We start from the raw sequence: 57,671 nt of genomic DNA, 5'->3' as shown, positions 1-57,671 counted from the left end.
CACCGGCGTAGTTGCCCAAATGGGGCAGGGCGCGCCGGTGATTGGTCTGCGCGCCGATATCGATGCACTGCCCATGGATGAGGCCACGGGGCTGGATTATGCATCTGGCACACCGGGCAAGATGCATGCCTGCGGACATGATGGGCACACCGCGATGCTGCTGCTGGCAGCGCGAAAGATCGCTGAGGAAGGTGTAAAACAAGGCACCGTGACACTGATCTTCCAACCCGCCGAAGAAAACGATGGCGGCGCGCGGGTGATGATCGAACAGGGTTTGTTTCGTGAATTTCCGGTCGATCAGGTCTATGGCATTCACAACTGGCCGGGGCTTGCACCGGGGCGCATGGTGGCGCGCGACGACAAGATGATGGCGGCCTTTGCGGTCTTTGAAATCGACGTGTCCGGACGTGGCGGGCACGGGGCTATGCCCGAACAGTCGGACGGGGTAATTGCAGCCGCGGCGGCAATGGCGTCGGCCTTGCAGGAAATACCGGCGCGATCCCTCTCTCCGCTGGAGCCGGGTGTGGTGTCGGTGACGCAAATCCACTCGGGCTCGGCATGGAATGTTTGCCCGGACCGTGCGGTGTTGCGCGGCACAGCGCGCTGGTTTGATCCTGCGGCGGGCGACACCATTGAGGCCCGCGTGAAAGAGGTCGCAAATGCCTGTGCCGCCGCGCAGGGCTGCGCGGCGCATATCGACTACCAGCGCCGCTATCCGGCGACGATCAATTCCGCCGCTGAGGCTGCTGTGGCGCGTGACGTTGCCGCCGGGATGGGGCTTGATACCGCAATTGCGGCCCCCAGCATGGCATCAGAAGATTTTGCCTTTATGCTCAATGAAGTGCCCGGAGCCTATATCTGGCTTGGGGCTGCGCGTGAGGGTGAAAATCCGGGGCTGCATTCGGCTAAGTTCGATTTCAACGATGCGGTGCTTCCGGTTGGTGCAGAGTTCTGGGTGCGTCTGGTGCGGCGTGTCTTGGCGGCCTGATGGATGCGCTAGAGACCAAATTCCTGCGCGAATTCCTCGCGGTGGCGCATGAAGGCTCGATCCGTCGCGCGGCGGATCGGCTGAATGTTGTCCCCTCGGCGATTTCGCGCAAAATCGCCGAGGCTGAGGCGCGGCTTGGGGTCACCCTGTTTGAGCGCAGCTCCAAAGGCGTCGTTTTGACTGAAGCCGGAGAACTGCTGCGCGAACACGCCCAGCATATGCGCGACGAGCAGACCTATCTTCTGGACCAGATCGGTCATTTTCGTGATGGTCGCAGCCAGATCGTTCGGATCGCAACCGGTGAGGGCTTTGCTGCGGACCTGATGGAGAACGGCCTGCTGGGCCTGACACGCGCCCATCCCGAGCTGCGTTTCGTCATTGATCATGCGGGCACGGATGAGCTGCAGCGCAAGGTCATAGAAGGCGAAAGCGATATCGGTATCGCCTATAATCCGCTGATGACGGAGGCCACGCGGTCGCTGGCCCATTCGCGGCAATCCCTTTGTGCAATTGTGCCGCGCAACTCGCCGCTCGCAGAACGATCGAGTGTGAGCTTGGCCGAGGTGCTGGAGCATCCGGTGGCGATGCTCAATGCGGGCTATGCGATCCGTCACCTCGTCGGGCAGGCGGCGGCTGATCGCGGGCTGGCACTGCGGGTACAGGTGGAGACGGCCTCAATCCCGCTGTTGATCCGTTATGTCTGCGCAGGCGTCGGGGTGAGCTTTCTGCCGCGCTTTTCCGCGACCAGTCAGGCCGAACGCGGCGATCTTGCGGTACTTGATATTGAGGAAACCTCACTTCAGCAGGTCAGTACGCATCTGATGGTGCGCGCCCGTCGCCGCCTGCCAAGGTCCGTTTCGCTGGTAGCGCGACATCTTGCCGAAAATATGCTGGCGTTTCGCAACTGACGGGTTCCTGCGTTGCTGCAAAAGCAACGCACTGTGCGCGAATGTCTCTCTTCCTGTGATCACCCTGACTGCGGTTTTCTGATGTGAAGGGCCCGGTACGGGCGCAACACAACAGGAAGCAGACACATATGGCAGCGACGAACGGCACGCGGGCAGGGGTTATTGGCCTTGGCGCAATGGGATTGGGGATGGCCACCAGCCTCCTGAAAGCCGGATTCACTGTGGTGGGATTTGACCCTGCAGATCCGGCGCGTGAACGCGCCACCGATGCGGGCGTGACCACTGTCGAGACGACCGATGCAGTCTTTGCGGATGCAGATGTGATCGTATTGTCCCTGCCAACCGCGCAGCATGTTCAGACGGTTGTTCAATCGGCTCTGGGCGCAAATCTGTTGGCACAGGGACAAGCTGCGAAGATCGTCATAGATACCTCCACCTCTGAGGCGGCGATCAGCCGCGCGCTCTCTGCGGAATTGTCGGCGGCTGGCCACGGGTTTTTGGACGCACCCGTGAGTGGTGGCCCCGCTGGCGCGGCCTCGGGTCAGCTTTCGGTCATGCTTGGTGGTGAGGCGCAATGGGTTCAGGCGGCGATGCCCGCGTTAGAGGCCATGGCCGCAAAGATCATGCATGTCGGCCCCAGTGGCGCGGGCAATGTCGCCAAGCTCGTGAACAATATGCTGGTCGCCAATCACATGATCACCACACTGGAAGCCCTGCGTCTGGGAGAGGCTGCAGGCGTCAACGCAGAAGAGATGCTGAAGGTCGTAAATGCTGCTACGGGCCGCAGCGCGATCTCGGAAATCCATTACCCAAATTGGGTGCTGCCGCGCAGTTTTGACAGCGGGTTCTCCACTGGCTTGATGCGCAAGGATCTGCGACTGGCCCGCGAATTGGCGGCGGAGGCCGGGGTGGCAACGCCTGTGGCCGACCTTGCTGCAACGCTTTGGGCAGAAGGTCACTCCGGCCTGAAGGATAGCGATGATTTTATGCTCATGGGGGACCCAGAGGTCGATCGCCTGAGCGCGAAGGAGAAGAATTGATGACACAGGATATGATCGATACGTCAGCCCGCGTTGCGGATCTGTTGCGCGAACTGACCGGCTCGGCTGAGGTGCAATCCTATGTGGGAGGCGCACTTGTACCCGGAGCGGGCGCAGAGCTGGAGCTGACCGACCCCGCCACTGGTGCGGTTTTTGCCCGCTACCGTGATGCGGGCGCTGAGGTTGTGGCACGCGCAGCAGAGACCGCCAAAGCAGCGCAAAAGGAATGGTACGCGAAGACCGCATCAGAGCGCGGGCGCATTCTGTTTGAGATCGGACGCCAGATCCGCCAGCACGCCACGGCTCTCTCGGAGCTTGAGGCACTGTCGTCCGGGCGGCCCGTGCGCGACACCGGCGGTGAGCCTGCGCGGATGGCAGAGATGTTCGAGTATTACGCGGGCTGGTGTGACAAAATCACCGGCGATGTGATCCCGGTCCCCTCAAGCCATCTGAACTACACTCGCCAAGAGCCGCTTGGCGTGGTGGCGCAAATCACACCGTGGAACGCCCCGCTCTTTACCTGCTGCTGGCAGGTCGCCCCTGCGATTTGTGCAGGCAACGCGGTGATGATCAAACCCTCAGAACTGACGCCGCTGACCTCGGTGGTGATTGGCATCCTGTGCGAAAAAGCCGGCGCTCCCAAGGGACTAGTCAATGTGATTGCGGGCGATGGTCCGGGATCGGGTCAGGCAATGATCGACAACTCCGAGACTGCTTTGGTGGTCTTTGTAGGATCTGCAGAGGCAGGCAGTAAAATCGCGGCTGCGGCCGCCAAGCGTCTGATCCCCTCGGTGCTGGAGCTTGGTGGCAAGTCGGCCAACATGGTCTTTGACGATGCCGATATCGACCGAGCCGTGGTGGGTGCGCAGGCGGCGATCTTTGCCTCCTGTGGGCAAAGCTGCGTCGCAGGCTCGCGCCTCTTGGTGCACCGCTCGGTGCAGGCCGAGGTGGTTGATAAACTCGCGACCGCTGCCGCGCGTATCCCGGTGGGCGTGCCGATGGACCCGATGACGCAAGTGGGGCCAGTCAACAACCTGCGTCAATGGAGCAAGATCGACGCGATGGTCAAAGAGGCCACCGCGGCAGGCGCACGGATCGCAAGCGGCGGTAGCAAGCCAGATGCGCTCTCTTCCTGCGGCGGGTTCTTCTATGCGCCCACCGTTCTGGATGGGGTGACGCCGCAGATGGAGATCGCCAATGAGGAAGTCTTTGGTCCTGTGGTCTCGGTTCTGCCCTTCGATGACGAAGAAGAGGCCGTGAACCTTGCCAATGCCACGCCCTATGGCTTGGCGGGGGCGGTCTGGACGCGCGACGTGGGGCGAGCGCACCGGGTGGCGGCGAACGTGCGCGCGGGCACCTTCTGGATCAACAGTTACAAGACCATCAACGTCATGTCGCCCTTTGGTGGGTTTGGTCGCTCCGGCTATGGCCGCTCATCCGGGCGTGAGGCGCTTGCGGCCTATACACAGACCAAATCAGTCTGGGTCGAAACGGCCGAAAACCCGGTGCAGGGCTTTGGCTACGCCCCCGGCTAAAATCCTAACAAGAAACACTAAATGGGGCCTCAAACCCGCTGGCCCCATTGTCAAAACCAATTGCCCCGGTCAGAAGGGCGCAAATGGAACCAACGGAAGGTATAATCCATGGATATCAAGGACATCGTGTTAGATTGGCGATTGCATCTCAGCGCAATTGTCATCACCGTAATCGCTGAGGCGATCGGCGTCATTAAGGTGCCGATTGGCTTTGGTGCGATCCTGCTTTTACCGCTGCTCTACGCCTTTGTGTTGGGGCTGTTGATCAACCCGAATGTGGTCAGCGCGGCCAAGGTCTGGATCAAAGATCGTGACGTGAAGGCGGCTTCGCCCATGATCGTGATCGCCATCATGCCCTTTATTGCGAAATTCGGCACGATCATCGGCCCGTCGATGGAAACCATCATCGCTGCAGGTCCGGCGTTGATCCTGCAAGAGCTGGGCAACCTCGCGACGATTATTCTGGCATTCCCCGTTGCGGTGCTGGTGCTGCGCATGGGGCGCGAGTCGATTGGGGCATGTTTCTCCGTCGCGCGTGAGCCCAATATTGCGATTATCGCCGATAAATACGGTCTCAAAAGCCAAGAGGGCGCGGGCGTCATGGGGGTCTATGTGATCGGCACGCTTTTTGGCACTTTCATCTTTGCCATTCTCGCCTCGATCCTTGCTACAACCGGCATGTTCTCAATTGAGGCTCTGGCCATGGCTTGTGGCATTGGTTCGGGCTCGATGATGGCAGCTTGTTCCGGTGCACTGGTGAGCGCCGTGCCAGAGATGAAAGATCAGATTCTCGCATTGGCCGGGGCCAGCAACGTGCTGACCTATGCCACCGGCATGTATCTCTGTGTGTTCGTGGCACTGCCCGTGACGGAGAAACTCTATGACTGGCTCGGGTCAGACAAAAACGCAGCCCCTCAGGCGGGAGAATAATCATGAGCGATACGCAATCTTTCGAAGATCCCACTGTTGAGGAAAAACTCAGTCTTGGTGTGCATGCTGCCGCGCTGATCGTGGTCAGTGTGGTGGCGCTGGTGGGCAATACCGTCGCCACTGACAACACCGTGCCCGAAGGGCTGGTTGGGCTGATCGTCCTGTGGCTGATCTGTATGGTAGGGCTGTTGCTGACGGAGTTTGTGCCGTTCAAATTGCCCTCCGTTGCGTGGATTTCCTTGGCCGGCATTGTGATGACCTTGCCGTGGACACCGGGCAGTGCTTGGGTGCTGGAAAAGGTCGGGCATGTGAACTTTTTGACGCTGGCAACGCCTTGTCTGGCCTACGCGGGTATCGCGATTGCCAAGCGTGAGATCGAAATCGCCAAGACCTCTGGCTGGAAGATCGCCGTGGTGGCGGTGCTGGTGATGACAGGCACTTACGTCGGTTCTGCAATCGTGGCGCAGATGTTCCTCTGATCCGGTCTGCAACGCCGAGATAAAGGTTCTGACCTCTGCCCGCACACCTTGTGGGCAGAGGTTTTCTTTTGGTCCCTGTGGGACGCGCTGAATAAAGATTGGATCTAATGCGGCGATGTTACGCCGTTGGCAAAATTCCCCTTCCGGTTGGAGTGGTCATTCTGCCATCATGATCAGGCAACAATATTGAATTTCGAGGGATATTGCCTCGCCGGCACGTCAATCCAATGGGCTTGTCCCGAACGATCTGAACCATATTTGAAACGGGTGGGAGCGGGACGCAGCTTGGAAAGAACGCGCATGATGTTGACCCTCCTAGTTGTTTTGATACAGTCCGCGCATCTTTAAGAGGCATGTTTGATGAGTGTATTTTCGCAAGACGCCCGACTCGGGCGACTCACCACCGTTTTGGGGCCGGATATTCTGGTTCTGCGGCGGTTTGACGGCGACGAAGCGCTAAGCGGGCTGTTCGATTTCACGGTCGAGGCGGTTGCGACCCGTGACGATCTCGATTTCGACTCGCTGCTGGGTACCCATGCGACTGTAACGCTTGTCGGTGCTGATGGGCCTGCGCATTTTGACGGCATCGTCACCGAGGCGCGATGGAAAGGCCCCAGTGAAAATGGCTGGCGCTACGATCTGCGTCTGCGGCCTTGGTTCTGGCTGGCAGGTCAGCGGCGCAATATGCGCATTTTCCACAATAAAACCGTGGTCGAGATTATTGAGGAACTGCTCTCCGACTATGCTCACCTAGGTGAGCCGCATCTGGAGGTGGCACTTATCGGGGATTACCCGGAGCTTGAATATACTGTGCAATACCGCGAGAGCGATCTGGCCTTTGCACGACGCCTGATGGAGCGTTTCGGTCTGTCCTTCCACTTCCGTCACCAAGAAGGCGCGCATACGCTGGTGATGACCGACGATGTGCTGAAGCATGAGACCTTCGGCACGCGTCCGTTTTATGGCATGGGCCAAAACAAGGGCACCGGTGGCGAGCATTTCTGGGAGTGGGGGCCGGAGCGGCGCCTGACCACGGGTGCGACCCGTTTGATGGATTACAACTTTAAAACGCCCACGGCCGCTATGGAATCGGATCGCATGGGCGATGCGCAATATGCCGAAGGCCAGCTTGAGGCCTATGATTATCCGGGCGATTACCTCGACCTGGGGCGTGGCAACAAGGTCGCGCAATTGCGGTGCGAAGAAGAGCGCGGCAATGACGCACGTCATGCAGCCACCGGCGATCTGATCGGTTTTCGCCCCGGCCACGTGGTGCATCTCGCCGGAGGCGATGCGGTGCCGGGGAATGGCAGTGACCACATTTGTCTTGCAGCGCGGTATCGTTTTGTCAGCCAAAGCTACGGCTCTAACCGCGAGGCGGTCGCGGAAGAACGCCCCTTTGTCGGGGATTATAAATTGATGCCGACCACTGCGCCGATGGTGCCACCGCGCACCACGCCGCGCCCGGTTGTGCAAGGCCCACAGACCGCTGTTGTGGTTGGTGAAGGCGAAATTGACTGCGATGAATACGGCCGCATTCTGGTGCATTTCCACTGGGATCTCGAAAAAGCCTACTCCATGCGCTGCCGGGTGTCGCAGAACTGGGCAAGCCAAGGCTGGGGCGGCATGGTGATCCCTCGCATCGGTATGGAAGTTGTGGTCGAATTCCTTGAGGGCGACCCGGATAAACCGCTGGTGTCGGGCTGTGTTTACAACGGCAAGAACAAACCGCCCTATCCGCTGCCCGCAAACAAGACCAAATCCGTCTTCAAAACAGACACCCACAAGGGCAGCGGCTTTAACGAGCTGACCTTTGAGGATGAGCGCGACGAAGAGCTGATCTATATGCACGGTCAGAAGGATCAGGAGATCGTCATTGAGAATGACCGCTCCAAGACCATCGGTCGGGACGAGACCAACTCCATTGGGCGCGACCGCTCGCAAGCCGTCGGTCAGGATGAAACCATGTCGGTTGGGCGCGATCAGCGCGAGAACATCGGACAGGACGTGATCTATCAGGTTGGGCGTGACCAGCAGGAAAAATACGGCAAGGATCACGTGCATGTGGTTGGAAACATCCACAAACAGGACATCTATGCCGATCATCTGGTGCAAATCGGGCGCAATCACGAGGAAACCGTGTTTGGGAAATCGACCCTGAACGTCACGGAGGCGATCACCAACAACACCGCGAAGCACACTCTGATGGCTTATGAGAAATTCGTCATCAAGGGTCCGGGCGGTAAGATCACTTTGGATGCATCCGGCATCACGCTTGAGGCGGGCAGCATCAACCTGAAAGGCGCGGTGAGCATGGGCGGCAGCGGCAGCGCACAGGTGCCGACCTTGCAAAACGCAGCACGCGACGCTCTGCCACTGGTCGAAGAATGCGTCACTCAGAAAGACTGAGCCCAATCAGGGAAGGGTGAATTATGCTACCAGTTGCACGCGTTGGAGACGAACATGCCTGCCCAAAGTGCAGGAAGTGTCAGATCATCAGCGGAGGCTCGGCCACCATCGATGGTCGCCCAGTCGCCCGGATTGGCGATAAGACCACCTGCGGTGCGGTGATCACCTCGGGGTCTTCCTTGTCTACGGATGACGGCAAGCCTGTGGCCTATCTCGGGTGTCAGACATCGGTGGGTGGGGTCATTGTCAGCGGCTCGCCAAACCACAAGGTTGCGCCGTAAACTGGCAATCGCGCCCCATTGCATATGGTTTTGAACCGAGAGCGTTGGCCCAGTCGCACGCTTTTCAAACACCAAAGAAAAAAGCCGCCAGCAGGATATCTGCGGCGGCTTTTCTTGTTCAGAAATCCCAGTCTTCGTCTTCTGTGGCTTCTGCCTTGCCGATCACATAACTTGAGCCGGAACCGGAGAAAAAGTCGTGGTTTTCATCCGATCCGGGAGACAGCGCCGCCATGATCGCCGGGTTCACACGGCAGGTCTCTTCCGGGAACAGCGCCTCAAATCCGAGGTTCTGCAGAGCCTTGTTGGCGTTGTAGTGCAGGAAGTTCTTCACATCCTCAGTGAGCCCCAACCCATCATAGAGCTGCTCTGTATAGCGCGCCTCAATGTCATAGAGATCAAACAGCAGACCAAAGGCAAAATCCTTCAGTTCCTTGCGCTCCGCCTCGTTCAAACGCTCCATGCCGCGCTGGAACTTATAGCCGATGTAATAGCCGTGGATGGCTTCATCGCGGATGATCAGGCGGATCAGGTCGGCAGTGTTGGTCAGGCGTGCGCGGCTTGACCAGTGCATTGGCAGATAAAAGCCCGAATAGAACAAAAAGCTCTCAAGGAACACGCTGGCGATCTTCTTGCGCAGCGGCGAGGCAGTGGCATCATACTCATCAAGGATCAGCCGGGATTTGGCCTGCAGATGCTCATTCTCCGCCGACCAGCGGAACGCCTCATCCACCTCAGTGGTTTGACACAGGGTCGAGAACACCGAGGAATAGGACCGCGCATGCACCGCCTCCATAAAGGCGATATTGCTGAGCACCGCCTCCTCATGCGGGGTGATCGCATCCTGCATCAGCGTCGGCGCACCCACGGCATTCTGGATCGTATCCAGCAGTGTCAGGCCGGTGAACACCCGAATGGTCAGGGTCTGTTCGTCCGGGGTCAGCTGTGACCAGGACTGAATGTCATTGGACAGCGGCACCTTCTCCGGCAGCCAGAAGTTTACCGTCAGACGGTTCCAGATCTCCAGATCTTTGTCGTCCTGAAGCCGGTTCCAGTTGATTGCCTTGGGGACAGCTCGGGCTTGGGTCATGTCTTTCATACACTCAATCTCAGCAGCTTGGGGCCGCGCCCCTTCATCTTTTCCAAAATACCTCGGGGGAGGCCACGGATGTGGCCGGGGGCCGCGCCCCCTCCCGATTTATAGCGAACAGGACACGCAGCCCTCGACCTCGGTGCCTTCCAGCGCCTGTTGGCGCAGGCGGATGTAGTAGATCGTCTTGATCCCTTTCTTCCACGCGTAGATTTGCGCGCGGTTGATGTCTCGGGTCGAGGCCTCCGCCGGGAAGAACAGGGTCAGCGACAGCCCCTGATCCACATGCTGCGTTGCCGCCGCATAAGTGTCGATGATCGCCTCGGGACCGATGTCATAGGCATCGCGGTAATACTCGAGGTTGTCGTTGGTCATATAGGGCGCGGGATAGTAGACGCGACCGATTTTGCCTTCCTTGCGGATCTCGATCTTGGCGGTGATCGGGTGGATCGAGGAGGTGGCATAGTTGATATAGCTGATCGAACCAGTGGGCGGCACCGCCTGCAGATTGCGGTTATAAAGCCCTTGCTTCATCACCTTGTCGCGCAGCGCTTCCCAGTCCTTGCGGGTCGGGATCTCGATGCCTGCGGCTTCAAACAGCTCTTTCACCCGGTCGGTTTCCGGCAGCCAGTCCTGATCGACATATTTCTCAAAGAAGCTGCCATCGGCATAGGCGGAGTCTTCAAAGCCTTTGAACTTTGCCTTCTTCTCTTTTGCCAATGCGTTAGAGGCGCTGAGCGCATGATAAAGCACGGTGCAGAAGTAGATATTGGTGAAATCCACACCTTCTGCACTGCCGTAATGGATGCGCTCGCGGGCGAGGTATCCATGCAGGTTCATCTGACCGAGACCAATAGCGTGGCCTTCCTCGTTGCCCTTGCGGATGGAAGGCACAGAATCGATGCTCGACATTTCCGACACAGCATTGAGCGCGCGGATTGCGGTGCCCACGGTGCCAGCCAGATCGCCACCATCCATCGCACGTGCGATGTTCATGGAGCCGAGGTTGCAGGAAATATCCGTGCCCATCTGCGCATATGACAGATCGTCGTTGAACTCGGAGGCCTCGTTCACCTGCAGGATTTCGGAGCAGAGGTTTGACATGGCAATGCGGCCCGCGATGGGGTTTGCCGCATTCACCGTGTCCTCAAACATGATGTAGGGATAGCCGGATTCAAATTGAATTTCGGCAATGGTCTGGAAGAACGCGCGCGCGTTGATCTTCTTTTTGCGGATCTGCGGGTTGTCCACCATCTCGTGATATTTCTCGGTGACCGAGATTTCCGAGAAGGCCTGACCGTAGACCTTTTCCACGTCATGCGGCGAGAACAGGTACATGTCCTCGTTTTTCTTGGCGAGTTGGAAGGTGATATCCGGGATCACCACGCCCAGCGACAGCGTCTTGATGCGGATTTTCTCATCTGCGTTTTCGCGCTTGGTATCCAAGAAACGCAGAATATCCGGGTGATGCGCGTTCAGATAAACCGCGCCGGCGCCCTGACGCGCGCCCAGCTGGTTGGCATAAGAAAAACTGTCCTCAAGAAGCTTCATCACCGGGATGACGCCCGAAGACTGGTTCTCGATGCCCTTGATCGGGGCGCCATGCTCACGAATGTTGGTCAGCATCAAGGCCACGCCACCACCGCGTTTCGACAGCTGCAGGGCGGAGTTGATGCCGCGCCCGATCGACTCCATGTTGTCCTCAAGACGCAAGAGGAAGCAGGACACAAACTCGCCGCGCGCCTTTTTGCCCGCGTTGAGGAACGTGGGTGTTGCGGGCTGGAAGCGGCCGTCGATGATCTCCGACATCAGCTTCATCGCGAGTTTTTCATCCCCGCGTGCCAGCGTCAGCGCATTCATCACCACGCGGTCCTCGTAACGCTCCAGATAGCGCTGCCCATCGCGGGTTTTCAGCGTGTAGGACGTGTAATATTTGAACGCGCCAAGGAAAGAGGGGAAGCGGAATTTCTTGCCATAGGCCGCATCCCAGATCTTGCGCTGGAAGTTGCGGGAATACTGATCCAGCACTTCAGGCTCGTAATAGCCCTTCTCAACGAGGTAGCCGAGTTTTTCGTCCAGCGAGTGAAAGAACACGGTGTTCTGATTCACATGCTGCAGGAAATACTGCCGGGCCGCCATGCGGTCGGCGTCGAACTGGATGTTGCCCTCGTCATCATAGAGGTTCAACATCGCGTTCAGCGCGTGATAGTCGAGATCGGCGGTTACGCTTGCGTCAAGCATGTCTGCTGCTCCTGTGCCGCCCAGAACCGGGCGAGGCCCGCGCGGATGCGGGCGATGTCTGTTTCGGTTCCCGCCAACTCAAAGCGGTAGAGGACGGGGACATCGCATTTTTTGGCGATCACATCCCCCGCGAGGGCGAAAGTGCTGCCAAAGTTGCGGTTGCCCCCGGCAATCACGCCCTGCAGAAGGGCACGATTGCGCGTGTTGTTCAGAAACTTGATGACCGGTTTTGGCACCGCACCACGCCCTTCGCCATCAGCAAAGGTGGGCGTCACCAATACATAGGGCGCATCTACTTCCGGAGAAGGCTCTGTCTGCGGCAGCCGCAGAGCCTTAAGCCCCAGTCGCTCCATCAAACGGGCCGTATTGCCCGAACGGGAGGAGTAATAGACAAGCCCGGTCACCGTTGTCTCTTATGCCAACTGGCCGATCAGATCGGGACGAAAGCCTGCCCAGTGATCTTCGCCTGCGACAACCACGGGTGCCTGACGGTAGCCAAGGCCCTGCACCATTTCCATGGCTGCGGCATCCTCCGTCAGATCAACGAGATCAAAAGAGATCCCCTTCGCCTCAAGGGCGCGGGTGGTGGCGGTGCACTGCACACAGGCAGGTTTTGAATAGACAGTGATGCTCATCTGCAAGATCCCCTCAGGTGTTGTCCTACCGGGCGGAGAAGTCACGTAATCCGGCACTGTTACCAGTACCAAATGACGCGTCCGGGCCCACCGCCGCGGTCGTCGTTTGTCGTGCTCTGGCAGGTCTCCTGGCTTTGCGGCTCAAACGCCCCATCCCGCCTTCCCAATGCGCGATCGCATCAGTGGCACGGGCGGGACTTACCGCTTACAGTTGCGGGGGCAGCACCGGATTTACACCAGTTTCCCTCTTCGCTTGCGAGTCGCCTCGAAAGAACCAAAGCAACACGATATTGATGCAGAAGCACGAAATGGTCAATATATGGTGTAGGGCTAGAGGGTCTTTTGTTGTCCACAGGCCACCCAAATGTCGCGCCCCTGCATTGTGTCTGCATTGTAAGGACATCCGTCCTGATCCTGCGCCTTACCCCCATGCTTATCCACAGATTCGATCCGGTGAGGTTCGGTGCGGGCGCATCCGGTCCCTGAAACGAGGGGAATCGCCCGGCTCATTTCCTGCGACAAAAGGTAGGGCTAGGATCTGTCGCGGCAATATTGAGCCGCACCCGCGAGCGGCGTCAGCCAGCTTTCCCGGCGATCTATCCAAAGCTCATAGGTCGGGGTGAATTGGTCGGGTTTGTCCAACGCGCCAAGGTGAACTTCCACCTCACCCTCGCTGCATGAAAAAACGGAAGAGCCGCATCTGGGGCAGAAATGACGCCCTTGGTACTGCTGTGTGTCGCCCGTCACAGTCACCGCGTTTTCCTGGTATATCGCGGCGGCCCAAAAGACTGCGCCGTGGTGTTTGCGACAGTCGAGGCAGTGACAGAGGCCGACGCTTTCCGGTTCGCCCGATGCCTCAAGGCGAATGTCGCCGCACAGGCAGCTTGCGGTTACATCTGGCATGTCAGACCTCCCTTACTCGGTGCGAGATCAGCTTGCCTGACCTTCGGCGTCGGTCAAGGAGAACTTGGCGCGGGTGCGGTTGGCAAAGGCCACCAGAGTGAGCATCACCGGCACCTCGACCAGCACCCCCACGACGGTGGCCAATGCTGCGCCGGAATTGAGGCCAAAGAGGCTGATTGCCACCGCGACCGCCAGTTCAAAGAAGTTCGACGTTCCGATCAGCGCGCAGGGGGCGGCGATCCGATGTGGCACCCGCATCGCATAGGCGGCGCCATAGGCGATGAAGAAAATGCCATAGCTCTGGATCAGGATCGGCACGGCGATCATGGCGATCACGGCGGGGCGGTTGAGAATGACCTGACCTTGCAGGCCAAACAGGATCACCACGGTTGCGATCAGGCCGATGACCGACAGCGGCTTGATCCGTGCCAAGAAGGCGGCGATACGCGCCTCATCCCCCAGGTGGCTCCGGGTCCAGAGACCGGCCACAAGCGGCAGCAGCACAAACAACACCGCCGAGAGGATCAGCGTGCTCCAGGGCACCTCGATATCGGTAACCCCGAGCAGAAAGGCCACGATGGGGGCAAAGGCCACTACCATGATCAGATCGTTCACCGAGACTTGCAGCAGCGTATAGCTCTCGTCGCCCTTGGTCAGTTGCGACCAGACAAACACCATGGCGGTGCAGGGCGCGGCCCCGAGCAGGATCAGCCCGGCGATATATTGCTGGGCGTCAGCGGGGTTCAAGAAGGGGGCAAAGACCACCTCGAAAAACAGAACGCCAAGGGCGGCCATGCTAAAGGGCTTGATGAGCCAGTTGACCACCAGCGTGATCGCAAGCCCCTTGGGCTGGCGTGCCACATCCCGCAGGCTCTTGGGGTTCACGCCGATCATCATCGGGTAGACCATGGCCCAGATCAGCACCGCCACCACCAGATTGACACTGGCGACCTCGGCGGCGGCGATGGTGTCCACGAGGGCAGGGGAGAGATTGCCAAGCGCAATGCCCGCAACCATGGCCAGCGCCACCCAGATGCTCAGGTATTTTTCAAAGATGCTCATGCCGGGGTGCTTTCTGGTGTTGGGGCGGTCAGGCGACCGGCGATCAGCGCGCTGAGGGCGATCATCACCGTGGCCGTGCCGAGGCAGGCTGCAACGCCGCCCAGTTGATAGGTGAGGCCCGACAGAACAGTGCCCAATAGCCGCCCGCCTGCATTGGCCATGTAATAAAACCCCACATCCATCGTGACCCGTTCGTCCTTGGAAAAGGCGAGGATCAGATAGGAGTGGAGCGAGGAATTCACTGCAAAAAGCGCCCCAAACAGCAGGAGGCCAGCCACCAGCGTCACGGTGAGCCAGAGCGCAGGTCCGCCCGACATCAGCACGGCCGCCGTGAGGACGGCGGGCACCACCGCGAGCATTGCAGCCCAGCGGCGGGCGGCGGCGATCAGGTCAGCCTCACTGCGCGATGGCGCGCGCAGGATGCGGGGCGCGGCGGCCTGCACGGCGCCATAGCAGATGATCCAGATCGCCATGAAGGTGCCGATCATGAAGAATGCCGCGCGGTTGCCCTCTTCGGTGCCGTCCGACAGGACCGCGTAGAAATAGACCGGAATGCCGACCACGAACCAGACATCGCGCGCGCCAAACAGGAACACCCGCGCTGCCGACAGCCAGTTGATATTGGCGGATTTGGAGAACACCTCGGAGAACTTTGCGCCCTTGCGCCCGGTGGGCAGGCCTGCGGGCATCGCAATCAGCACCGCGATCAGGATCAGGCCGAGGATGATCGCCATGCCCAGCGTTGCCCATGTGAACCCCGCCAAGGCGAGCAAGGCTGCGCCCAGCAGGAAACCCAGTCCCTTGACCGCGTTCTTGGAGCCGGTCAGCACCGCCACCCAGCGAAACAGCCCGTCGCCCTCGCGCGGGGCGAGCAGTTTGACGGCAGATTTCGACGCCATCTTGGCCAGATCCTTGGCCACGCCCGACAGCCCTTGAACCGCCATCACGAATGCCACCGAGGTGGCGATCTGCCAGGTGGGATCAAGCTGCGTCAGCGCCACCAGCGCCACCACTTGCAGGCCGAGCCCGGCATAAAGCGTCGTCGTCAGGCCAAACCGCGCCGCGATCCAGCCTGCCGACAGGTTGGTGACCATGCCCGCGATCTCGTACAGGACAAAGAGATAGGCCAGCTGCACCGGGCTGAACCCCAGCGTATGAAAGTGCAACAGCACCAGCATCCGGAGCGCGCCATCGGTCAGCATGAAGGCCCAATAGGCCGCCGTCACCGCCACATAGGCAGCAAGGCCGTTTTGCGCGGGCGTAGAGGTCACAGGCTCTCACCCACCATCAGCGCCACATCCACCAGACGATGCGCATAGCCCATCTCGTTGTCGTACCAGGCGTAGATCTTCACCTGGGTGCCATTCACAACCATGGTCGAGGGCGCATCCACAATGGAGGAGCGCGTGTCATTGGTGTAATCCGCCGACACCAGCGGGCGTTCCTCATAGCCGAGGATGCCGGAGAGCGCGCCGGTCGCCGCCTCCTGGAACATGGCGTTCACCTCCTCGGCGGTGGTTTCGCGGGCCACCTCAAACACGCAATCGGTGATCGAGGCATTCAGCAGCGGCACCCGCACCGCATGGCCGTTCAGCTTGCCCTTGAGCTCGGGGTAGATCAGCGTGATCGCGGTGGCGCTGCCGGTGGTGGTCGGGATCAGGGAGTTGAGCGCAGAACGCGCCCGCCGCAGATCCTTGGCCGGTCGATCAACAATGGTCTGGGTGTTGGTCACATCATGGATCGTGGTGATCGAGCCATGTTTGATGCCGATCCTCTCGTGCAGCACCTTCACCACCGGCGCGAGGCAATTGGTGGTACAGCTTGCGGCGGTCACGATGCGGTGGCGGGCGGGATCATAGATGTCGTCATTAACGCCCATGACGATATTGGCGGCATCGCCATCCTTGACCGGGGCGGAGACCACGACCTTTTTGACGCCCGCCTCAAAATACGGGGCAAGCTTGGCCTCGGTTTTGAAAACCCCGGTGCAGTCGATCACGACATCGACGCCGTCGAGCGGCAGATCCGCGATGCGGGTCTGGTTCAGGACGGGCAGGCGGGTGCCGTCGATGGTGATGCTGTCGTCATCGCTTGTGATTTCCGCATCCCAGCGGCCATGCACCGTGTCGAATTCCAGAAGATGGGCGTGCATCGCCGCATCGCCCACCGCATCGTTGATCCAGGCGATCTGGGCGCCGCGTTCCAGCAGCGGTTTCAGGGCCAGTTTGCCCATCCGGCCAAGGCCGTTCAATGCATAGACGGTCATGTGCTGTCCTTATATTTCCGTGAGGGTCAGGGCGGTGCGGCCTCAGTGGTTGCGCGCGATGTCATCCACCGCCTTTTGTAGTGAAATCCGGTCCAGCTCCGCAAAGGGCAGGGCGGCAAAGGCGCGGATGCGGTTCTTGAGCGTGCCATAGGCCTGCTGGAACGCGAGGCTGCGTTCGGCGTCGGTGCCCTCAGCCTTGACCGGGTCGGGCATGCCCCAATGACCAGAAATGGGCTGCCCCTCCCAGGCGGGGCATTCCTCATTGGCAGCCCCGTCGCAGACGGTGAAGACAAAATCGAACTTCGGCGCGGTGTCGGTGGTGAACTCACTGACGTTCTTGGCGCGCAGCGTGGCTGTGTCATGTCCCTTGTTGCGCAGCACCTCAAGCGCGAAAGGGTTCAGCTCGGAATAGGGTTTGGTGCCGGCCGAGTATGCATTGAAGCGGTCGCCGCCTTCTGTGTGCAGGATAGATTCGGCAAAGATCGACCGGGCAGAGTTGCCGGTGCAGATGAACAGGACGTTGAATTTCGAGTCGGTCATGGCAGGGGTCTCCGGGATCACGTCAGGAAGGACAGGCATGCAGAGTTCGGGGCGGCCACGGCAGCAATCGAAAAACAATGCATCGAGCATTTCGCGCATGCCTTTCATATCCACCTGATAGTTGAGCCATGTGCCCTCGCGGGTTTGCGTCACCAATCCGGCCTGCATCAAAGCAGACAAATATGACGACAATGTACTGGGCTTCACATCCAGCGCAGCGCCGATCTCACCGGCTGGGACACGGTCGGGATAGCGACGCATCAACAGCCGAAACACCAAAAGGCGCTGAGGGTGTCCAAGAACGGACAGACGAAGGGGAATCTCTTTTTCCATATTTCGCGTTTTATCGAAATAAAAATCGATAGCAAGAAAAACCTGAGCGGAGAGCGGTTAAATTCCTCTGCCAGCGGTCGAAGGCGTGTTGCTATCACCATATCTGCAAACAGCTGTCGCGTTGCCATGGTTTTGGATTTTTCACACTTAGCCGAAGGGGCTCTGGTAGGGGTGAGTCTCGCTGCGGTGCGTAAAAGTTTAACGACCCGGCGCACGGTTAAGGGATCTTAAATCCGGCGAAATGTGGCAATAGTGACAATTTTGGGCGGTGGGACCCCATGTTTTGCGGAGAAATTACCCCCCAAACCGAGGACAATCGGCTCTGATCGATGCGATAAACGATACAATTTGTTTTAAAATACAGGCTATTAGTGAGAATTTGTCCAAATTGTTAACTTTTCCGCCTGCAATTTCTTAATTTTCTGGCATCTTGAACTGCATCTGACCTGGGGGGGTTAAGATTTGTTAAGACTGACACAATCAATCCATGTTTTGGTCCAAGGCCAACAGGGACCAGCCATATTCCAGCCGCACGCCTGAACGAGTGTGTGAATGTGGGAATATGGAGTGGAAACATGAGACTATTGCTTGCGATAGTCGCGGCATGCCTGTCGTTAGGTGTGTCCGGGACAGCTATAGCGAAAGATGGTAGAGCCAGCAGTCTTCCGGGGTGGGAAGCTGTTGGCAGACTGAATATCGCCGGAAAATATATGTGCACCGGTACACTGATTGCACCAAACCTCGTGCTGACAGCAGCGCATTGCGTCTATGATGCGCGGACCGGTCAACGGATAAATCCGCGCGGGATCCGCTTTGAGGCGGGACTGGACGGTCGCAAAGTGAAAGCGGCGCGTTCGATAGCCAAAGCGGTGGTGCATCCGTCCTATCAATTTCGTGCAGGCGGAGATGCGCAGCTTGGCAGCGATATTGCAGTCTTGCGTCTGTCGCAGCCGATCAATCGCTCTGATATCCGACCCTTTGCCATGTCTGCCAGAGCGGATCGGGGCGCGAATGTGGATGTGCTGTCATACAGCTACACAAATGCAACCCGTGCGAACCGAGAGCAAAACTGTCAGGTGCTGTCGCGACGCACACGGACACTCGTGATGTCGTGCCGAGTCGACTTCGGTGCTTCTGGTGCGCCGGTTCTGGAGATCATTCCGGGCCAGCCCCCCAAAATCGTCTCTGTGATTTCGTCAAAAGCTGCGATGGGGCAACGCCGGGTGTCCATTGGCACTACATTGGACCGGACCCTGCGCGCGATGATGCAAAACGCGATCTGACATCAAAGGTTTGAGGACTGGATAGCCTCAGCCCGCCAAAAGGGCAGGTTGGTGGCTAGAACGTTCCAAATACGGATGACATGATCCGGCGCCAGAATGGCGACCGGGTATTGTCATATCCGCTCCTATGGCTCCCGGAATGCTTCGCGGGATTTATAGAGCGGTTTCAGCAGATAGGTCAGGATGGTCTTTGACCCCGTCTGCAGTTCTGCGGTGGCCCGCATACCCGGGCGAATTTCGATTTGTTGCTGACGCGCTGTCAGGCTAGAGCGATCGACGCGCACAGTGACACGATAAAAGGGCGCTGCACGCGGGTCGCGCTCATCTTCAAATGTATCTGCCGAAACAACATCAACCTTGCCCCGAAGCGAGCCGTAGATCGTGTAGTCATAGGCGCTGAGCTTGATGGTTACATCCTGTCCACGCTGCACATTGGCGATGTTTTCGGGTTTTACCCGTGCTTCAACAAACAACTCTTCCCCCAGCGGAATGATCTCGAGGATCTCATCGCCCGGGCGCACAACGCCGCCGATGGTGGTGACGGCGAGACTGTTCACGATGCCTGCCATGGGCGAAGTGATCACCGTACGGTTCAGCTGATCGCGGGCCAGTCGTTGTTCCTGCCGCAGCGATGTCAGCAGGCGCAGTGTCTCGGAGTATTCCTCAGCCAGAGTGAGCTCCGCCTGCGTGCCGATCTCGTCGAACTTTGCCTGTGCATCGCTCACTTTTTTCTTGGCTTCATTCACCTCAAGCAGCGCGACAATCTTCTGTTCGTGCAGGGACTTCAGGTTCGAAAGCTCGTTCTTGAGTTGGCGCAGAATGTCTTCGGCGCTATTGCGGCGGCTGTCATAGTCGCTCTGGCGGGCCTTCAGGAGCGCGCGTTCAGAGGCGAGGATATCGGGGGACCGACTGGCCAGCGCATCGGGGACGGCAAATTCATATGCGCCCTCGATCTCGGCTTCCAGACGGTATTGTTTGATTTCCAACCCGTCGATCTGGTCTTGCAGGTCGTCAGAGGCGGCGCGGAACTTGGTGTCCTGCAGTTTGGCGAGGATCTGACCCGCCTGAACTGTGTCCCCTTGGCGAACATAAAGTTCGGCGAGAATGCCGCCCTCAAGGTTCTGCACGATCTGGGAGCGTGATGAAGAGACCACTTGCCCATCGGCGCGCACGATCTCATCCACAGAGGCAAAACCTGCCCATGTGACGAACAAGACCAGCACCAGCGCCACCAGTTTGATCATACGGCTGGCGCCATGGGTGCCTTCAAGGATGTCCATGTCTGCTGCGATGCTCATGAGGCTTTGCTCCCCCCGTTCAGATGCGCCAGAACCTCGTCCCGCGGCCCGTCCACGACCATCCGACCCGCCTGCAGGATCAAGGTGCGGTTCGTCAGCGACAGGATCGGCATACGGTGTGTGGCGATTATGGCGGTGCGGGTACCAAGCCAGCTGTCAAGGCGGCTCACCAAGGTGCGCTCCAGCGTCTGGTCCAGAGCGGCGGTCGGTTCGTCCAGAATGACAACGGATGGGTTTTGCAGATGCAGACGCGCCCAGCCCACGGCCTGACGCTGACCGATGGACAGGCCCGCGCCGCTGTCACCGATCTGCAGGTCCAGTCCGCGCGGATGCGACTTCACAAACGGTGCAAGCCCCGCAAATTCCAGCGCTTCCATCACCCGCTCGTCTTCATGCGGTAGATAGGACAGATTGAGGTTGTCGCGCAATGTGCCCGCAAAGAGCCGCACATCCTGACCCAGATAGCCAATGTTGCGCCGCAGGTCGCGCGGTTCAATCTGGCTCATGTCGGTGCCATCCAGCATCACGCGACCTCGTTCAGGCGTGTAAAGCCCCGCGAGCAGTTTCAGGAGCGTGGATTTGCCGGAGCCATTGACGCCAAGGACTGCAACCCGCTGACCGGGGATCACGGCAACGGCAGGCACATCGACTGTCGGGGCGCTGTCCGCATCGTAGCGAAACACCACCTCGCGCAGCTCAAAGCCGCCTTCAATGGTTTCACGGCGCAGATATGCACGCCCCTTTTCGCGTTCCTGTGGTGCGGCGGCAATTACGTCGAGCGCATCCAGAGCCGCGCGCACGTTGCTCCAGCGTGCAAGCGTGCCCGCAAATTGCGTGAGCGGCGCCAGAGTGCGGCTGGTGAGAATACCGGTGGCAATGATGGTGCCGACAGTGAATTCACCGGCAAACACCATGTAAGTGCCCAAGATCACCGCACAAATATAGGTGGCTTGCTGCACGCCCTGAGACCAGTATGTCAGCGCGCTCGAAAGCTTCCGCTGCCCGTTGGAGGCCTGTGATGACAACAGGTTCAGCTCATCCCAAAGCCGCAGAACACGCTCCTCGCCGCGTTGGGTCTTGATGGTTTCCATCTCGCTGACCACCTCATGCAGCAAACGGCCGCTCTTGGCGGAAGCGCCCTGCGCTTGACGGGTCATCGCCAGCATTTTCTTCTGTATGAAATAGGCGGGCAGCAGCATCAGCACGCCGCCAATCATGATCACATAGACCACCGGACCACCAATGGAGGCCACCAGCAGCAAGAACACCGCGATGAACGGTACATCGGCCAATGTCGACAGCGTCGAGGATGTAAAGAACTCGCGCACCGAGGAAAAATCCCTCAACGCCGCAAAGAGCCCAGAAGGGGGCAGGGGGCTTTGGTCCATCTTCAGACCGATCACTCGGCGCATCAATTTGTGCTGCACCGCCATATCGATCTGGCGACCGGCTGCGTCGGTGATGCGCGCGCGCGCCAGCTTGAGCACGCCTTCCATCCCGATGGCCAGCAAGGCACCGATGGCGAGCACCCAAAGCGTCGCCTGCGACTGATGCGGAACGACGCGGTCATAGACCTGCAAGGAGAACAACGCCACGGCCACGGCCAGCACATTCGCCACCAGAGAGCCCAGCATAATTTCGCCCATCTGCCTGCGGTACTTGGGGAATTCGCCCCAGAACCAATGCGAGGTATCTAGCTGCGGCGTGTGGCGCTGCGTCAATTGCGACAGTGTCGCGCGTGTGGTCAGGATCTGGCCCGTAAAATAGGGCATGAACTCCTGCGTTGGGATCTCTGCACGATTATCGGGGCAGGAGGTGTCATGGACCGCAAAGCCAGCTTTGCCTTGTGAAAGGACTAGAACCGGTTGGCCACCTTGCATGATCGCGATGCCGGGCCAGTGCTGAGGCTTGGGGGTTTTGATCTGCTGCACACGCGCTTTCAGACCGGATGTAATCAGCGCGCTCATCATGGCCTCGGGGCGCAGGGAGGCCGGGCCACTGGCCTGCAGCTGCTCCAGCATATCCTGAGGGCTCAGCGTGCAGCCGCGCAGGGCTGCAAGACGGCACAGCATCTGCGCCCGTGCTTTCAATCGGCTCTGATGATCGTCGGATGCGGCGTCATGCGACGGGAGAGCTCTTGGCGCGGGCGCGACCTGAGCATCTTCCTGAGCTGTCTGAGCAGGCTCTACGCATTCCGCAGTTTCTGGCGCGCGCGGCAGGTCGGGTACATCTGCGCTGGCCTGCGAAACGGGTGTTTTTTCTTTTTTCTGCAAAAACTTAGGCAGAGAGGCTTTGCCCTCGGGTTGCGCCGGAGCAGAGGCAACCCGTTCTGGCTCGCTCAGCGGTGCGATCATGGAGATCTTCACCGGGCCATTTGCATCATTGGCGGCGGCGCTGCGCCGTTTGCGCGTCAGATTGGGGGAAATCGAAGACAACTTCAGCCCGCGTTTGGCGGGCTTGGTTGTGGGCGATGTCGGAGTTTGGTTGTCCTGATCCGTCAAATCTTGTCCCCATCTGCAAGCAGACCCAGAGAGGCGGCAAGTGCCAGTTGGATCATGACCACTTCGTATTTCGCGTCGATATAGGCCTGTTCCCGCTTTACCAGTTCTTCGTAGATCGGGATCACATCCATGACCGGACGCTGCCCGGCCTCAAACTGGGCTTTGAACAGATTATATGTTTCGCGGCTGGCTTTTGAGAGCGCCAGCGCCTCGCGTTCCTGACGGCGATAGGACGCCAGACGTTGCATTTCGCGGCTGTATTCGCGCCGCGCTTCTTCTTCGGCTTCGCCAATACGGCGCAGCGCCGCCTCTTTTGAGGCTTCGACCGCGTGCAAGGCCGCAGGGGTGCCAAACCCCAACGGTTCGGCAAGGTTCAACAGCACGCCCGCGCCGCTGCCTTCGCTGCCAACCTGACCGGTTGCTGAGACCTGCGGCAACAGACCTGCGCGTTCCATTTTGGCCTGCTCAATGGTGCGGGTCGCTTCGGATTGCGCTTTGAGTACACTCAGGTAGTTGCGGCCATCTGGCGGCAAGCTCATGTTAAGACGCTGCGGTGACGCGGAAAAACTCTGTCCGGTCATCGCCTCCAGCTCTGCGCGCGCAGTGCGGGCAGCATCGTTTGCGGTGGCCATGCTTGACTGCATGCCACTGATTTTGGACTGCACCACATTGAGATCGGAGCGGTCAGAGACACCGCCGTTCACCCGCCCCACAACCACACGCTCAAAATCGCGCATGGTGCGGATGGCGCGGTGGGCGTAGGCGGCTTTCTCGTCGCCGCGCAGACCCGAAACATAGAGTGAAAGCGCGGATTTAACGCGGTCATTCATATCAGCCGACAGGGTCACGGCTGCAACCTCGACATCGGCAGCGGCAAAAGCGCGTTCTGCCTTGCGTCGGCCATTGTCGAACAGAACCTGCTCCAGCAGCATGCTTGCGACCATCTCGCCCAGATCATTCAGGCTGACGCTGGGGCGCAAGGATGGGAGCCAGTTTTTTGATTTCGCTTCAGCGCGCAGTTTGGCGCTGATCAGTGCCGCCTCGGAGGCGCGCGCGGAGGCAGAAAGCGCAGCAGTTGCGACCGTATCGTAGGTGCTGCCGTTCTCAAGAAGAGATTGCCGCTGCATAAGTGCGGTGATGACTTCGGATTGCGGAGCATCCTCAGCCTGCGCGAAATTGCTGCGCGCTGCGGTGCCGTCCTGCGTACCCGACGTGGTGCCGGGGAGTGGCAGACCACACGCCGTCAGGCTGCACAGAAGTGCAACGGCAGAAATGCGTCGTGCCAGAGCCATAGATATCCCTCGTGCCTCAGAGTATCCCGTGGTTTGTCCACGGGTTATCGCGGTCGCGCAGCCCGTTGCGATGCCATTGAACGGCGGCAACAGGCTGCGCGATGCATTCTTAGATAAGCGTACCGTTCAGGCTGATACCGGCATCTTCTTCGATCAACACGGTTGCATCGCCAATCACATAGGCGCTGTAGCCATCGACCGTCGATGTGACCTCTGTCGCGCCATTCAGCGTGACTTCGTGGTTCACATTCGCCAGCTCGTCTGCCCGGATCGTCAGGGTGTCGGAGTTGTTCGACAGATCCTTGATCAGGTCTTCGGTCAGAACAAGGTTGGCCCCGTCCGTGCCGTTTTCGAACACCAGATCGATTGCGTCGATGTTGAACCCGTCCAAACCAGAGAGCAGGCTTGCGCTGGGGTTTTCTTGGTCGATCACCAGGGTCGAGGACTTGTTGCCCGCGTCATCGGTGCTTTGAACGATCAGGTTGGCGCCGTCTGAGATCGGAGTGTCGAGGTCGAGTTTATCGATCCCAGCAATTCCCGAGGCCGTTTCCGCCGCACCCACCTGTGTCGCGTTACCACTGCTGTCGAGCGAGTACAGAGACCGGGCGTCGCCAGAGTCATCAAGGTAGATGTCGTGGATTTGGCCCGCAATGGCGGTCGTTCCGGCGAATTCTGGCGTGTCATACAGCGTATCGATGCTGATCGGCTGCACGAGTGTGTCGACGTTGCCTGCAGGGTCGGTCGCCGTGACAGTGGCGTTTAGCCCACCTTGCGGGAAGGTACCGATATCATCGCCATCGACGGTCAGGCTCCAGTTGCCATTTCCATCCACCGTCGCATCATGCGTGGTGCCGTTGATCTCAACCGAAACACTGGACCCCTGCTCGACTGTCCCCTGCAGGGTAAAGCCTTGCTGCATATCCTCAAGGTTCACGTTCACCGTGTCGTTTTGATCCGCAGAGGTGTAGTTCACCACTTCGGTATCCAACGCGACTGTATCGGTGTCGGTTTCGGTGTTGCCAGCATCATCGCTGATTGACGCGGTCACATCCAGATTGTCAGTGCCCTCAGGGATCTCACTTGCGGCAAAGTCATAGGACCAGTTGCCGTTTGCATCCGCGACAGTGGTGCCGCTTGCGGTGCCGAGGGTGACGGTGACAGTCTCGCCTGCCGTCGCGGTCCCTGTGATGGTAACCCCATCCGCACGCTCGTTCTTGTTGATGATGTCGTCAGTCTCGATCGGCGCGTCGCTGAGCTTCACAAAACCTGCGTCGGTGTCGACGCGGATAGAGGACGTTGTCGTATCGGTGTTACCAACCGCATCGGTCGAGGTCACGGAAATGGACGTGTCATATTCGCCATCGGGCAGGGTGCCCGGCTCATAGGTTACGGTCCAGTTGCCGCTGTTGTCAGCGGTTGTCGTGCGGGTGACACCTTCGATGAGAACCTCAACAGTTGCGCCTGCTTCTGCGGTGCCGGTAATGGCAACGCCTGCGGCGGATTCTGTTGCGTTCACAATGTCATCACCACCGGCAAGACCAGTGTCGATGGTCACTTCGGTCTCGGTGTCCACTTTGATCGTGGAGGAGGCCGTCGCGGTGTTACCCACTGCATCGGTGGAGGTCACGGAGATATCCGCATCATATTCCCCATCCGGCAGGCTGCCGGATTCGTAAGTAACGCTCCAGTTGCCGTTGGCGTCTGCGGTTGTGGTCCGTGTCACCCCTTCGACAACGACCTCGACAGAGGAGCCCGCTTCGGCGGTGCCGGTGATCGCGACGCCAGCGCCTGCCTCAGCTGCGCTGACAATGTCATCGCCGCCTGCAAGGTTGCTGTCGATGGTGACTGCGGCTTCTGTGTCGATGGCAATGGTGGACTGCGTGGTGGCGCTATTGCCTGCTGTATCGGTGGATGTCACTGAAATATCAGCGTCATATGTCCCACCGGGCAGGGTGCCAGTCTCATAGGTCACCGACCAGGTGCCATTGCTGTCGGCTGTGGTGGTGCGGGTGACGCCCTCCACGACCACTTCGACCGTCGCGCCCGCTTCGGCGGTGCCGGTGATGGCAACGCCTGCGGCAGCAGCGGCCTCAGCTGCGTTGACGATATCGTCACCGCCTGACAACCCGGAATTCACAGCGACCGAGGTCTCCGTGTCCACTTCCAACACATCCTGCGTCACGGTGCTGTTGCCGTGGGGATCTGTGGTGGTGATCTTGATGTCGGTTTCGTATTCGCCGGTGCGAATTTCGTCCGGGGTAAAGGTCAGCGTCCAGTTGCCATCGCCGTCGACGGTGGTGGTGTGGCTGTTGCCTTCGATTTCCAGAGTAACCGTCGCGCCGGGTTCACCGGTCCCGCTGATGATGGTCCCGCTTTCCTGTTCATCGCCATTGACGATGTCATTCACGGACTGAGTGCCTTCGGTGATAACGACCGTTGGCGGTTCCGTGTCGATGTCGATGGTGGGGCCATCGAGATCATCATAGGTGGTGCCATCGGGCGCCACGACGTCCACGGTGGTCTCATATACGCCATCGTCGGGCAGATCATCGGTCGGGAAATCAACAGACCAGGTCCCGTCGTCACCAACGGTTGTGGTGCCGGTCACGCCGCCAATGTCTACTTCTACGGTGGAGCCGGGCTCGCCCGTGCCAGAGATCGTCACCCCATCCGGGTCACCTTCTGGGACGTCATAGGTGCCATCGGCGTCGTTTACGGTCGGAACGATGGGGCCACCATCTCCGCCACCGCCGCCACCGTCTCCGTCACCACCGCCGCCGGCGATGATAGCGGCACCTGCTGCGGCTGCACCCAGACCGCCGAGGCCACCAAGGAACGGGGCCGCAACCAGCGGCGCAACCACTGGTTCGATACGATCAACGTCAAGGAAGACCATGTCGTCGTAAGCGCTCCACTTGCCAGAAAGGTCAAGCGGCTCATAGCTCGCAAACAACATGCCATCGGCTTTGTCTTCGAGAACAACCTCGATGAAATCGCCTTCATCGCTCAGGAAAAGATTTTTGGGGCCGGAGGTTGCGGTGTCATAAAACCCGTCCAGCTCGACGATGGTGCCGTCGGCAAGGGTAATATGCAGATCGCGGCCACGCCGGGTGTAGCTCTGCACATCGCTCGGATCGAGGTTGAGAGAGATATCCTTGGCGTCGGTGGTTGAAATGACGGAGGGGGACCCTTCTGCAGAGGTCCCATGCTGATTGGTACCCGAAGCGTTGCGGGTAATAAATGCAACGGTGCTCATGCTTAACTGCTCACTTTATAACGCGCACGCGGTATGAATCACCTCGCGTCGCTTGGTTCATTAGCCTGTATGTGTCTGCCTTATGCCGACTTTGCGGCGTTATTGAGGTTAATATGCATTCAACTTAGTTTACCTGTCCAGACCGTGTTTGGCCCTCAGTGCCCGGTTTGAAGCCATAGCGTGCCTCAAACACCTCACTTTTGGTCAGGCACGCCAATGCGTGTCCTCGATCCCGTAGAAATACTGCAACTCGTTAATATTAGATTAACCATAATTCTGGCGGAAACGGACAGGGCCTGCGGGCGGCTAGCCCATGTGTGGCGCTCGTTGAGGAGTTGACCGTTGGGCTGTGTCAAACACGCATGTCGCATAAAATTGAAGCAAAGTGACGTGTAAATTTACCAGCGTTAACCGAAAATATACCAAACTTTGGTATCAAGAGTGGCATATGTAGTGTATGCTACGAATAAAACAGATCCGACGCTAAGCCCCTTGGCAGCGGTGGAATCCCTCCTACCATCAGGTAGAGGCTGGGATGCCGACTGGTAACGCGGCCCAATGCGCCGAGCAGACTCAAATAACAACGACAAACGCGGATACCTTTATGGCCCTCGTCAGGCCGCTCTTTTCGCGTGCAATCCCTGAACCCAGGAGGACGGGTAACGACGTTAACCAGGAGGCGAGACCCCGATGAATAAAGTTGCAGAGCTTTTTGCAGAGGCCTATGGCCAGACGCGCGAGCAGGAAATGTCTTTGCAGGACTATCTCACGGCCTGTCGCGATGATCCCAGCATGTATGCCAATGTCGCAGAACGCATGTTGAAGGCCATCGGTGACGAGGAACTGGTAGACACATCAAAGGACGCCCGATTGGGGCCGATCTTCCAGAACCGGACGATCAAACGCTACTCAGCCTTCAAGGACTTCTACGGCATGGAGGACACGGTCGAACGGATCGTGGGTTATTTTCGCCATGCCGCACAGGGGCTCGAGGAACGTAAACAGATCCTCTATCTGCTGGGGCCGGTTGGCGGCGGCAAGTCATCGCTTGCGGAACGGATAAAGCGCATCGTCGAGGATCAGCCGATCTACGTCCTCAAAGCCGGCGATCAGATGTCGCCCATCTTTGAAAGCCCGCTGGGCCTGTTTGATCCCGTCCGCATGGGCAAGCTTCTTGAGGAAGAATACGGCATTGCCACCCATCGTTTGCCGGGCCTGATGTCACCCTGGGCGGTGCAGCGCCTTGATGAGTTCGAGGGCGACATCAATAAGTTCACAGTTGTGAAACTGCACCCCTCGCGCCTGCGTCGCATCTGTGTCGCCAAGGTCGAGCCGGGGGACGAGAACAATCAGGACATCTCCACCCTCGTCGGCAAGGTCGATATTCGCCAACTGGAACACTACAGCCAGGACAATCCGGATGCCTACAGCTTTTCCGGTGGTTTGAACCGGGCCACGCAGGGTGTGCTTGAATTTGTTGAGATGTTCAAAGCGCCGATCAAGATGCTGCACCCGCTGCTGACCGCCACGCAGGAAGGCAACTACATGGGGACCGAGAGTTTCGGCGCGATCCCCTTCAACGGTCTGATCCTTGCGCATTCCAACGAGAGCGAATGGCAGACGTTCAAGAACAACAAGAACAACGAGGCCTTTATCGACCGAGTGTCGATCGTGAAGGTGCCTTACTGTCTGCGGGTCTCGGACGAGGCGCAAATCTACGAAAAACTGATCCAGAATTCCGAGCTGCGCGAAGCGCCTTGTGCGCCGGAAACCCTCAAAATTCTCAGCAGGTTCTCGGTGCTGACGCGTCTGAAGCCGCATGAGAACTCAAATCTCTACTCCAAGATGCGGGTCTATGATGGCGAGAGCCTGAAAGACACCGATCCCAAGGCCAAGACCGTGCAGGAATATCAAGACCGCGCTGGCGTCGATGAGGGCATGAACGGGGTTTCCACCCGCTTTGCCTTTAAGGTGCTGTCGTCAGTCTTCAACCACGACACCAAAGAGGTCGCAGCCGATCCGGTGCATCTGATGTATGTGCTGGAAGGGATGATCAAGCGCGAACAATTCCCGCAGGAGACGGAACAGAAGTACCTGGAGTTCATCAAGACCGAGCTTGCGCCGCGCTATGAGGAGTTTATCGGTAACGAGATTCAGAAGGCCTATCTGGAGAGCTATACCGAATACGGCCAGAACGTCTTTGACCGTTATATCTCTTATGCGGATGCTTGGATCGAAGAGCAGGACTATAAAGACCCCGATACCGGGCAGCTCTACGACCGTGAGGTGCTGGACGCGGAACTCTCGAAAATCGAGAAACCGGTGGGCATCGCCAATCCCAAAGATTTCCGCAACGAGGTTGTGAAATTTGCTCTGCGGCACCGCGCCAACACCGGTTCGAACCCGGCGTGGAATTCTTATGAAAAGCTGCGCGATGTCATTGAAAAGCATATGTTCTCTCAGGTTGAGGAGCTGCTTCCAGTGATTTCTTTCGGGTCCAAGAAGGACAGCAAGACCGAAAGCAAGCATCAGGAGTTCGTCGAGCGCATGCGCGCCCATGGCTACACCGACAGGCAGGTCCGACGCCTTGTTGAGTGGTACATGCGGGTGAACAAGGCGGGCTAACAGGCGGGAGGTGTCTTCATGCACCACTTCATCGACAGGCGCGCAAATCCAAAGGGCAAAAGCTTGGGGAACCGGCAACGGTTCCTCAGACGTGCGCGCGAAAATATCAAGGAACGCGTGGATCGCTCGGTGCGGGAAAAATCCATTGGCAGCGGCGAGAGCGTTCCGGAAAATGGTGAAAAAATCACCATTCCCTCTAAGGGGTTAAAAGAGCCACGTCTATATCATGGCCCCGGCGGAAATCGCCAATATGTGCTGCCGGGCAATAAGGATTTTGTCGTCGGAGACACCATTGACCGCCCCCAAGGTGGCGCAGGCGAGGGAGGGCGCAAGGCCTCTGAGGATGGAGAAGGTGATGACGAATTTTCCTTTACCCTGACGCGGGATGAGTACCTTGAAATCCTGTTTGACGGGCTGGAACTGCCCGATCTGGTGGAAAAGGCCACCGTTGAGACTGAAACCATCGGCACGCGTCGCGCGGGCCTGACCACCGCAGGCACCCCCAATAACCTCAATCTGGTGCGCACCATGCGCAACTCGTTGGGCCGTCGCATTGCTCTGCAGCGCCCCACAACCAAGAGCCAGCGCGAGCTGGAGGCGCAGATTGCCGAGTTGGAAGAATTGGAGGAGCGCTCACCCAGTCAAGAACAGGTGCTGGCGGAGCTCGCCGCAAAACTCGACGGTATCATGCGCAAACGCCGCGTCGTGGGCTACATCGACCCGCTGGATCTGCGGTATGATACCTTTGTGCCGGAAAAAATCCGCAACTCCCGTGCGGTGGTGTTCTGCCTGATGGATGTCTCCGGCTCCATGCAGGAGCGCGAAAAGGATCTGGCGAAACGGTTTTTCCTCTTGCTGCATCTGTTCCTGACGCGCGGCTATGAGCACACCGAAATCGTATTTGTGCGCCATACCCATTATGCGCAGGAAGTGGATGAGGAGACGTTCTTTTACGCCCGCGAAACTGGCGGGACGATTGTCTCTACGGCGCTGGAAAAGATGAAGGAAATCATCGACGAACGCTACCCACCGGATGAGTGGAACATCTATGGCGCGCAGGCCTCGGACGGGGAGAATTTTGGCAATGACTCCGTGCGTTGTCGTAAAATCCTGACCGAGCAACTGCTGCCGATGTGCCAGTTCTACGCTTATGTCGAGATTGTCGAAGAAAGCGCGCAGATGCTGTTGGACAATACCGAGGCGGGCGAGGATCTGTGGCAGAACTACCGGCAAGTCAAAGCGGCCTGCAGGCATTTTGAGATGCAGCGTGTCTCTGAGCCGGGCCACATTTACCCGATCTTCCGAGAGTTCTTCCTGCCCAAGGTGAAAGGCTGACCCATATGGAGACCGCAAAAACCACCACCACACCGCTGTTCGATGGGCCAGAGTGGACCTTCGAGCTCTTGGAAAAAGCGCGCGATGCGATTGAGAAAATCGCATTGGGTGATTTGGGACTGGACGTCTATCCCAACCAGATTGAGATCATCTCGGCCGAGCAGATGCTGGATGCCTATTCCTGTGTCGGGTTGCCGTTGATGTATCAGCATTGGTCGTTCGGCAAACATTTTGCCCGCGACGAGGCGCTCTATCGCACGGGGCGTCAGGGCCTTGCCTATGAAATTGTCATCAACTCCAACCCCTGCATCAGCTACAATATGGAAGAGAACACCATGGCGATGCAGACACTGGTGATGGCGCATGCGGCCTTTGGGCATAACCACTTCTTCAAGAATAACTATCTGTTCCAGCAATGGACTGATGCGGATGGCATTCAGGATTATCTGGCCTTTGCCAAAAACTACATTGCCGCCTGCGAGGAGCGCTATGGCTTTGACGCGGTGGAGGAAATTCTGGACGCAGCCCATGCGCTACAGTCGCAGGGTGTCTTTCGCTATGGTCGCCCGCCCAAACCGACGATCGAGGAACGCCGCGCCATGCAGCAGTTGCGCGAGGCCTACGAGAAGGGGCAAAGCGCGCTGGATATCTGGACGGATGCAACGCTGGGGCTGAAGCGCGATCCAGACGCGCAAGATGAGGATCTGGATCACTCTGAGCGGCGCAAGCGCATGAACCTGCCGCAGGAAAACATCCTCTATTTCCTTGAGAAACACAGCCCCGTGTTGGAGCCGTGGCAGCGCGAAATCTTGCGCATCGTGCGGATGCTGGCGCAGTATTTTTATCCGCAGAAACAGACCAAGGTGATGAATGAAGGCTGCGCGACTTTTGTGCATTACTACATCATCAACGCGCTTTATGATCAGGGTCTTGTGACTCAGGGCGCCTTAATGGAGATGATGCACAGCCATACAAATGTGGTGATGCAACCGGAGTATGACGACCCGCGTTACTCCGGTATCAACCCCTATGCGCTGGGCTTTGCGATGATGCAGGACATTCGCCGAATCTGCGAGGAGCCGACCGAGGAGGACCGCGAATGGTTCCCGGATATTGCGGGCGATCCTGACTGGCGTGGGGTGTTGCGCAATGCCTGGGCCAACTACCGCGACGAGAGTTTTATTCAGCAGTATCTATCGCCGCACCTGATCCGCAAGTTTAAGCTGTTCACGCTGACGGATGATGAGACGCATCCAAAGCTGGTGATCAGCCAGATCCATAATCGCGCAGGCTATAAGGCCATTCGCCGCGATCTCGCGAAGCAATATGATCTGGCCTATATCGAACCCGATATTCAAGTGAGCGATGCGGATCTAAAGGGGGACCGCACGCTCAAGCTTACTCACAAAGTGCGCGACAATGTGCATCTGGCCGAGGCAGACCGGGACGAGGTTCTAAAACACCTGCGCCGGCTCTGGGGGTATGACGTGAAGCTCGACGCGGTTGCGGATGGACCGCAGTAGGCCCCGTAAGAGGTGACAAAGAAAAAGGCGGACCACCGGGGCCCGCCTTTTGCGTTTCAGATCAGTGTGATCAGAATTCGACCACGGCGCGGATGGATTTACCCTGATGCATCAGCTCGAACCCTTCGTTGATCTGGTCCAGCGTCAACTTGTGGGTGATCATGGGGTCGATCTCGATTTTGCCGTCCATGTACCAATCCACGATCTTTGGGACATCCGTGCGACCAGAGGCCCCACCAAACGCCGTACCGCGCCACGAACGGCCGGTGACCAGCTGGAACGGACGGGTGGAAATCTCAGCGCCTGCGGGCGCAACACCGATGATAATGCTCTCGCCCCAGCCCTTGTGGGCGGCTTCAAGCGCGGTGCGCATGACATTGACGTTGCCAGTGGCGTCAAAGGTGTAATCGGCACCGCCGCCGGTGAGCTCCACTAGGTGCGCCACCAAATCGCCCTCAACTTCGGAGGGGTTCACAAAGTCGGTCATACCGAATTTCTCGGCCATCTCGACCTTGCCGGGGTTGAGGTCAACGCCCACGATCTGATCCGCGCCAGCCAGACGTAGGCCCTGAATGACGTTCAGACCAATGCCGCCGAGGCCAAACACAATAGCGGTAGAGCCGATTTCGACCTTGGCTGTGTTGATCACCGCACCGATGCCGGTGGTGACGCCGCAGCCGATGTAGCAGACTTTGTCAAAGGGGGCGTCCTCACGGATCTTGGCCAGCGCGATTTCGGGCACCACAGTGTGGTTGGCGAAGGTGGAACAGCCCATGTAGTGGTGGATCGGCGTCCCATCAGGAAGCGAGAAACGAGTGGTGCCATCGGGCAGGAGGCCCTGACCCTGCGTGGAGCGGATCGCCTGACAGAGGTTGGTCTTGGGGTTGAGACAGTAATCACACTCGCGGCACTCGGGCGTATAAAGCGGGATCACGTGATCGCCGGGTTTCAGGCTTTTGACGCCTTCGCCCACCTCGATCACCACACCTGCGCCCTCATGGCCCAGGATCGCCGGGAAGATACCTTCGGGGTCATCGCCAGAACGGGTGAACTCATCCGTATGGCACAGGCCGGTGGCCTTGATCTCTACCAGAACCTCACCCGCCTTTGGGCCTTCGAGGTTCACTTCCATGATTTCCAGCGGCTTGCCTGCTTCGAGGGCCACTGCGGCGCGGGTCTTGATCATCACTTTGTCCTTCTTCTCAGACTTTTCAGACCGTTACGCCCGTGTTTGGAATGGCAGGGCAGGCGTAAACAAACGGGTCTTGGCTCTTGAGATCGCAGTTGCGACCGTATTTTGCGGGGCCGTTGGGCGCTGCACCAGTGGGTTCAGGGGTACATCACGCCAAGGGGCGTGCGCAACCATCGAAAACCACGGCAGGCGGCGCGTGATAGCGGTCCTCATACCTATAGCGGGCGCATGAGAGGGGAGAGGTGCTCAAAACCGACGCAAGCATAGTGTGCTGCGTCACAAGCACGCCTGCGCTCAAGTTTCCGTGGAGTGGCTTGAGATTGCTTGCAGTCATGTCCATCTTGGGGGAGACGCAGGATAACGCTATAGGCTGTTTCTGCAGCAAGGTTGTGGGAGGCACAGACAGATGAACATCGGTGATGTTGCGGCCAGGTCGGGTCTCCCGGCCAAGACAATCCGCTACTATGAGGACATCGGTCTGATTTGCCCAAATCGCAGCGCCAATGGCTACCGCTGCTTTGAAGAGCGCGATCTGCACAAACTGGCGTTCCTGGGTCGCGCACGCGCGCTTGGCTTTTCGATTGAGGACTGCCGCCTGCTGCTGGGTCTCTACGAGGACGACAGCCGTGCGAGCGCGGACGTAAAGCAGCTGGCGCAGGCGCATCTGAGCAAGATCGAGGAAAAGATCAATGATCTGGAGGCGATGCGCGCCACTCTGAGTGAGTTGATCACCTGCTGTTCTGGCGATAATCGCCCCGACTGTCCTATCCTGAAGGACCTGTCGGGCGAATGTGAAGGCGCGGGCTAAAGCCGCCCGCGTTTGATGCTCTAAGCTTCTGATGCATTTACCCCCTGAGGCGTCGCGCAGCAGGGGGCGGTTTTACAATGCGTTGGGCCAGAATGGATTTGACCAAGCACGCTGGCCCGCTCGATCAATCACCGTGACCCGCAGCCACGGGCTGTCTTGCAAGCGCCCAAGTTCGACGGTCGTGTCCGTCAGGCTTTCACCGCATACATCCATCGTGGCGTTGTTGTAGCCCTGAACGATCACGGTGCTTGCGGCGGAACTTTTAACGCGAATCTTATCGCCTTCATACCAGATGCCGTGGATTTCGGGGCCTTGTGAGGCGTAGAATTGCCCTGCTTTTAACGCAGCAAGGAGGTCTTCGGGAGTGTTGGCCACGGCCTTGACCATGACCCAGCCGCCAAAGGCATCGGGGCCCTTGAAGTGGGCATCGTCCGTTGCGATCAGGTTCAATTTGCGCCCTTCGCTCAGCAGCAGTTCCAGTATGGGCATGCCGGTGCCACGATCCGACAGGGTGTGACAGCCGTGGTTGTAGACTTCTACGGCATGGGCCGCGTCGATGCTGCGGGCGTCGTGCTCGGTCAGGCCAGACCATTGGGGATGAGCGATGGCGACAAACGCTCCGGCCTCGCGTGCGCGCTGGGCGATTTCGGGGCCGGTTTCCTGACCGTCTACGGGTTGAAAGTCAGGCGTGTGTGAGGGGGCGAAGTCTGCGGGCACGCCAACCGCAAGCAGGTGCCACAACTCGCCATTGTCCTGCGCGCCAGAGTGCATTTCGATCCCCAGAAGCGTTGTGAATTGCGCGTCGCGGTAAGGGGTGGTGTCTGTGATCGGATAGTCCCATCGCCCCACGAAGTGATCGGTCAGAGAGATAAAATCATATCCTTGCGCCTTGTATCGGCGACACACCTCAGCCGGCGGCAGTGCACCATCAGAGACATCGGAATGCGTATGGAGATTGCCACGGTAGAAATTGCCCGGTGCATTGAAGGGAGGAAGCAGCATGGAGTTTTCATCTTTTTAAAACTGTATGCGCCACCGCCTAGCATCACATTGCTACAAGCAGATGACTTTCAGATGACACTGGTGCGGAGAATCGTAGTACGTCGTTCTCAATATGTTCAAACGTTGCTGTGACGCCCTGTCCCGGGAACGCGCGCGTTTAGCGATATTTTTGTGGTGAAAGTTCGAGCAGTTCGCCGGTGCAGGGCTGATATCCTGTGCATCGGTTGCCTGAAGGCCACTCAAAGTGGCGATGGCGGCGTGAGGTTGTCGACGAAATCGAAGGGGGACGAAGCGGATATCCTTCACGAGATTAGGGTAGGAGGGGCATGACTCTTCACCGCAAAATGCATGCAAAAACCCGCATGTTATCAAGACTTTCCCGCGTCGATCTCCCCCTTTGATTGCATATGAATCATTTTGTTTAGCTACCTTAGGTTGTGCATAATTTACCTTCGTTAAATTCGTGATTTATCCGTTTGCACTTTGTTAACTCGTTGCATTGATGGGGTTTTCTCAAAGGAATTATTTTTTGTTTGTCGGTTCGGGTATTTGCTGTTTTAATGGTTGCCGTAAGGCTGCAGGCGCTTATTTATCTGTTTTTTTGCTCTTGTGGTTCGCGTAACTTGTATGGCGAGAGTATCCAATGGTTGTAGTTTTGAAAGTTCGTCAATATGGCGCGTTTGGTGTTTATCGGCCAGACGGAGAACCAATTCAACTTGGCGCAAAACATCAGGCGCTTATGGCTCTGATGATTACCGCCGAAGAAGGCATTCGAACTCGGGCGTTTCTTGAGCATACGCTGTGGAGTTTTGCCCAGCCCGAGCAGGCCAAAGCAAGCCTGCGTACGGCATTGTCTACCCTGCGAAAACACATCGGACCCTCCGCGTCGGCTGCGCTGCGCGCCAACCGGGAACGGGTGACGCTTGATCTCAGTATGATCGAAGTGGAACAGGACACATCACGCGGAGAATTTATGGAAGGCTTTGAACTTCCACATGAACATGCCTTTGCCGACTGGTTGGCAGAGATGCGATCGCAGAGTGCAAACACCGCAACATCTGTGCAAGAGCAGCCTTGGGCACCGCGCGACAGAAGCCGCGTCATATTGGACGAATTGCTGCCGTCGATTGCAGTATTGCCTTTTGCCCAGCGCTCACCGGGTGGGGCGAGCGCGCCACTTGGTGCGATCTTGTCCGAAGAATTGTCACGGCAACTATCGCGTAGTCAGGCCTTTTCCGTCACATCCTACATGGCGTCCCGGCAATTCAGCATCGAAGAGGTGCGCCCCGCAGAAGTTTCCTCAATTGCCGGGGTCAGTTACCTCGTTTCCGGCTCTGTTTTTGTGAGCGGTCATGATTTCATTTCGCAAATTGATTTGCATGACGCGCATCGTGAAAAAGTCATTTGGTCGCGGGAGTTTCGCGGGAGTCTTTCAGATCTCTTAATGGGGCAGAGCGGGTCTTTGCGTGATGCCACCAGCCAAATTGGCCAAACCGTTGTTGGAGAGGCCGTGCGATTGGTCAGTTTTCGACCGCTTTCCAATCTCGCCAATCATACATTGCTGATGGCCGCAATCGTGATGATGCAGAGCAAACATCACGATCAGTTTGAGAAGTCGAACGAGATCCTCGACACGCTGATGGAACGCGAAATGCATCACCCCGTCGTTCTGACATGGGCAGGCATTTGGCAGGTGATGCGGGTTCAAAAGGGGCTGTCGGACGATCGTCGCAAAAGCACCCTGATGGCGGAGAACCTTGCCAATGCAGCGCTGGCGCAGGATCCGGCGTTCTCTCTGGCCCATACGCTCAAGGGAATGATCGCGAGCTATCTGACGTTTGACTTCGACAATGCGCAATACTCCTACGACAAGGCGTTGCAGGACAATCCAAACGAGGCTCTGGCGCTGTTGTTGAAGGGGGCGACCCGCGCCATGCAGAACCGCCCGGATGAGGGGGTGTTGCTGACAGAGGCGGCGCGCAAACTGACCCCGCTGGGGCCGCAGCGGTACTATTTTGATTCACTCGCAGCCTCGGTGAGCCTGGCGGCACGCGATTACAATCGTGCGATAGAACTGGCAGATCAGTCGCTGCAGGAGAATGACAGCTATCCATCGACCTTACGTACCAAAGCGATTGCTCTGCAGATGTCGGGCCGCGTACAGGAGGCGCGTGATGTGGTCGAGTGCCTGATGAAGGTCACGCCGGATTTTTCACTGTCGCGCTACATGCAGGAACATGCTGCCGCCTTCACCCCATCCGGCCCTGATTGGGCCAGCGCGCTGCGGGAGGCAGGTGTTCCAGAATAACACCTACCCGCCACCACTCAGGCAATGCCCCTTTGGAACCGCATGGTTTTGAAGGGGTTTTTTCGGTGAATATGCACCCTGCAGGGCCCGTAGTTGTCGGGCTTACGAGTTGGTAACTATGTGTTCTCAAAGAATATCTGAGCATTTTTTGAGGGAGGCGGCATTTTTTCGGAAAAACCTCTTGCAGCCCCTCCAAACTGTCATTAGAAGGCCCCTCACAGACAGTGTTGGGATGTAGCCAAGTGGTAAGGCAACTGTTTTTGGTACAGTGTACCGTAGGTTCGAATCCTACCATCCCAGCCATTTTCTTCCTGAACTAGAAACGCTTGAGCACCGGATCATGCGGAATGTTTCGCGCTCACACGCCAAAACAATCGACGTTGAATGAGCTGATCTGGCGTCAAGTCTGTTTGGTACGGGCTGTGCGTGCCTGCCGCTTTAGCGCACGTCGAACGTCGTGATGGCCAGCGCGGCCTGACCTGAGAGACTTCCTTGTAGCCCTGCAAAGACATCCTCTGCCAGACGACCGTTCCGGTCCCGGATCTGTTGCATGGGACTGCGGCTGGCGATGGCGATGAGCATCTGGGCTGTGTCCCGGCGCGGGCCGGATCGGGTGACTGGGACGTCAAACCGGGTGAAATTACCGGATTGAGACAAAAAGCGCTGCAGATCCTGCACGACGCCATTGTTATCCACCAACAGCAACGCCACGTATTTGCCGGCTGTGCCGCGCAATACGCCCGTCAGGCGCGCCCCGCTGGCGACACTGCTCGCGTCAAGCCGCAGGCCCAGCCGGGTGGCCGGATAGTCCCGATTGTCCTTGATGTATTCCACCGCCGGGCATTGCCGCGGGTCAAGCAGGGTACGGGTTTGCCGCAAATCGCTATCCGACTGGGTGAGAACGGTCTCGGAAAAGCGCGAGAACGCGGTGTCCTGAGCAGCCATCATATCGAGGCCGACGCCATCCTCTCCGTCACGACGGGGCAGGGTGAGCAGACATTCCGCGCCAGCGTTGGAGCGAATTTTGCGGATGAGATCCCCCACCGCGAGATCCTGCGCACTGGCGGGCGGGCGGGCAGTCGTAGAACCTGTGGAGCGCCCCGGATCGGTGGCACCGCTAACGGGTGAGGGCAGGGCAGCAACAGGCTCCACACTCGCGATCTGGCTGGTCACAACGGTTGCAGCCATCGCCGCGCCTGATGTGATCGGAGCGACCGCCACCGGATCACCGGTTGATGAGGGAAGCGCTGTGACAGTTTCCGGGATCAGCGGGCTCGTGTCCTCGGGAATGAGGGGCGAAAGCGGGGCCGTTGGTGAGGTTGGCACCTCTTCAAGAGGGAGTGTTGTGGCGTCTGTCGTTGATGGTTCGGCCTCGGGTGAGACCGGATCGGCAATGACAGGAGGGAGCGCTTCGACGGGAAGTTCCTCGGTCGGAGCGGGGGTGAGGGCGGCGAGTTTTTCCACCTCGCTCTCCTCTGGAGAGAGGTGTTCTGCATCGCCTTCCAGGGCTGCAAGCTGCTCTGGTGTGCTGCTTTCGGTTCCAGCTTCAGCGCCTGCCATGCCCTCGCGAAGTTCAAGCCCAGCGAGGGTGTCGGAATCCAGTGGTTGCAGGGTCACACTGTATCGTGGCTGGTCGGGTGCCACCCCCGGTCCGGTCAGGAAGGGCTGCAACCCGCCCAGAAGCAAGGCGCCAACTGCGACATGCGTCACCAATGAGCCGCTACCGGCAAGGAGCCAGTTGGGCGTGTCGGATTGGCCATAAGGGAGGATGCTCACGTGTCTGCCTGCTCGTGGATTGTGACCAATGTGACATTGAGCGTCCCAAAGGGGGGCTGCGCCAGCAGTTCAAGCAAATCGAGCGCCGGTGCTGTGCGTTCCATCAGCACATAGAGTGTCTGCCCGCCCTCCAGCATCTCATCAAGCTGAGAGAGCACTACAGGCTCGCCGTCTAACAACAGGCCGCCGTCTAGGCGCACCTCCAAGAGCGGGCTGGGCAGTTGCTCTGGCAAAAGCTCCTGAGTCGTCGGAAGGTCTATATCGGTGTCCTGCGCAGATATCAGCGACCCGCTGGCAAGAAAGAACAACAGCAGAAGCAGAACCACATTCACGATGGCCAGCGACGTGTCGGTCTGCACCCGCTGTGCGCGCGGCGGCAGGAGGGGAGTACGGCGCACCATGCCTATAGCCCCCCGGCGCTGATCTGTACGGCTGTGACCTCGGCAGCCTGTAGATGCGCAAGTACAGTAGCGAGGTCCTGCACACGGGCCGATGATTTGACGATCAAGATCACCGACGCGGGGGTGAGATCATCGCCCAATGCGGCAACAAGATCGGGGAGTGTTTCAAACCCGAAAGTTTGCCCTTGGATGACCATGCCATCGGCCCCGATGTTCCAGAGAGGGGCGGATACGGCGGCGCCACTGGGCAGAGGGGTGTCGGGACTGGAACCTGCGCCAGAACCGACCCGCTGATCCGAGACCGCATCGGTTCGGTTCAGTGTCAAAAGCGCGTAGGGCGTGAGGCTCGACGATAGCATAAAAAAGACCAGAAGCTGGAACATCACATCCGCAAGCGACGTCAGCGTGAAGGTCACGCGCCGCTTTCGGACAGGAAGATCAAGCCGGTTAATGTGCATCAGATCTTAGCCTTGCTGGCGGGCGGATTGATCAACACGCCCGTGAATGGCAGCAGAGATCAGCACTTCGATCAGATTACGTTCACGCTCAATCCGTGCATCCAGCCAACTGGTCAGAAAGTATGCAACAAGTGCGACTGCAAGCCCGGCTGCCGTTGTGGTCAGCGCAGTCCAGATACCGCCCGCAAGTGCGGCAGGGTCCGCCGCGGCCTGTGTCTGGGCCAGTACTGAAAACGCATCGATCATGCCGATCACAGTGCCCAAGAGGCCCAACATGGGGGCCGCATGTACGGCGATCTCTAGGAGCCGAATACGATCAGACAGGGTTGCAAGCTCTGAGATCGCGGTCTGGCGGCCCAGTTCCTCGGCGTAGGCTGTTTCACCCGGGCGGGCACGCAGCCCGGTAAAGACTGCGTGCAGGATGCGCGAGAGCACCGATTTGCGCGCTGCCGCCTGCTGCATCGCGGTTTCGGCCTGACCGGAGAGCCATGTGTTGATGATCTGTTCGGCCATCTGCCGTTTGCCAACCCCAAGGCGCGAGAACTGGAGCAGTTTGAAGATAAAGACCGAGAGCACGGTGAGGGACATCACGCCCAGCGCTGCAAAAACGACCAGTGTCAGCGGATCAAACATGTCCGCCCGAAAATTACTCATGGGGTTACTCCACAGCGCGGCCACGTCAGGCGGGACCGCGCGTCAATGCAAAAAGGGCGTGGCTTAAATACCGAACTGGATCGGGGTGCGCGAGCTTGCGACAAGCCCATCCATGCACAAGTCGCTGGGATTTCCATCGCCTGCGATACAGGCAGGGGAATCATTGACCACAATGCGGGAGATCGACCCGCATTCCGTTTCGGCCAAGTCGAATTGCAGAACCTTTGTTTTGCCTTCGCTGAGGGCACCGAATTCAAGCACCAGCAGGCGTGTGACAACACCTTGGCCATCAAATAGAGCAATCTGATAGGAGGCGCGATCGAGAGCCGTTGAGGACTGATTTGCCGCCACATAGGTCAGGCGGCAGCTGCCTTCTGTCGTTTCTGTCACGGAGTTGAGGTCGAGCTGAAATGCCTCGGCGTCCTGCGTTGCATCCTGAGACCAGAGCGAAGTTGCCTGTAGTGTCAGCAGCGCGGTAGCCAGAACCGATGTCTTGGCCGCAGTCATAATGCCCATGATACCCCCAATGAGTCTGAATAAAGAAATCGCGGCCATTTGGGCGATAATCCAGCGCACAGGTCAACCGGGAATTTGGGGATTTATTTCTCCCAGAGGGAGAGAATCAGCGGAAAACGCCGATGAAGAAACTGGGGCTGGGGGAAGTGCTGCTGCGGCGCGACAACTGCGGCGGCAGCGAAACCAACTGCTGTTCCGGCTGAGGCTCACTTTGATACAGCGGCGCAGGTGCCGCAGATGCGGTGCGCTCATAGGTCTGTGGCAGAGGTCTTGCCACATAGCTGTCTTCTGCAGTGGTCGAAACAGGGCGTTTCAGCGGCCGTACATCTAGAGTACGCGTGACCTCATGCGATGCATCAGCGGATGCCGGTGTCACTGCCGGCGCGGGGTCTGGTGTGCTTAAACCCAGTGCTGGCAAAGCTGCATCAGTCTGCGTGGGGCTTGAGTTTGGCAAAAGCCGTGCCGGAGTGTCAAAGGATGCCACACGCGCAAGGTCCGCGCTTGCATCAAAAGCAGGCGAGGTTTGCGATTCGACACGTGGAGTTTGTAGGGCCGGCTCTGCACGCAATTCAGGAACCGGTGCTTGCAGGCGCGTCAGAGAACTCAGCCGTGCGCTGCTGTCTCCATCAGAGCCGGACAAAGCATTGTGACTGAGCGCAAGGCCGAGCCCTGCGGTGATAGAAAGGCAGGCCGTGCCTGCTATGATCACAATGTACCGAACCATGCCTCCCAATGTAGATCTCTGGTTGGCAAATGCCAGCCCTTTCAGTCATTGTTTGCACGCAGACTAATATGATTGTTGCGAATTTCGCACGTATTACGTGTGTGCGTGCAGTCGAGCAGCTGAATTTTCGATGTGAAAAGAGTATGTAAAACATGAAGCTAAGCGTTTTGTCTGGGGTCGTTGCTGCTTTTGTAACGCTTGTGCCCAATGCGGGGCAGGCGAAGTTCACATTTTGCAACCAGACGTTGGATGTTGCGAATGTTGCAATCTCTGCTTTCAACGACGGTGCATTCGAAAGCTCCGGGTGGTGGGTGGTGGGTCCCAACCAATGCGCGGAGGTCATTAGTCAGAGTTTGCGATCTCGTTTTGTCTATGTGTTTGCCAAGGATGTCTTTGGGCGTGCGCTGCTGGATGGTGTTGCGTCCATGTGTGTGGATACCGGACGGTTTCAGATCCGGGGAGAAGAAGAGTGCCTGACTCGCGGCTATATTGATGCCCGATTTCATGAGGTAGACACGCAGCAGTCCGACAGCTGGACATTTTTTCTGCGGTCTGCTGCGGATTAAAGGCATCTTGCGGTCGCTTCTCGCAGCGCTGCAAGGTAAGGTTGCAGCAATAAGGATGCTCCTTCTTTTCAAGATGCATTGAGGCTGGTTTTGTCGTTTTCCTCTCGTTGGTTTGCTTATGTGCTGGGGGCGTATGGATGCCTGTGGAGTGGCGTCGCTGCCGCGCAGGATTGGTCTGCCTTGGTGGTCGGCGACACAGGCCAGGGTGCGGGGCGCGCCTTTGCTGACAGTTATTACGCCGCACGCGCCCTAGAAGACTTTGGCGGGGCGCCCGTAACTTTGCTGCGAAACGCCAGCTATGACGCCGTCTCCGCTGGTTTTGACGACTTAAGCGGCAAGACGCAGGTTGCGTTCTATTTTGCAGGCCCTTTGGAGGGCGGAATGCAGGTCGACGGGCGCGAATTTGAGATAAGCTCCGGCATTGCACGTTTGCAGAGTGCAGGTTTGAAACATGTGTTGTTGATGTTCGAAAACTGCGCAGGAGATGCGCCGACCGCCGCGCCACTACCCGAAATTGGCGATGTGGCATCTGATCTGAGTGTCGTGGTGCTGGCCAGTGCGGGGGCGGCGCAGGCCTGTCCGCCCGCTGGAGAGCGTCTGAGTGATACCCTGAAACAGGTCGGAAAGGCCGAGGCGCTGATGGTGCCGGAACTTGCAGCTTATGTGCAGCAGGGCGAACTTGATGATTTGCCAGATCAACCGCAGCCACAAACCGATGCGGTCGCGTCCCCGCCAGCGCGACGAGATCAGGTGCTGATTACCGATGTGGTGCGGGTGATCCCCGCCAGCGCTCCGGCCGGATTGACGCCAGTAAGCGTGCCTGCGGCCTCTGCCCAGCGCAGACCGGAACGGTCGGATGCATCAGCTCCGGTTGTGATTTTCTCTCCGGTTTCCAATCAGCAGCTCGCGGCGCTGCCACAGGCGGATGGGCTGCCGGAACCTTCGATTATCGTGGGCCTTATTGAGGGCGCGGATCAGAACTTTGATGCGGCCCTTGATCCGTCTGATCTGTCTGGCAATGAGATCAGCTATGACAATGTCGAGGCGCGCCGAAGATTGATGCGGCAAGACCCGGATCTTTATGCGGGATTGCTGGCAAGTGGTGCTTTTGATCCACCGGGTCCATTGCTGGTGCGGGCATTGCAGCAGGAATTGGCGCGTATGGGCTGCTATACCAGTCGCGTTGATGGTGCTTGGGGGCCAGGGTCGCAACGCGCGGTGGTGCGCTATTATGACGAAGCGGGCGTTCAGGTGCCGACGCAGGCGGCGGAGGTCTCGCTTTATCGGGATATTATTGGCCGTGAAGATGTGACCTGTACGGCCCCCGTGGCTGCCGCGCCGCAGCCCCGGCGCAATACCAGCCCGGCTCCGACAACGCGCCGTCCAGCCGCGCAACCGGCTGCACCGCGCGCCCCCGCGCAAACCCAGATCGCTCCCGGTGCGGCACTGGGTGGCGTGTTTCGCTAGGCTGAGACCGGATGGCATATACCATCGATCCAGCCTTTCGTAAGGCAAAGACGCAAGCTCGCAAACGTCGGCGGCGCCGCCTCTTTCTGCGGCTTGGCGGTGCGACGGCGGTTCTTGCGGCGCTGTCCGGCGTTGGCGTCTGGTGGCTCGGGCGCAGTGGCGCGGATCTTGATGCAGAACTGGCGATGGTGCCGACTGAGACGGTGGTGCCTGACCCATCGGTGCAGCAGGCGCGGGTGCGGGCAATGCTCAATCTGCGCCGTGCGCCCATGATGCTGCATGTGGAAGAGACCGGCGATCAGGCGATGCGAGAATTGGCCTTGCCCGCAGGTCAGCCATTGATCCGCGACGGCCGGCCAGAACCTTTGCCGATTTCGCTGTTGCAGGATGATCTATTGACGGCGGGGCGCAATCTGGTCCTGCAACTGCCGTCGGGACGCGATGATTTTGCGCTGTTTCAGGCGCAACGGCGCGATGCGCTGGAGGCGGCGCAAGAAGAGGGGCGCAACACGCTGCTGGCGCGTGACGCAAGCGTAGCGCTGACGATCCCATCGACGCGCCGCTCTGCATTGTTCAACGACGAGATCATTGTCCTAAACACCGACAGGTCGCTGCGCGATGTGCTGGTGGACAGTGGCATTGATGCCGCGCAGGCTGAGAGTATTGCCTCCGCCACCATTCGGATCGGCGAGTTGGATGAGACCCTTGTAGCTGGAAGCGTGGTCGCGCTGCGGTCTCGAAACCGGGCTGGACAAGCGGATACGCCGTTGCTTTTACAGCTGTCGCTTTATGGCCCGGACAGGTTCTTGGTCAGCCTTGCCCAAAACGGGCCGGGTCGTTTTGCCAGCGCTGCTGACCCGTGGGCGGAAAAAGACTTGCTGCAACGCTCTGGCCAGTTGGTCAGCACGGAGATGCCGGGGCGCAATGTGCGCTTGATGGATGCGCTATACTCCACTGCGCTGCGCAACGGTGTGCCCACTGGTCTCGTGGGTGAGTTGATCGTGATGATGTCGCGCCGATTTGATCTGGAACGTCTGGCGGAGCAGGGGGATCGGATCACCCTGCTGTTTTCAGGCCAGCCTGCCACCGGAAGTGCCGGGCAAATCCTCTATGCGGGAATTGAGGGGCCTTCGGGAGAGATGCACTGCTATGTGACGGCGCTGCCGGGGCCGGAAGGGGGCTTTGGCTGCTTTGACGCGGGTGAAGCAGGCGTCAGCGGGATGCGCCTTGGGGCCGGGCTGGCAATCCCTGTGCGAGGGGTGAAGACCAGCGGATTTGGCATGCGCATGCACCCCATCCTCAAGAAAATGAAGCCGCACAATGGGGTGGATTGGGCGGCTCCCGAGGGCACACCAATCTTTGCCGCACGGGCGGGCACGATCCGCGCCGCTGGGGACAGTGGCGGCTACGGCAACCTCGTGGCGATCACGCATGAGGGCAACATGGAGACGCGCTATGCCCACATGCAGCGCTTTGCAGATGGGATCGCACCGGGTGTCACCGTCGCGGCGGGTCAACAGATTGGCTATGTGGGGACCACAGGACGTTCGACTGGCCCGCATTTGCATTTCGAGCTTTGGGTGGATGGTCGCCCGACCGACCCCGCGCAATACGGCAGCAGTGCGGTCGCGTCGCTTGTGGATCGTATTATCCATGTCGAAAGCGGTGGCAATGCCACGGCGCAAAACCCGCTATCCTCGGCCACCGGTGCTGGGCAGTTCATCTCCAGCACCTGGGTGCGCATGATGAATACCTATCGCCCCGATCTGGTTGAGCAACTGACCCGTGAGGAACTTCTGGATCTGCGTAACGATCCGGTACTAAGCCGCGACATGGTGCAACGTCTGGCGCAGGAGAGTGAAAGCTATCTGCGCGCACGTGGGCATCAGGTTACCGCAGGGCGGCTGTATCTGGCGCATTTCCTTGGCGCGGCCGGGGCCAATCAGGCGCTTTCCAGTGATCCCAACCTGAGTGTGGAAGAGGTGATGGGGGCCGGAGTGGTCTCTGCCAACCCGTTCTTGCGCGGCAAGAATATCTCGGACCTTCTTGCGTGGGCGGATCGCAAGATGCAATCGCGGGGGCAGCGTGTCGCAGTGGTGATCCCACCACAGGTGAAGGCGTATATGACCCGGATTGATGCTTTACTGGCAGATCTCTGAGGAGGGACCCTGCGCTCAGGGCCTACAGCTCTGCGCGGGAGTTGCGGAAGTCTCTTGCAAAGAAAAGAGCGCCAGTTCCGGGGCGAATACGTAGCCTTGCGCATCAGAGCTGCGTTTGATCGCCCAAAAACCAGCGGCTGGAAGAAGAAAGGCCAATGCCACAATCCCAGCCAACAGGCGGGCGTGATGACGCTCTGACAACGGTGCAAGCAACAGGAACAACGGCAATACAGCGAGCGCGAGGAACCAGAAACTGCTGGTGTCAAAATACACGCGTTCTGCACATGCAGACAGAGCGTTCAGGGCTGCGGAAATATCCCACAGCCCCCAAATAGCCACCGCAATCCCCAGCGAGGAGAACGCGGCGAGTATGCAAATCGCAACACTGCGGGACATCAATAGGGTCCGGTGTGTTTCAGCGCCTGATTGATCAGATGCTGCTCCCACGCGCGGATCTGACGGGCGAGCACGCGGAAGGGATTTTCAAAGGAATCCACGGTATCCTCGATGGCGCGTACAAGTGTTTCGGTGAGGCCAAATTTACGATCCACGCGATCCAGCAGGATCGACACGCCAATCCCAACGATGACGGCTGCGATCACCGGACCAGCGGCGATTGTCGTCAAAGCGCCCACTGCCATCCCAGCAAGGAAACCCGCCCCGGCGGAAACCGCGAATTTGCCAACATCTGACGCAATTGTTCCCAGCAACTGGGTCAGACGCGGATCATTGTCTGACAGCACGTGTTCAACCACGCGCAACGCAGCAAAGGCGACCACTGCGATACCAGTCATGCGCACCGCGCCTTTGGCCAGTTGTTTGGAGCCAAGCACGAGTTTGGCAACCTTGGGGTTTGAACTCAGATAGCGTGTACCGGTCAATGTGGCACGCTGGCCGGGATAGCCTTTGATGATCACGTATTCTTTGCCGTTGACGGATTTGATGTAGGCGCGACCGCTGAGGCCAAGGGTCTGCACAAGTTTCGCAGCACCTGCGCTGTCGATCCCTGCGGTGGCCGCCGTAACAAGGTCGATTCCGCTGGCCTCGGCCATATCGTTGTTGATCTCGACAACATAAAGCAGCGTCTCTTCTAACGTGATTTCGCGGCTGTCGGTTTTAATGGTGCAGTTACCAGTCTGAAGCGTTTCGGGCATGGGAACTCTCTTGAGGAATAAAGTGGATTGAAAGACCAGTGGGAAAAAGGTCAGCTCAGGGCGTAGTGGAAGCCCTCAGTATCGGCGGTCACGGTGACGCGATGGATTTCGCCTCCGGTGCTGAGGGTTTTTAGCACCTTGCGGCTCAGCTCCGGCAGGATGGAATTGGAGATGATATTGTCGATCATCCGCCCGCCGCTGTCGGGGTCGCGGCAGAGGCTGGTGATATGCTCGATCACATCGTCGCCATAAACCAATTCGGTGCCATGTGCGCCCTTGAGGCGTTTTTCGACTGCCGAGAGCTTCAGGCGCGTGATGCCGCCGAGGACATCAGTGCTGAGCGGCAGGTAAGGGATGGTGACAATGCGGCCCAGCAAGGCGGGGGGGAAGACCTCCAGCAGGCTGGGTTTCAGCGCCACGTCGAGTTCCTCCAGATCAAGGTCTGCCGCGCTGCCGTCGGGGCCGACACGGTCCATGATAACCTCGGTGCCCACATTCGAGGTGAGCAGGATCAACGTGTTCTTGAAGTCGATCATGCGGCCATTGCCGTCTTCCATGACGCCTTTGTCAAAGACCTGAAAGAAGATCTCGTGCACATCGGGGTGTGCTTTTTCGATCTCGTCGAGCAACACCACGGAGTAGGGCTTGCGGCGCACGGCCTCGGTCAGGCGACCGCCTTCGCCATAGCCGACGTAGCCCGGAGGCGCGCCTTTCAGGAGCGAGACGGTATGGGCCTCTTGGAATTCGCTCATATTGATGGTGATGACGTTCTGCTCGCCCCCATAAAGTGCCTCTGCCAGAGCCAGCGCGGTTTCGGTCTTACCGACACCGGAGGGTCCGCAGAGCATGAAGACGCCGATGGGCTTGTTGGGGTTGCCAAGGCCCGCGCGGCTGATCTCGATGCGTTTGGCGATGGATTTGAGGCCGTGATCCTGACCGATGACGCGGGCGCGCAGATCATCGGAGAGGTTCAGCACCGCGTCGAGTTCATCCTGCATCATCCGACCCGCAGGGATGCCGGTCCAGTCCGAGATCACGGCGGCGACGGCCTGTTCGTCCACATGGGCAAAGACCATGCGGTCGTCCGGGTTGGTCTCGTCCAGCGCGGTCATCTGTGCCTGCATCTCGCGGCGCAAGGCATCTGGGTCGATGTCGGTTGTTGCGTCCGGGGCGTCCGCCTCCGGTTGCCCGGCGTCCGCTGTTTCGCTGCGGGCAGCGTCCTGTGCGCCGGGCGTGTCGGAGGTCTGTGCTTTGAGGCGCTGGCGCAGGTCAAGCACCTGATCGACGATCTCTTTTTCGCGGGCGTAGCCGGTATCAAGCGCGGCCAGTCGGTCCGTCAGTTCAACGATCTCGGTCTTGATCTCTGCGATGCGGTCTTCGTGGCTCTCGCCCAGATCGCGGGCCTCTGTCTTGCCGGCAAGCTCTGCCTCGAGCGCGTCGACCCGGGCGCGGGTGGCGGTGATACGGGCGGGCAGGGCGGACTGGCTGAGCGCCACCCGGGCGCAGGCGGTATCCAGAAGCGAGACCGCCTTGTCCGGCAATCGCCGGGCCGGGATGTAGCGATGCGAGAGCGTGACCGCGCTGACGATGGCAGCGTCGGAAATACGCACCTTGTGGTGGTCCTGCATCGGGCCAAGGATACCGCGCAACATGTCACAGCAGACTTCGATTGAGGGTTCATCCACATTCACCGGCTGGAACCGTCGGGTCAGGGCCGGGTCTTTTTCGATGTGCTGGCGATACTCGCTCCAGGTGGTGGCGGCGATGGTGCGCAGGGTGCCGCGGGCCAGCGCCGGTTTCAACAGATTGGCGGCGTCCCCGGTTCCTGCCTGACCACCCGCACCGATCAGCGTGTGGGCCTCGTCGATAAAGAGGATGATGGGTTCGGGTGAGGACTGAACCTCGTCGATGACCGATTTCAGGCGCTGTTCGAACTCGCCCTTGATCGAGGCACCAGCCTGCATCGACTGGATGTCCAGCTCAAACAAGCGCGTGCCCTTGAGTTTGGGCGGCACATCCCCGGCGGCGAGCAACTGGGCAAACCCCTCGACCACGGCGGTTTTGCCGACACCGGCCTCGCCCGTCAGGATCGGGTTGTTCTGGCGTCGGCGCAGGAGCACATCGATGAGCTGACGGATCTCGTCGTTGCGGCCCTTGATCGGGTCCATCTCGCCCGCTGCGGCGGTCATGTCCTTGGCAAACCGGCCAAGCGCGGTGGTGCCGCCTTTGCCCTGAGAGGCAGCGCCACTGTCCTCGGTTGTTGAGAGGTTCGCGCCATCCATCGGGCGCATCGTGTCCTCTTCGCTGCCCGCCCAGAGGCTGCGGCTGTCCTGACCCAGTTGTTCTGCGGAGATCTGTTCAAACACCGAAGAATAGCGCAGCAACTGTCGACGCAGGGAGGGATCGTTGAGCAGCGCGGTCAGAACGTGGCCGGTGCGGATCTGCGCCTCGCCAAAAAACAATGTCGCATAGGTCCAGGCGTGGTTCAGCGCATCGGCCAGATGATCGCTGATGCCCGGTGTTTCCGTCACATTTTTGTCGAGACGGTCCATCGCGCCCGACAGGTCCTTAAGCACCCGACCGCGATCCAGGTTCAGCTGGCGCAAAGTGACGGAGATGTCGGCATTCTGGTTGGAGACCGAATGAAACAGCCAGTGGCAGAGATCGACGTAGCGATTTCGCGCTGTTCTGGCGTCGCGCATGCCCTGAAGAAAGGCATCATAGCCTGCGCGGTTCATCTTGCCGGCGTATTTTTCAATTGTAATTTCAGTCATGAAACAGGGGCCTCGATTGGGCCGCACACCTGTCAGGCGGCGGAGGACTTCAATTCATCTTGGTCAAAGGGTTCGGGAAGCAGCGGATAGCGGCTGACTTGCAGGTATCCATCGGCGCTGCGTGGTAGGGGGCTGGTCGCGGTCGGGAGATCGGGCGTGCTGATCGAACCGACACAGGCGAGCCAACCTACTTGTGTGCTTTGTCCCAGCACGGCGGTGGATATTTGCGGGCGCGGCAGCCATAGCGCGGTTTCAATGTCAAAGGCCTGTCCGAGATACCAGAACACAATATCCTGAAGCGCCGCGTGATCGGGGCCGCCGGGAAGGAAACGCTGATACTGGGCCAGATCACTGAGCATCACGTGAAGGCGGATCTTGGCACTGAGGGATTGCACATACCCGCCCAGAACACTGTTCTCACCAAGGGTGCAGCCTTGGGCCCCCAAGAGGCAATGCGCATCTGGTTCGAGTTCGAGCCAGCAGGGAACGTGCTCCTCGATCCGAAAACGGGCGCGACCGTTGAAATGCAGCTCCAGCATTTGGCGCAGGCGTACGGGGCTTTTGACGCGTCCGGTTGCCAGCGGTGCGAGATGTAGCTTGGTCATGTCATCGGGACGCGCCCCGGACCGGTTGGCTGCGGTGCCACAGCCAAGAAGCGATAGAATATAAGCCTGAAACCGGTCACTATCGGCGTGGTCGAACTGGCTTATTGCCCGGGCATCGGACCATGCACGGAAAAACAGCTCCTGAAAACGTGCAGTGAAGATGTCGCAAAAGGCGACGAAGCTTTCGTCCCCGGCAGAGAACCACGACTCAACCTCTTCGGTCCAGTTGAGCGGTAGCGCGCCAAACGCGCCGAACAACCCCATGAACTGTGCCCGCAGGCGTGGGGTGCTTTGGGTCAAGTCAACACGCGCCACATCGCGGGTGGGAAAGGCAAGGGCCGGGTCTTGACCCAGATGCACGATGGCATCGCGCAGCCGCTTGTTCTGGCCAATGGCTGGTTTGTGACCTGCACGTCGCTCAAGCTCTCGCAGGAGCGAAAACAGACCAACACCGCTGGCGGCTTTTTCTTGGTGCTCGCGGCGCTCCAGCGTCTCGCTGACGCGGGTCGCGGCCGGCGAGGCCGCAGCAGAGGCGACGTCACCACTCACAACAACGGCCCTGTACCGGAGCGGGGCGCAAAACGCGTGATTTCGCCCCGTTGCAAGCTCTGTATCACCGTTTGGGTGAAGCTGTTGACCGCCGCATATTCGGCAAAGAAATGATCCAGCACCGCCCCTAGGGGCACGATACCGGTGCTTTCAAATTCGGTTTCGTCAAAAGTCACGCGGATCAGCAGCCCGCGCGCAGTGTGATATCCGTCTGGTGCGGCAATGGTGCGGGTCACCGGGGTGCATTCCAGATTGCGCACACCGCTAATTTGCGCCTCACTGACGCTGTCGGAGAGATCAGCAAAGAGTGAGAGCATTTCCCGCAACGACGCCGCCGACATGCCGCCATCCGGGCTTTGGACGCCAGAGGTGCCGAGCGACAGATAGGACAACAGTCGCCAATAGGTATCCCCCGCAGTTGTGCGGTGGTTGGCGGTGGTTTCACGGTCCGCAAGGCTGTCACGCGGTGGGGACGGTCCGGCAAGACATTTCAATGCTACGGTCTGGTCGTCACATAGGTGAAAACTCTCGGCGCTGTCTGCGATCGGCAAATATTCCGGCAAATGGCGATTGGAGCACAAGAGTTTGACCTGCAGCCGGTTGGCTGGTTCTTGCTCGGGTGGCTCGTAGAGGCTGATCAGGGTCTCGGTGCCACGGTAGAGATTGCGCGGGATGCCGTTACGCTGTTCTGCCAGCGTGCGTCGGCGGGGCTTGCGCCGCGTGGTGTAATAAAGCGCCTGACGGGCGCTGCGCCCCTCGGGTGGCAGAGCATAGAGCGGATGCACCTCGGATTTGCTTTGCCGATCAGTATAATGCGCCCAGACCTCGGTGATGTGATGCACCTCGTAATGGGTGATCGGCGAGGAATTGGGCGTGATGGTGTATTCGTGGCGCTTGCGGTCCAGATGCAGGTGGCTCGACATTTCTTCGAACAGATTGACCGCAGGCGCGGCATTGACCGCAAGATCCTGCGGGTCGAGGTTAGCCGCCAGACGTTGCCGTGGGCTGGAAAACTCAAAAACCAGTTGAACCGTGTTGCTGCGCACATGCGGCAGCACATCGCGAAGGCCGGTAAGCCGCAAACCCAGAAACTTGCGCGGGAACACAAAGAACTCGCGCAGCCGTGCAAATCCATCAAACAAGCGCTTTTGGTGCGGAAAGAGCTGCTCACCTTCGTCAAAGCCAATCTTGTGCAGCTGGTTCGGGGCGAGACGGGCAAAGACCGGATCACCCTGCGCATTGAGCCAGCGCAGTGAGACCCGCGTACAATCGCAGAAAATCTGCTCGTAGAGGATGGCCGCTTCGTCCATCGGCGCGGTGAAGTTCAGCGTCAGGCTGTCCATCTCCAGCGTATTGAGCGTCTCGGTGGGGTTGGGTTGGCCATCGTTGTCGAGGCGCGCCACATCAACCACAAGGCCCGCTTTGGTGCTGGCGGCGATTTCCTGCCCCAAGGCGCTGATCGGTCCTGCACTGGCGTGATAGGTGGCCTGTGTCACGCCAATCGGCCAGACTGTCAGAGGGGAAGCCAGCGCAAAGCGGCACGACACCCTTTGTTGCGCATCGAGGAAACGGGCGTCCATATACTCGCCTGCCGTAAACGAAAGACCGGATTCGATTTCCGGGCTGTCGGCCGGGGCCTGCGCCCGGACGAGCATGACGCTGGGGGTCGGAGCGAGTGCATCGGGAAAGATCTGTTCCAGCAACTCGCGGGTGAAGGTCTGGTATTCCTCATCCATCTTGACCTTCACTTGGGCGGAGAGAAAGGCAGAGCCTTCCAAAAGCCCTGCCACTGCAGGGTCCATATTCTCCTCAAGGAGGCCACCAAGCCGATCAGCAAGGCCCGGATATTCGCCAGCAAACTCCGCTGCGCGTTCCTTCAGAAGGCCAAGCTCCTGATTATAGGCGTCTCTTAATGCGCGTCTCATGCGTTCACCCGCAGGTGAGAGAGGGACATTTTGCCCGCGCCGAGGTCGATTTCAGCGTCAAAATCCAGAGATACATCGACAGGGTCGCCGAGCATTTCAGCGGTCACAAACACTGCAAGGTGATGCGTCTTACCATTGCTGGTATCGCGGATCTGGACGTCCAGACTCTCTGCGATCAATCGCGGTTCGAACCGGATCAGAGACTCGCGCAGCGTTGCCACCACCGCAGGCGTATTGAGCGCGACTTTGCCAAGTCCGCTGAGGTCGCGAAACCCGTAGTTGACGATCGAGTCGGCCACATGCGGTGCATCGTCCAATGGACAGATCGCCTCAAGGTGGATGGTATTGAGGAGGGCCGCGAGATCAGCCTCAAGGTGCTGTCGCAACTCTGTTTCCGAGACACCAAAGCGGCGTTGTTTGCGCGCAGAGGTCAGCTTTGTGATGCCATCACCGGATATTTCGCGACGGTGATGCGCGTCCTTTTCATTGTGAGACGCCCGAAAGACCTGCAGGATCGACGTCTTTGCCTTGCGGCCCGTTTGCCAGCGGGGATCACCGGTTTCAGAATTGTCCGCATCGCCGCGCCGCATGTTTGTACCTTCTGCACCGGGACTAAAAATAACGTGGAGCGTCGGGCCGGTTGCAATAAAATGGGCCAATCTGCTCGAAAGGGGAGGGCCGCAGGACGCGGCCCTCCCGAAAATCCGTAGAACCGAAAGAGGGCGGTCTTACTTGCCCCATTCCTTGTTCTCGGCGATTTCCCAACCTGCGAGGCTCTCGGGGCCAGCGGCACCGGACTGCTCTTGGAAGGTGTAGGTCACCTGGAAGCGGCGGAAGTTCAGGGTCAGGGTTTCCTGAACGCGGTCCAGGCCATCCTTGCTGCCACCGGTCTGGTAGTTGGTGATCATCACGTCTTCGAAGTCGATTTTGAGGTAATCGACAGGAGCGGTGCCGCCAGATTTGCGAACCACCAGCTGGCCGGACTTAATATGTTCGCCCGAGCAGCAGCGCTTGATCAGGTCATGCGTCGCTTTATCGACGTATTTGGTGACCTGAATGTCCTGCACGTCGACTTTACCGCCGCCGCCGCCGCCGCCCATGTGGGTAGTGCCGGACTGAGACATGGACCAGCCCCAGGACAGGATGTCGATCCAGTCTTTATGTTTGTCATCCTGGCATTCGCCAACGATGCCGTTGTCAAGTTTCAAAAAACAATCAATCGCCATGAAATAACTCCTTTAGGCGCTACATATCGCTCTCCAGGGGGGAAAACGAATTACTTCCCAGATGGCAGTTTCGACACAAGGCTCATGCCGATATCCATACCTTCCATCTGGAAATGAGGTTTGAGGAAAAACTTGCCCTGATAGTAGCCGGGGTTCAGTTCGTCCTCGACAACTTCTACTTTGGCTCCGGCCAGTGGCTTTTTGGCCTTTTCCATCTCGCTTGCGCTTTCCGGGTTGCCGGAGACGTATTTATTCACCCATGCCTGCAGGTCACGCTGAAGCTGCGAGACATCCGGGCTTTGACCGATTTTGTCGCGCACCATCGCCTTCAGATAGTGGCTGAAGCGCGATACGGCAAAGATGTAGGGAATGCGCGAGGACATGTTGTCCGACGCGGTCGCCTGATCGTCGACGTAGGTCTTGGGTCGATAGAGGCTCTGAGCGCCGATGAAGGCAGCCTTATCGGTGTGCTGGCGGTGGATCAGGCCAATCAGGCCCGCCTTGCTCAACTCGCCTTCGCGACGGTCGGTGATCGACACTTCGGTGGGGCACTTCAGATCCTTGGCACCATCGCCGGTATCGAACACATGGGTCGGCAGGTTCGCCACTTCACCACCGGAGGTGACGCCGCGGATGCGGACAGTCCAGCCGTGTTCCTTGAATGCGCGGTTGATGTTGGCCGCCATCGCATGGGCGGAGTTCATCCACGCATACTGCGTGCCTGCGTGACCGTCGGTTTCTTCTTCGAAGTTGAACTCTTCAACCACCGAATTGGAGTTCTGGCTGTAGGGTTCACGCGACAGAACGCGGGGCAGGGTCAGCGCAACGAAACGAGAGTTCTCGCTGTCGCGCAGGCTGTTCCACTGGGCGTATTCCGGAGTTTCGAAGATTTCGGAAAGATCCGGCGGAGCGGAAATTTCGTTCCAGTCGTCAAGCCCGAGAAGATTGGGCGAGGCACCAGAAATGAAGGGCGCAAGCGCGGCCTCGGAAATCTTGCCGATGGAGTTCAGAAGGTTCACATCCGGCGAGGAGTGATCGAAGTGATAATCGCCGACCAAGCAGCCGAAAGGTTTGCCGCCGAGCGTGCCGAGGTTTTGCTCGTACACAATGTTGAACAGCGGAGATTTGTCCCATTTGGCACCGGGGAAACGACGCATCATTCCCTGCAGTTCCTTTTTGGAGACGTTCAGTACCTTCACACGCAACGTCGCATCGGTCTCAGCGTTGTTGAGCGTATAGGCAAGCCCGCGCCAGCTGGCTTCGAACTGCTGGAATTCTTCGTTGTGGATGATCGCGTTCATCTGGTCGGACAGTTTTTTGTCCAGCTTCGCCAGCATTGCGTCCACGGTATCGATCATATCTTCGGCGACCACGGATTGATCGTCGAGCGCTTCACGCACCAATGCCACAACCGCGTTATCGACTTCTTGTGCGGCGATATCGGTGCGCGGTTTGATCGTCTGTTTCAGAATGTCGGAGAACTCCGACAGTTCATCCAGTTCTGCGGCGCCTTCGCCAGCCTGTACCTGTGCTTCGTTGTCCATATGTGTCACCTGTCCCTGTCCGAACGCTCAGTGCGCTCAGGCGTCCTCGCCATCGGTTTCTTCTTTTGCGGCACGTTCCGCCAGCGCTGCCATCAGCTCTGGGTCTTCCAACAATTTCTTGAGGTGGTCCTGCGCCTTGGGCTTGGACGCCATGTAGCGCTGCAGGTTTGCAAGCTGTTCACGCGCTTCCAGCAGTTTTTTCAGCGCCGGAACCTGACGCGCGATGGCCGCAGGCTCAAGATCGGCAAGGCTTTCGAATTTAAGCTCAACGCCCAGCTTTTCGCCGCCATCACCGCTCAGGCGGTTTTCGGCCATGAAGGTCATGCCCGGCTGCAGCGACGCCATGTAGTCATCTACGGTGTCTTTGGTCACATCCGCAAAGGTGCGCTCTTCGACGGGCGCTTTTTCGACGCCGGGGGTATTGCCGGACAGATCCGACATGACGCCCATGACGAAGGGCAACTCGACCATTTGTTCGCTGTCGAAAGGATCCTCATATTGGATCTGCACGCGTGGCGGACGGTTGCGTTTGATGAAGCTGGAACCTGAATCTGAGGCCATGCTGGCTACTCCCGTTAGGTGCGGTTCGTGCTGAACCGGAAGATTGTTGTGTGCCCCGCGAGGGCTAATGTGCGTCGCAATGACGAGGATCTATATGCTTTTGCCATCTCAGGCTGTGTTCTCCTGAGGTATAAGTTCTTCAATCAGAGATTGAAAGTCCATATCCAGATAGCTTTGAGCACGTTTCAGAAGAACCGGGACCGGGCTGGAGCGTTCGGTTTGGCGGAAATACACTTCGACCGATTGCAAGGCCTGAGCGGCCTGAGCAGCAGAGGCGATTTTTGGATCAGGGCCGGGATCTTGCGGCAATTCAGTCGCCGCATCCGAGGTATCGGGCAGCGCGCCGCTCAGTTCCGCCAAGCGATCCGCGCCCAGCAAAAATCCTGTTGGTGCGCCAAAATCTACAACTGCCGCGGATGCTTGTGACGGCAACAAAGCTTGCAGCGCCTCAACCAGAGGTTTGCCGATCAGCAGGCGCGCCTGCGTCACCAAGAGCAAAGCCGCAGAGGAGGGCTCGTTCTTGCGATAGTAGACTTCGCAGGATTCCAGCAC

Annotated in this window: 48 protein-coding genes, 1 tRNA gene and 1 riboswitch (2 of these 50 cut by a window edge); of the genes, 18 read left to right on the top strand and 31 right to left on the bottom strand. The window is 58.7% G+C overall.

Features of this window, described 5'->3' with window-relative positions; genetic code table 11:
- From QNI81_RS10590 to QNI81_RS10555, 8 genes are all read left to right on the top strand, one after another.
- Positions 1–988, top strand: partial view of an amidohydrolase gene (locus tag QNI81_RS10590; protein WP_283966479.1) — the 3' portion only. 152 nt of this gene lie to the left of the window's left edge; the window shows 988 of its 1,140 coding nt (coding positions 153–1,140); its start codon lies off the left edge, out of view; its stop codon occupies positions 986–988.
- A complete protein-coding gene (locus QNI81_RS10585; protein ID WP_283966478.1) occupies positions 988–1,896 on the top strand; it encodes a LysR family transcriptional regulator in 909 nt (302 codons plus the stop codon). The genes QNI81_RS10590 and QNI81_RS10585 overlap by 1 nt, the downstream gene beginning before the upstream one ends.
- A 128-nt stretch (positions 1,897–2,024) precedes the next feature.
- Positions 2,025–2,936, top strand: a complete 912-nt coding sequence (locus QNI81_RS10580; RefSeq protein WP_283966477.1) for an NAD(P)-dependent oxidoreductase — start codon at positions 2,025–2,027, stop codon at positions 2,934–2,936.
- Complete coding sequence (locus QNI81_RS10575) at positions 2,936–4,471, top strand: aldehyde dehydrogenase family protein (RefSeq protein WP_283966476.1); 1,536 nt, start codon at positions 2,936–2,938, stop codon at positions 4,469–4,471. Before QNI81_RS10580 ends, QNI81_RS10575 begins: the two co-directional genes overlap by 1 nt.
- A 108-nt stretch (positions 4,472–4,579) precedes the next feature.
- Positions 4,580–5,401, top strand: a complete 822-nt coding sequence (locus QNI81_RS10570; protein ID WP_065324326.1) for a DUF3100 domain-containing protein — start codon at positions 4,580–4,582, stop codon at positions 5,399–5,401.
- A gap of 2 nt (positions 5,402–5,403) precedes the next feature.
- Positions 5,404–5,880, top strand: a complete 477-nt coding sequence (locus tag QNI81_RS10565; RefSeq protein ID WP_283966475.1) for a hypothetical protein — start codon at positions 5,404–5,406, stop codon at positions 5,878–5,880.
- 360 nt (positions 5,881–6,240) lie between these two features.
- Positions 6,241–8,289 (top strand): type VI secretion system Vgr family protein, encoded by a 2,049-nt coding sequence (locus QNI81_RS10560; protein ID WP_005619289.1) that lies wholly within the window; start codon positions 6,241–6,243, stop codon positions 8,287–8,289.
- A gap of 23 nt (positions 8,290–8,312) precedes the next feature.
- On the top strand, positions 8,313–8,570 hold the full coding sequence (locus tag QNI81_RS10555; protein WP_039983096.1) for a PAAR domain-containing protein: 258 nt from the start codon (positions 8,313–8,315) through the stop codon (positions 8,568–8,570).
- A 118-nt stretch (positions 8,571–8,688) separates the two neighbouring features.
- Here QNI81_RS10555 and nrdF read toward each other — a convergent pair whose 3' ends face one another.
- The 9 genes from nrdF to QNI81_RS10510 all read right to left on the bottom strand — a co-directional run bounded on the left by nrdF (position 8,689) and on the right by QNI81_RS10510 (position 17,637).
- Positions 8,689–9,666 (bottom strand): class 1b ribonucleoside-diphosphate reductase subunit beta, encoded by a 978-nt coding sequence (gene nrdF / locus QNI81_RS10550; RefSeq protein ID WP_005619292.1) that lies wholly within the window; start codon positions 9,664–9,666, stop codon positions 8,689–8,691.
- Positions 9,667–9,765: 99 nt separating this feature from the next.
- Positions 9,766–11,898, bottom strand: coding sequence for a class 1b ribonucleoside-diphosphate reductase subunit alpha (gene nrdE, locus QNI81_RS10545; protein ID WP_065324329.1), 2,133 nt, complete (start codon positions 11,896–11,898; stop codon positions 9,766–9,768).
- Positions 11,880–12,302 (bottom strand): class Ib ribonucleoside-diphosphate reductase assembly flavoprotein NrdI, encoded by a 423-nt coding sequence (nrdI, locus tag QNI81_RS10540; protein WP_283966474.1) that lies wholly within the window; start codon positions 12,300–12,302, stop codon positions 11,880–11,882. The genes nrdE and nrdI overlap by 19 nt, the downstream gene beginning before the upstream one ends.
- A gap of 9 nt (positions 12,303–12,311) precedes the next feature.
- Positions 12,312–12,533 (bottom strand): glutaredoxin-like protein NrdH, encoded by a 222-nt coding sequence (nrdH, locus tag QNI81_RS10535; RefSeq protein ID WP_005619300.1) that lies wholly within the window; start codon positions 12,531–12,533, stop codon positions 12,312–12,314.
- Between the two features lie 101 nt (positions 12,534–12,634).
- Positions 12,635–12,827, bottom strand: a riboswitch (cobalamin riboswitch).
- Positions 12,828–13,064: 237 nt separating this feature from the next.
- Positions 13,065–13,436, bottom strand: a complete 372-nt coding sequence (locus tag QNI81_RS10530) for a GFA family protein (RefSeq protein WP_283966473.1) — start codon at positions 13,434–13,436, stop codon at positions 13,065–13,067.
- A gap of 27 nt (positions 13,437–13,463) precedes the next feature.
- Positions 13,464–14,498: an ACR3 family arsenite efflux transporter gene (gene arsB / locus QNI81_RS10525; protein WP_283966472.1), complete on the bottom strand. Its 1,035-nt coding sequence runs from the start codon at positions 14,496–14,498 to the stop codon at positions 13,464–13,466.
- A complete protein-coding gene (arsJ, locus tag QNI81_RS10520; protein ID WP_239325172.1) occupies positions 14,495–15,769 on the bottom strand; it encodes an organoarsenical effux MFS transporter ArsJ in 1,275 nt (424 codons plus the stop codon). Before arsJ ends, arsB begins: the two co-directional genes overlap by 4 nt.
- On the bottom strand, positions 15,766–16,764 hold the full coding sequence (locus QNI81_RS10515; protein WP_283966471.1) for an ArsJ-associated glyceraldehyde-3-phosphate dehydrogenase: 999 nt from the start codon (positions 16,762–16,764) through the stop codon (positions 15,766–15,768). The genes arsJ and QNI81_RS10515 overlap by 4 nt, the downstream gene beginning before the upstream one ends.
- Positions 16,765–16,806: 42 nt before the next feature.
- Complete coding sequence (locus tag QNI81_RS10510) at positions 16,807–17,637, bottom strand: arsenate reductase/protein-tyrosine-phosphatase family protein (RefSeq protein WP_283966470.1); 831 nt, start codon at positions 17,635–17,637, stop codon at positions 16,807–16,809.
- A gap of 710 nt (positions 17,638–18,347) precedes the next feature.
- Between QNI81_RS10510 and QNI81_RS10505 the strand changes: the two genes are divergently transcribed.
- On the top strand, positions 18,348–18,920 hold the full coding sequence (locus tag QNI81_RS10505) for a trypsin-like serine peptidase (protein ID WP_005613981.1): 573 nt from the start codon (positions 18,348–18,350) through the stop codon (positions 18,918–18,920).
- Between the two features lie 125 nt (positions 18,921–19,045).
- On the opposite strand, the gene QNI81_RS10500 is transcribed toward QNI81_RS10505, so the two are convergent.
- The 4 genes from QNI81_RS10500 to QNI81_RS10485 all read right to left on the bottom strand — a co-directional run bounded on the left by QNI81_RS10500 (position 19,046) and on the right by QNI81_RS10485 (position 27,267).
- Positions 19,046–20,218, bottom strand: a complete 1,173-nt coding sequence (locus tag QNI81_RS10500) for an HlyD family type I secretion periplasmic adaptor subunit (RefSeq protein ID WP_009177800.1) — start codon at positions 20,216–20,218, stop codon at positions 19,046–19,048.
- Positions 20,215–22,719 carry a type I secretion system permease/ATPase gene (locus tag QNI81_RS10495; protein WP_283966469.1) on the bottom strand — a complete coding sequence of 835 codons (2,505 nt, stop codon included), beginning with the start codon at positions 22,717–22,719 and terminating at the stop codon, positions 20,215–20,217. Before QNI81_RS10495 ends, QNI81_RS10500 begins: the two co-directional genes overlap by 4 nt.
- On the bottom strand, positions 22,716–24,011 hold the full coding sequence (locus tag QNI81_RS10490; RefSeq protein ID WP_283966468.1) for a TolC family protein: 1,296 nt from the start codon (positions 24,009–24,011) through the stop codon (positions 22,716–22,718). Before QNI81_RS10490 ends, QNI81_RS10495 begins: the two co-directional genes overlap by 4 nt.
- Before the next feature lie 109 nt (positions 24,012–24,120).
- Complete coding sequence (locus QNI81_RS10485) at positions 24,121–27,267, bottom strand: Ig-like domain-containing protein (RefSeq protein ID WP_283966467.1); 3,147 nt, start codon at positions 27,265–27,267, stop codon at positions 24,121–24,123.
- Positions 27,268–27,957: 690 nt separating this feature from the next.
- Here QNI81_RS10485 and QNI81_RS10480 point away from each other — a divergent pair.
- Genes QNI81_RS10480 through QNI81_RS10470 form a run of 3 tightly spaced genes read left to right on the top strand, consistent with a single transcriptional unit; the run spans position 27,958 to position 32,750 of the window.
- Positions 27,958–29,892: a PrkA family serine protein kinase gene (locus QNI81_RS10480; protein WP_283966466.1), complete on the top strand. Its 1,935-nt coding sequence runs from the start codon at positions 27,958–27,960 to the stop codon at positions 29,890–29,892.
- An 18-nt stretch (positions 29,893–29,910) separates the two neighbouring features.
- Positions 29,911–31,227 (top strand): YeaH/YhbH family protein, encoded by a 1,317-nt coding sequence (locus tag QNI81_RS10475; protein WP_283966465.1) that lies wholly within the window; start codon positions 29,911–29,913, stop codon positions 31,225–31,227.
- Between the two features lie 5 nt (positions 31,228–31,232).
- A complete protein-coding gene (locus QNI81_RS10470) occupies positions 31,233–32,750 on the top strand; it encodes a SpoVR family protein (RefSeq protein ID WP_225261791.1) in 1,518 nt (505 codons plus the stop codon).
- 70 nt (positions 32,751–32,820) lie between these two features.
- On the opposite strand, the gene QNI81_RS10465 is transcribed toward QNI81_RS10470, so the two are convergent.
- Positions 32,821–33,933 (bottom strand): S-(hydroxymethyl)glutathione dehydrogenase/class III alcohol dehydrogenase, encoded by a 1,113-nt coding sequence (locus QNI81_RS10465; RefSeq protein ID WP_039983327.1) that lies wholly within the window; start codon positions 33,931–33,933, stop codon positions 32,821–32,823.
- Between the two features lie 415 nt (positions 33,934–34,348).
- On the opposite strand from QNI81_RS10465, the gene cueR reads away from it, so the two are divergent.
- A complete protein-coding gene (gene cueR / locus QNI81_RS10460; RefSeq protein ID WP_283966464.1) occupies positions 34,349–34,750 on the top strand; it encodes a Cu(I)-responsive transcriptional regulator in 402 nt (133 codons plus the stop codon).
- A gap of 72 nt (positions 34,751–34,822) precedes the next feature.
- On the opposite strand, the gene QNI81_RS10455 is transcribed toward cueR, so the two are convergent.
- Positions 34,823–35,752, bottom strand: a complete 930-nt coding sequence (locus tag QNI81_RS10455) for a CehA/McbA family metallohydrolase (protein ID WP_283966463.1) — start codon at positions 35,750–35,752, stop codon at positions 34,823–34,825.
- Positions 35,753–36,395: 643 nt separating this feature from the next.
- Between QNI81_RS10455 and QNI81_RS10450 the strand changes: the two genes are divergently transcribed.
- A complete protein-coding gene (locus tag QNI81_RS10450) occupies positions 36,396–38,060 on the top strand; it encodes a transcriptional regulator (RefSeq protein ID WP_283966462.1) in 1,665 nt (554 codons plus the stop codon).
- 228 nt (positions 38,061–38,288) lie between these two features.
- A tRNA-Gln gene (locus QNI81_RS10445) sits at positions 38,289–38,363 on the top strand.
- 135 nt (positions 38,364–38,498) lie between these two features.
- Here the strand turns inward: QNI81_RS10445 and QNI81_RS10440 are convergent.
- From QNI81_RS10440 to QNI81_RS10415, 6 genes are all read right to left on the bottom strand, one after another.
- On the bottom strand, positions 38,499–39,836 hold the full coding sequence (locus tag QNI81_RS10440) for a serine/threonine protein kinase (RefSeq protein ID WP_283966461.1): 1,338 nt from the start codon (positions 39,834–39,836) through the stop codon (positions 38,499–38,501).
- Positions 39,833–40,237, bottom strand: a complete 405-nt coding sequence (locus tag QNI81_RS10435) for a biopolymer transporter ExbD (protein WP_283966460.1) — start codon at positions 40,235–40,237, stop codon at positions 39,833–39,835. The genes QNI81_RS10440 and QNI81_RS10435 overlap by 4 nt, the downstream gene beginning before the upstream one ends.
- Positions 40,238–40,239: 2 nt before the next feature.
- Entirely contained in the window at positions 40,240–40,695 is a 456-nt protein-coding gene (locus QNI81_RS10430; protein ID WP_065333775.1) for an ExbD/TolR family protein, read from the bottom strand.
- Between the two features lie 6 nt (positions 40,696–40,701).
- Positions 40,702–41,349, bottom strand: a complete 648-nt coding sequence (locus tag QNI81_RS10425; protein WP_227511843.1) for a MotA/TolQ/ExbB proton channel family protein — start codon at positions 41,347–41,349, stop codon at positions 40,702–40,704.
- A gap of 63 nt (positions 41,350–41,412) precedes the next feature.
- On the bottom strand, positions 41,413–41,865 hold the full coding sequence (locus QNI81_RS10420) for a hypothetical protein (RefSeq protein ID WP_225261798.1): 453 nt from the start codon (positions 41,863–41,865) through the stop codon (positions 41,413–41,415).
- 106 nt (positions 41,866–41,971) lie between these two features.
- Positions 41,972–42,589 (bottom strand): hypothetical protein, encoded by a 618-nt coding sequence (locus tag QNI81_RS10415; RefSeq protein ID WP_283966459.1) that lies wholly within the window; start codon positions 42,587–42,589, stop codon positions 41,972–41,974.
- 152 nt (positions 42,590–42,741) lie between these two features.
- Between QNI81_RS10415 and QNI81_RS10410 the strand changes: the two genes are divergently transcribed.
- From QNI81_RS10410 to QNI81_RS10400, 3 genes are all read left to right on the top strand, one after another.
- Complete coding sequence (locus QNI81_RS10410) at positions 42,742–43,155, top strand: DUF1036 domain-containing protein (protein ID WP_283966458.1); 414 nt, start codon at positions 42,742–42,744, stop codon at positions 43,153–43,155.
- Between the two features lie 90 nt (positions 43,156–43,245).
- Entirely contained in the window at positions 43,246–44,622 is a 1,377-nt protein-coding gene (locus tag QNI81_RS10405) for a peptidoglycan-binding domain-containing protein (protein ID WP_283966457.1), read from the top strand.
- Positions 44,623–44,633: 11 nt separating this feature from the next.
- Positions 44,634–46,781 (top strand): peptidoglycan DD-metalloendopeptidase family protein, encoded by a 2,148-nt coding sequence (locus QNI81_RS10400; RefSeq protein ID WP_283966456.1) that lies wholly within the window; start codon positions 44,634–44,636, stop codon positions 46,779–46,781.
- Between the two features lie 15 nt (positions 46,782–46,796).
- Here QNI81_RS10400 and QNI81_RS10395 read toward each other — a convergent pair whose 3' ends face one another.
- The 10 genes from QNI81_RS10395 to QNI81_RS10350 all read right to left on the bottom strand — a co-directional run.
- Positions 46,797–47,177 (bottom strand): hypothetical protein, encoded by a 381-nt coding sequence (locus QNI81_RS10395; RefSeq protein WP_283966455.1) that lies wholly within the window; start codon positions 47,175–47,177, stop codon positions 46,797–46,799.
- Entirely contained in the window at positions 47,177–47,935 is a 759-nt protein-coding gene (locus QNI81_RS10390; protein ID WP_009178153.1) for a hypothetical protein, read from the bottom strand. Before QNI81_RS10390 ends, QNI81_RS10395 begins: the two co-directional genes overlap by 1 nt.
- 50 nt (positions 47,936–47,985) lie before the next feature.
- Complete coding sequence (tssH, locus tag QNI81_RS10385; RefSeq protein ID WP_283966454.1) at positions 47,986–50,709, bottom strand: type VI secretion system ATPase TssH; 2,724 nt, start codon at positions 50,707–50,709, stop codon at positions 47,986–47,988.
- A gap of 32 nt (positions 50,710–50,741) precedes the next feature.
- Positions 50,742–51,863: a type VI secretion system baseplate subunit TssG gene (gene tssG / locus QNI81_RS10380; RefSeq protein ID WP_065328774.1), complete on the bottom strand. Its 1,122-nt coding sequence runs from the start codon at positions 51,861–51,863 to the stop codon at positions 50,742–50,744.
- Positions 51,860–53,788, bottom strand: coding sequence for a type VI secretion system baseplate subunit TssF (tssF, locus tag QNI81_RS10375; protein ID WP_283966453.1), 1,929 nt, complete (start codon positions 53,786–53,788; stop codon positions 51,860–51,862). The genes tssG and tssF overlap by 4 nt, the downstream gene beginning before the upstream one ends.
- Positions 53,785–54,378, bottom strand: a complete 594-nt coding sequence (locus tag QNI81_RS10370) for a type VI secretion system baseplate subunit TssE (RefSeq protein WP_005614123.1) — start codon at positions 54,376–54,378, stop codon at positions 53,785–53,787. The genes tssF and QNI81_RS10370 overlap by 4 nt, the downstream gene beginning before the upstream one ends.
- Before the next feature lie 138 nt (positions 54,379–54,516).
- A complete protein-coding gene (locus tag QNI81_RS10365) occupies positions 54,517–55,014 on the bottom strand; it encodes an Hcp family type VI secretion system effector (RefSeq protein WP_009178194.1) in 498 nt (165 codons plus the stop codon).
- Between the two features lie 50 nt (positions 55,015–55,064).
- Positions 55,065–56,558, bottom strand: coding sequence for a type VI secretion system contractile sheath large subunit (gene tssC, locus QNI81_RS10360; protein WP_005614120.1), 1,494 nt, complete (start codon positions 56,556–56,558; stop codon positions 55,065–55,067).
- 36 nt (positions 56,559–56,594) lie between these two features.
- Positions 56,595–57,119 (bottom strand): type VI secretion system contractile sheath small subunit, encoded by a 525-nt coding sequence (gene tssB / locus QNI81_RS10355; protein WP_005614119.1) that lies wholly within the window; start codon positions 57,117–57,119, stop codon positions 56,595–56,597.
- Between the two features lie 108 nt (positions 57,120–57,227).
- Positions 57,228–57,671, bottom strand: partial view of a type VI secretion system protein TssA gene (locus tag QNI81_RS10350; protein ID WP_283966452.1) — the 3' end only. The gene runs 915 nt beyond the window's last position; 444 of the gene's 1,359 nt are visible here — the last part of the coding sequence; its start codon lies beyond the right edge, outside the window; its stop codon occupies positions 57,228–57,230.

The sequence above is a fragment of the Tritonibacter sp. AK171 genome, from assembly GCF_030127025.1.
Classification (GTDB): Bacteria; Pseudomonadota; Alphaproteobacteria; order Rhodobacterales; family Rhodobacteraceae; genus Epibacterium; species Epibacterium mobile.
This window is presented reverse-complemented; position numbering and strand designations above follow the sequence as displayed.

What these genes read in the sequence shown, in the direction of transcription:
- QNI81_RS10485 (WP_283966467.1), bottom strand. Translation starts at nt 27,267, where the DNA reads ATGAGCACCGTTGCATTTATTACCCGCAACGCTTCGGGTACCAATCAG.
- QNI81_RS10475 (WP_283966465.1), top strand. Translation starts at nt 29,911, where the DNA reads ATGCACCACTTCATCGACAGGCGCGCAAATCCAAAGGGCAAAAGCTTG.
- cueR (WP_283966464.1), top strand. Translation starts at nt 34,349, where the DNA reads ATGAACATCGGTGATGTTGCGGCCAGGTCGGGTCTCCCGGCCAAGACA.
- QNI81_RS10510 (WP_283966470.1), bottom strand. Translation starts at nt 17,637, where the DNA reads ATGGAAAAAGAGATTCCCCTTCGTCTGTCCGTTCTTGGACACCCTCAG.
- QNI81_RS10505 (WP_005613981.1), top strand. Translation starts at nt 18,348, where the DNA reads ATGTGCACCGGTACACTGATTGCACCAAACCTCGTGCTGACAGCAGCG.
- QNI81_RS10450 (WP_283966462.1), top strand. Translation starts at nt 36,396, where the DNA reads ATGGTTGTAGTTTTGAAAGTTCGTCAATATGGCGCGTTTGGTGTTTAT.
- QNI81_RS10585 (WP_283966478.1), top strand. Translation starts at nt 988, where the DNA reads ATGGATGCGCTAGAGACCAAATTCCTGCGCGAATTCCTCGCGGTGGCG.
- QNI81_RS10370 (WP_005614123.1), bottom strand. Translation starts at nt 54,378, where the DNA reads ATGCGGCGCGGCGATGCGGACAATTCTGAAACCGGTGATCCCCGCTGG.
- QNI81_RS10580 (WP_283966477.1), top strand. Translation starts at nt 2,025, where the DNA reads ATGGCAGCGACGAACGGCACGCGGGCAGGGGTTATTGGCCTTGGCGCA.
- tssF (WP_283966453.1), bottom strand. Translation starts at nt 53,788, where the DNA reads ATGAGACGCGCATTAAGAGACGCCTATAATCAGGAGCTTGGCCTTCTG.
- QNI81_RS10570 (WP_065324326.1), top strand. Translation starts at nt 4,580, where the DNA reads ATGGATATCAAGGACATCGTGTTAGATTGGCGATTGCATCTCAGCGCA.
- QNI81_RS10515 (WP_283966471.1), bottom strand. Translation starts at nt 16,764, where the DNA reads ATGACCGTCTATGCATTGAACGGCCTTGGCCGGATGGGCAAACTGGCC.
- QNI81_RS10490 (WP_283966468.1), bottom strand. Translation starts at nt 24,011, where the DNA reads ATGGCTCTGGCACGACGCATTTCTGCCGTTGCACTTCTGTGCAGCCTG.
- tssB (WP_005614119.1), bottom strand. Translation starts at nt 57,119, where the DNA reads ATGGCCTCAGATTCAGGTTCCAGCTTCATCAAACGCAACCGTCCGCCA.
- arsB (WP_283966472.1), bottom strand. Translation starts at nt 14,498, where the DNA reads ATGAGCATCTTTGAAAAATACCTGAGCATCTGGGTGGCGCTGGCCATG.
- QNI81_RS10530 (WP_283966473.1), bottom strand. Translation starts at nt 13,436, where the DNA reads ATGCCAGATGTAACCGCAAGCTGCCTGTGCGGCGACATTCGCCTTGAG.
- QNI81_RS10565 (WP_283966475.1), top strand. Translation starts at nt 5,404, where the DNA reads ATGAGCGATACGCAATCTTTCGAAGATCCCACTGTTGAGGAAAAACTC.
- QNI81_RS10390 (WP_009178153.1), bottom strand. Translation starts at nt 47,935, where the DNA reads ATGCCCGAAACGCTTCAGACTGGTAACTGCACCATTAAAACCGACAGC.
- QNI81_RS10410 (WP_283966458.1), top strand. Translation starts at nt 42,742, where the DNA reads ATGAAGCTAAGCGTTTTGTCTGGGGTCGTTGCTGCTTTTGTAACGCTT.
- QNI81_RS10575 (WP_283966476.1), top strand. Translation starts at nt 2,936, where the DNA reads ATGACACAGGATATGATCGATACGTCAGCCCGCGTTGCGGATCTGTTG.
- QNI81_RS10470 (WP_225261791.1), top strand. Translation starts at nt 31,233, where the DNA reads ATGGAGACCGCAAAAACCACCACCACACCGCTGTTCGATGGGCCAGAG.
- QNI81_RS10560 (WP_005619289.1), top strand. Translation starts at nt 6,241, where the DNA reads ATGAGTGTATTTTCGCAAGACGCCCGACTCGGGCGACTCACCACCGTT.
- QNI81_RS10415 (WP_283966459.1), bottom strand. Translation starts at nt 42,589, where the DNA reads ATGGTTCGGTACATTGTGATCATAGCAGGCACGGCCTGCCTTTCTATC.
- nrdF (WP_005619292.1), bottom strand. Translation starts at nt 9,666, where the DNA reads ATGAAAGACATGACCCAAGCCCGAGCTGTCCCCAAGGCAATCAACTGG.
- QNI81_RS10425 (WP_227511843.1), bottom strand. Translation starts at nt 41,349, where the DNA reads ATGAGTAATTTTCGGGCGGACATGTTTGATCCGCTGACACTGGTCGTT.
- nrdH (WP_005619300.1), bottom strand. Translation starts at nt 12,533, where the DNA reads ATGAGCATCACTGTCTATTCAAAACCTGCCTGTGTGCAGTGCACCGCC.
- QNI81_RS10430 (WP_065333775.1), bottom strand. Translation starts at nt 40,695, where the DNA reads ATGCACATTAACCGGCTTGATCTTCCTGTCCGAAAGCGGCGCGTGACC.
- QNI81_RS10365 (WP_009178194.1), bottom strand. Translation starts at nt 55,014, where the DNA reads ATGGCGATTGATTGTTTTTTGAAACTTGACAACGGCATCGTTGGCGAA.
- tssH (WP_283966454.1), bottom strand. Translation starts at nt 50,709, where the DNA reads ATGACTGAAATTACAATTGAAAAATACGCCGGCAAGATGAACCGCGCA.
- QNI81_RS10555 (WP_039983096.1), top strand. Translation starts at nt 8,313, where the DNA reads ATGCTACCAGTTGCACGCGTTGGAGACGAACATGCCTGCCCAAAGTGC.
- QNI81_RS10500 (WP_009177800.1), bottom strand. Translation starts at nt 20,218, where the DNA reads ATGAGCATCGCAGCAGACATGGACATCCTTGAAGGCACCCATGGCGCC.
- QNI81_RS10420 (WP_225261798.1), bottom strand. Translation starts at nt 41,865, where the DNA reads ATGGGCATTATGACTGCGGCCAAGACATCGGTTCTGGCTACCGCGCTG.
- QNI81_RS10395 (WP_283966455.1), bottom strand. Translation starts at nt 47,177, where the DNA reads ATGTCCCGCAGTGTTGCGATTTGCATACTCGCCGCGTTCTCCTCGCTG.
- nrdE (WP_065324329.1), bottom strand. Translation starts at nt 11,898, where the DNA reads ATGCTTGACGCAAGCGTAACCGCCGATCTCGACTATCACGCGCTGAAC.
- QNI81_RS10400 (WP_283966456.1), top strand. Translation starts at nt 44,634, where the DNA reads ATGGCATATACCATCGATCCAGCCTTTCGTAAGGCAAAGACGCAAGCT.
- QNI81_RS10480 (WP_283966466.1), top strand. Translation starts at nt 27,958, where the DNA reads ATGAATAAAGTTGCAGAGCTTTTTGCAGAGGCCTATGGCCAGACGCGC.
- tssC (WP_005614120.1), bottom strand. Translation starts at nt 56,558, where the DNA reads ATGGACAACGAAGCACAGGTACAGGCTGGCGAAGGCGCCGCAGAACTG.
- QNI81_RS10435 (WP_283966460.1), bottom strand. Translation starts at nt 40,237, where the DNA reads ATGGTGCGCCGTACTCCCCTCCTGCCGCCGCGCGCACAGCGGGTGCAG.
- QNI81_RS10455 (WP_283966463.1), bottom strand. Translation starts at nt 35,752, where the DNA reads ATGCTGCTTCCTCCCTTCAATGCACCGGGCAATTTCTACCGTGGCAAT.